General features: G+C 67.9%; 51 protein-coding genes, 1 tRNA gene and 1 pseudogene (2 of these 53 only partly in view). 18 read left to right on the forward strand and 35 right to left on the reverse strand.

The genetic code is table 11. The features are described 5' to 3' along the window. From ASD28_RS26490 to ASD28_RS26530, 9 genes are all read right to left on the reverse strand, one after another. A protein-coding gene (locus ASD28_RS26490) for a carbohydrate kinase (protein ID WP_056135782.1) crosses the window boundary here: on the reverse strand, nucleotides 1-885 show its 5' portion. 81 nt of this gene lie to the left of the window's left edge; the window shows 885 of its 966 coding nt (coding positions 1-885); it begins with the start codon at nucleotides 883-885; the stop codon falls past the left edge of the window. After that, nucleotides 882-1970, reverse strand: a complete 1089-nt coding sequence (locus ASD28_RS26495; RefSeq protein ID WP_056135784.1) for an ABC transporter ATP-binding protein — start codon at nucleotides 1968-1970, stop codon at nucleotides 882-884. The genes ASD28_RS26490 and ASD28_RS26495 overlap by 4 nt, the downstream gene beginning before the upstream one ends. Continuing rightward, a complete protein-coding gene (locus ASD28_RS26500) occupies nucleotides 1952-4288 on the reverse strand; it encodes a GH32 C-terminal domain-containing protein (protein ID WP_162252968.1) in 2337 nt (778 codons plus the stop codon). The genes ASD28_RS26495 and ASD28_RS26500 overlap by 19 nt, the downstream gene beginning before the upstream one ends. 32 nt (nucleotides 4289-4320) lie before the next feature. Then, nucleotides 4321-5298 (reverse strand): family 43 glycosylhydrolase, encoded by a 978-nt coding sequence (locus ASD28_RS26505; RefSeq protein WP_056135790.1) that lies wholly within the window; start codon nucleotides 5296-5298, stop codon nucleotides 4321-4323. Between the two features lie 15 nt (nucleotides 5299-5313). After that, nucleotides 5314-6186, reverse strand: coding sequence for a carbohydrate ABC transporter permease (locus tag ASD28_RS26510; protein ID WP_056135792.1), 873 nt, complete (start codon nucleotides 6184-6186; stop codon nucleotides 5314-5316). Further along, nucleotides 6183-7253, reverse strand: a complete 1071-nt coding sequence (locus ASD28_RS26515; protein WP_056135795.1) for a carbohydrate ABC transporter permease — start codon at nucleotides 7251-7253, stop codon at nucleotides 6183-6185. Before ASD28_RS26515 ends, ASD28_RS26510 begins: the two co-directional genes overlap by 4 nt. After that, complete coding sequence (locus ASD28_RS26520) at nucleotides 7250-8521, reverse strand: extracellular solute-binding protein (protein ID WP_200948915.1); 1272 nt, start codon at nucleotides 8519-8521, stop codon at nucleotides 7250-7252. The genes ASD28_RS26515 and ASD28_RS26520 overlap by 4 nt, the downstream gene beginning before the upstream one ends. Further along, entirely contained in the window at nucleotides 8518-9543 is a 1026-nt protein-coding gene (locus ASD28_RS26525) for a LacI family DNA-binding transcriptional regulator (RefSeq protein WP_056135798.1), read from the reverse strand. The genes ASD28_RS26520 and ASD28_RS26525 overlap by 4 nt, the downstream gene beginning before the upstream one ends. Before the next feature lie 162 nt (nucleotides 9544-9705). Continuing rightward, nucleotides 9706-9776, reverse strand: a tRNA-Cys gene (locus tag ASD28_RS26530). Nucleotides 9777-9908: 132 nt separating this feature from the next. Here ASD28_RS26530 and ASD28_RS26535 point away from each other — a divergent pair. Then, entirely contained in the window at nucleotides 9909-11690 is a 1782-nt protein-coding gene (locus ASD28_RS26535; protein WP_056135802.1) for an alpha/beta hydrolase, read from the forward strand. An 18-nt stretch (nucleotides 11691-11708) separates the two neighbouring features. On the opposite strand, the gene ASD28_RS26540 is transcribed toward ASD28_RS26535, so the two are convergent. Both ASD28_RS26540 and ASD28_RS26545 read right to left on the reverse strand, forming a co-directional pair. Beyond that, on the reverse strand, nucleotides 11709-12848 hold the full coding sequence (locus tag ASD28_RS26540; protein ID WP_056135806.1) for a hypothetical protein: 1140 nt from the start codon (nucleotides 12846-12848) through the stop codon (nucleotides 11709-11711). Between the two features lie 151 nt (nucleotides 12849-12999). Beyond that, nucleotides 13000-13635 (reverse strand): NUDIX hydrolase, encoded by a 636-nt coding sequence (locus ASD28_RS26545; protein WP_056135809.1) that lies wholly within the window; start codon nucleotides 13633-13635, stop codon nucleotides 13000-13002. A gap of 188 nt (nucleotides 13636-13823) precedes the next feature. On the opposite strand from ASD28_RS26545, the gene ASD28_RS26550 reads away from it, so the two are divergent. Both ASD28_RS26550 and ASD28_RS26555 read left to right on the forward strand, forming a co-directional pair. Next, the gene (locus ASD28_RS26550) at nucleotides 13824-15056 is read left to right on the forward strand and encodes a patatin-like phospholipase family protein (RefSeq protein WP_082577413.1); all 1233 of its coding nucleotides are present in this window, start codon (nucleotides 13824-13826) and stop codon (nucleotides 15054-15056) included. Further along, nucleotides 15053-15835, forward strand: a complete 783-nt coding sequence (locus ASD28_RS26555; RefSeq protein WP_056135812.1) for a 3-hydroxybutyrate dehydrogenase — start codon at nucleotides 15053-15055, stop codon at nucleotides 15833-15835. Before ASD28_RS26550 ends, ASD28_RS26555 begins: the two co-directional genes overlap by 4 nt. A 23-nt stretch (nucleotides 15836-15858) precedes the next feature. Here the strand turns inward: ASD28_RS26555 and ASD28_RS26560 are convergent, their stop codons facing one another. From ASD28_RS26560 to garD, 8 genes are all read right to left on the reverse strand, one after another. Further along, nucleotides 15859-17526 carry a beta-N-acetylhexosaminidase gene (locus ASD28_RS26560; RefSeq protein WP_082577414.1) on the reverse strand — a complete coding sequence of 556 codons (1668 nt, stop codon included), beginning with the start codon at nucleotides 17524-17526 and terminating at the stop codon, nucleotides 15859-15861. Between the two features lie 29 nt (nucleotides 17527-17555). Then, a complete protein-coding gene (locus ASD28_RS26565) occupies nucleotides 17556-18257 on the reverse strand; it encodes an anti-sigma factor domain-containing protein (RefSeq protein WP_056135815.1) in 702 nt (233 codons plus the stop codon). Next, on the reverse strand, nucleotides 18254-18832 hold the full coding sequence (locus ASD28_RS26570) for a sigma-70 family RNA polymerase sigma factor (protein WP_056135818.1): 579 nt from the start codon (nucleotides 18830-18832) through the stop codon (nucleotides 18254-18256). The genes ASD28_RS26565 and ASD28_RS26570 overlap by 4 nt, the downstream gene beginning before the upstream one ends. 62 nt (nucleotides 18833-18894) lie before the next feature. Beyond that, entirely contained in the window at nucleotides 18895-19569 is a 675-nt protein-coding gene (locus ASD28_RS26575; RefSeq protein ID WP_229412173.1) for a hypothetical protein, read from the reverse strand. Further along, on the reverse strand, nucleotides 19566-20129 hold the full coding sequence (locus ASD28_RS26580; RefSeq protein WP_056135822.1) for a hypothetical protein: 564 nt from the start codon (nucleotides 20127-20129) through the stop codon (nucleotides 19566-19568). The genes ASD28_RS26575 and ASD28_RS26580 overlap by 4 nt, the downstream gene beginning before the upstream one ends. Nucleotides 20130-20218: 89 nt before the next feature. After that, nucleotides 20219-21586, reverse strand: coding sequence for an MFS transporter (locus ASD28_RS26585; protein WP_200948917.1), 1368 nt, complete (start codon nucleotides 21584-21586; stop codon nucleotides 20219-20221). Nucleotides 21587-21618: 32 nt separating this feature from the next. Continuing rightward, nucleotides 21619-22683 (reverse strand): porin, encoded by a 1065-nt coding sequence (locus ASD28_RS26590; protein ID WP_056135826.1) that lies wholly within the window; start codon nucleotides 22681-22683, stop codon nucleotides 21619-21621. Between the two features lie 44 nt (nucleotides 22684-22727). Next, nucleotides 22728-24260, reverse strand: a complete 1533-nt coding sequence (gene garD / locus ASD28_RS26595; protein ID WP_229412425.1) for a galactarate dehydratase — start codon at nucleotides 24258-24260, stop codon at nucleotides 22728-22730. A gap of 200 nt (nucleotides 24261-24460) precedes the next feature. On the opposite strand from garD, the gene ASD28_RS26600 reads away from it, so the two are divergent. The 3 genes and pseudogenes from ASD28_RS26600 to ASD28_RS32990 all read left to right on the forward strand — a co-directional run. Then, nucleotides 24461-25507, forward strand: coding sequence for a LacI family DNA-binding transcriptional regulator (locus ASD28_RS26600; protein ID WP_056135833.1), 1047 nt, complete (start codon nucleotides 24461-24463; stop codon nucleotides 25505-25507). 136 nt (nucleotides 25508-25643) lie between these two features. After that, nucleotides 25644-26249 (forward strand): 5-dehydro-4-deoxyglucarate dehydratase (locus ASD28_RS32985; RefSeq protein WP_229412426.1); only part of this gene is annotated, 606 nt, incomplete at its 3' end. A gap of 1 nt (nucleotide 26250) precedes the next feature. Beyond that, nucleotides 26251-26655 (forward strand): annotated as a pseudogene (locus ASD28_RS32990) (dihydrodipicolinate synthase family protein); the annotation flags it as partial. Here the strand turns inward: ASD28_RS32990 and ASD28_RS26610 are convergent. Together ASD28_RS26610 and ASD28_RS26615 are read right to left on the reverse strand one after the other, a co-directional pair. Next, on the reverse strand, nucleotides 26656-29247 hold the full coding sequence (locus ASD28_RS26610; RefSeq protein WP_056135836.1) for a glycoside hydrolase family 2 TIM barrel-domain containing protein: 2592 nt from the start codon (nucleotides 29245-29247) through the stop codon (nucleotides 26656-26658). It abuts the pseudogene before it with no gap. Between the two features lie 86 nt (nucleotides 29248-29333). Next, nucleotides 29334-30746, reverse strand: coding sequence for an alpha-L-fucosidase (locus tag ASD28_RS26615; protein WP_156403854.1), 1413 nt, complete (start codon nucleotides 30744-30746; stop codon nucleotides 29334-29336). A gap of 174 nt (nucleotides 30747-30920) precedes the next feature. Here ASD28_RS26615 and ASD28_RS26620 point away from each other — a divergent pair, with 174 nt between their 5' ends. Further along, nucleotides 30921-32849, forward strand: coding sequence for a TonB-dependent siderophore receptor (locus tag ASD28_RS26620; protein WP_082577415.1), 1929 nt, complete (start codon nucleotides 30921-30923; stop codon nucleotides 32847-32849). A gap of 12 nt (nucleotides 32850-32861) precedes the next feature. Here the strand turns inward: ASD28_RS26620 and ASD28_RS26625 are convergent, their stop codons facing one another. Both ASD28_RS26625 and ASD28_RS26630 read right to left on the reverse strand, forming a co-directional pair. Further along, a complete protein-coding gene (locus ASD28_RS26625; protein WP_082577416.1) occupies nucleotides 32862-34178 on the reverse strand; it encodes a heavy metal sensor histidine kinase in 1317 nt (438 codons plus the stop codon). A gap of 11 nt (nucleotides 34179-34189) precedes the next feature. Beyond that, nucleotides 34190-34861 (reverse strand): heavy metal response regulator transcription factor, encoded by a 672-nt coding sequence (locus ASD28_RS26630; RefSeq protein ID WP_056135848.1) that lies wholly within the window; start codon nucleotides 34859-34861, stop codon nucleotides 34190-34192. 151 nt (nucleotides 34862-35012) lie between these two features. Between ASD28_RS26630 and ASD28_RS26635 the strand changes: the two genes are divergently transcribed. The 3 genes from ASD28_RS26635 to ASD28_RS26645 all read left to right on the forward strand — a co-directional run bounded on the left by ASD28_RS26635 (nucleotide 35013) and on the right by ASD28_RS26645 (nucleotide 37108). Continuing rightward, nucleotides 35013-35339 carry a CzcE family metal-binding protein gene (locus ASD28_RS26635; protein ID WP_056135851.1) on the forward strand — a complete coding sequence of 109 codons (327 nt, stop codon included), beginning with the start codon at nucleotides 35013-35015 and terminating at the stop codon, nucleotides 35337-35339. A 64-nt stretch (nucleotides 35340-35403) separates the two neighbouring features. After that, complete coding sequence (locus ASD28_RS26640; protein WP_229412181.1) at nucleotides 35404-35733, forward strand: DUF305 domain-containing protein; 330 nt, start codon at nucleotides 35404-35406, stop codon at nucleotides 35731-35733. Next, the gene (locus ASD28_RS26645; protein WP_056135854.1) at nucleotides 35720-37108 is read left to right on the forward strand and encodes a YncE family protein; all 1389 of its coding nucleotides are present in this window, start codon (nucleotides 35720-35722) and stop codon (nucleotides 37106-37108) included. The genes ASD28_RS26640 and ASD28_RS26645 overlap by 14 nt, the downstream gene beginning before the upstream one ends. A gap of 5 nt (nucleotides 37109-37113) precedes the next feature. On the opposite strand, the gene ASD28_RS26650 is transcribed toward ASD28_RS26645, so the two are convergent. Then, on the reverse strand, nucleotides 37114-37332 hold the full coding sequence (locus ASD28_RS26650; protein ID WP_056135857.1) for a TonB-dependent receptor: 219 nt from the start codon (nucleotides 37330-37332) through the stop codon (nucleotides 37114-37116). A 163-nt stretch (nucleotides 37333-37495) separates the two neighbouring features. Here ASD28_RS26650 and ASD28_RS26655 point away from each other — a divergent pair, with 163 nt between their 5' ends. Next, nucleotides 37496-38941, forward strand: a complete 1446-nt coding sequence (locus ASD28_RS26655; RefSeq protein ID WP_056135860.1) for an NAD-dependent succinate-semialdehyde dehydrogenase — start codon at nucleotides 37496-37498, stop codon at nucleotides 38939-38941. Here the strand turns inward: ASD28_RS26655 and ASD28_RS26660 are convergent. From ASD28_RS26660 to clpP, 3 genes are all read right to left on the reverse strand, one after another. Further along, nucleotides 38938-40332, reverse strand: a complete 1395-nt coding sequence (locus tag ASD28_RS26660; RefSeq protein ID WP_056135863.1) for a GGDEF domain-containing protein — start codon at nucleotides 40330-40332, stop codon at nucleotides 38938-38940. The genes ASD28_RS26655 and ASD28_RS26660 overlap by 4 nt on opposite strands. 403 nt (nucleotides 40333-40735) lie before the next feature. Next, nucleotides 40736-42865, reverse strand: coding sequence for a hypothetical protein (locus tag ASD28_RS26665; protein WP_056135866.1), 2130 nt, complete (start codon nucleotides 42863-42865; stop codon nucleotides 40736-40738). A gap of 190 nt (nucleotides 42866-43055) precedes the next feature. Then, nucleotides 43056-43655: an ATP-dependent Clp endopeptidase proteolytic subunit ClpP gene (gene clpP, locus ASD28_RS26670; RefSeq protein ID WP_156403856.1), complete on the reverse strand. Its 600-nt coding sequence runs from the start codon at nucleotides 43653-43655 to the stop codon at nucleotides 43056-43058. Nucleotides 43656-43798: 143 nt separating this feature from the next. Between clpP and ASD28_RS26675 the strand changes: the two genes are divergently transcribed. From ASD28_RS26675 to ASD28_RS26685, 3 genes are read left to right on the forward strand one after another with little or no spacing between them, the layout of a single operon-like run. Further along, nucleotides 43799-44461 (forward strand): sigma-70 family RNA polymerase sigma factor, encoded by a 663-nt coding sequence (locus tag ASD28_RS26675; protein ID WP_056135871.1) that lies wholly within the window; start codon nucleotides 43799-43801, stop codon nucleotides 44459-44461. Between the two features lie 49 nt (nucleotides 44462-44510). Next, the gene (locus tag ASD28_RS26680; protein WP_056136038.1) at nucleotides 44511-46673 is read left to right on the forward strand and encodes an FUSC family membrane protein; all 2163 of its coding nucleotides are present in this window, start codon (nucleotides 44511-44513) and stop codon (nucleotides 46671-46673) included. Nucleotides 46674-46724: 51 nt separating this feature from the next. Next, entirely contained in the window at nucleotides 46725-47495 is a 771-nt protein-coding gene (locus ASD28_RS26685; RefSeq protein ID WP_082579194.1) for a type 1 glutamine amidotransferase domain-containing protein, read from the forward strand. Here the strand turns inward: ASD28_RS26685 and ASD28_RS26690 are convergent. Continuing rightward, nucleotides 47473-48444: a tripartite tricarboxylate transporter substrate binding protein gene (locus ASD28_RS26690; RefSeq protein ID WP_056136042.1), complete on the reverse strand. Its 972-nt coding sequence runs from the start codon at nucleotides 48442-48444 to the stop codon at nucleotides 47473-47475. The genes ASD28_RS26685 and ASD28_RS26690 overlap by 23 nt on opposite strands. A 31-nt stretch (nucleotides 48445-48475) precedes the next feature. Then, the gene (locus tag ASD28_RS26695; RefSeq protein ID WP_056135874.1) at nucleotides 48476-49819 is read right to left on the reverse strand and encodes a 2-hydroxycarboxylate transporter family protein; all 1344 of its coding nucleotides are present in this window, start codon (nucleotides 49817-49819) and stop codon (nucleotides 48476-48478) included. Between the two features lie 149 nt (nucleotides 49820-49968). Here ASD28_RS26695 and ASD28_RS26700 point away from each other — a divergent pair, with 149 nt between their 5' ends. Then, nucleotides 49969-50664: a trimeric intracellular cation channel family protein gene (locus ASD28_RS26700; protein WP_056135878.1), complete on the forward strand. Its 696-nt coding sequence runs from the start codon at nucleotides 49969-49971 to the stop codon at nucleotides 50662-50664. 196 nt (nucleotides 50665-50860) lie between these two features. Further along, nucleotides 50861-51466: a TonB family protein gene (locus ASD28_RS31440; RefSeq protein ID WP_162252969.1), complete on the forward strand. Its 606-nt coding sequence runs from the start codon at nucleotides 50861-50863 to the stop codon at nucleotides 51464-51466. Between the two features lie 7 nt (nucleotides 51467-51473). Here ASD28_RS31440 and ASD28_RS26710 read toward each other — a convergent pair whose 3' ends face one another. The 6 genes from ASD28_RS26710 to ASD28_RS26725 all read right to left on the reverse strand — a co-directional run bounded on the left by ASD28_RS26710 (nucleotide 51474) and on the right by ASD28_RS26725 (nucleotide 55581). Beyond that, nucleotides 51474-52031 carry a dihydrofolate reductase family protein gene (locus ASD28_RS26710; protein WP_056135885.1) on the reverse strand — a complete coding sequence of 186 codons (558 nt, stop codon included), beginning with the start codon at nucleotides 52029-52031 and terminating at the stop codon, nucleotides 51474-51476. A 51-nt stretch (nucleotides 52032-52082) separates the two neighbouring features. After that, nucleotides 52083-52652, reverse strand: coding sequence for a dihydrofolate reductase family protein (locus tag ASD28_RS26715; RefSeq protein WP_056135888.1), 570 nt, complete (start codon nucleotides 52650-52652; stop codon nucleotides 52083-52085). A 162-nt stretch (nucleotides 52653-52814) separates the two neighbouring features. Then, nucleotides 52815-53117 (reverse strand): hypothetical protein, encoded by a 303-nt coding sequence (locus tag ASD28_RS32125; protein ID WP_156403857.1) that lies wholly within the window; start codon nucleotides 53115-53117, stop codon nucleotides 52815-52817. Between the two features lie 124 nt (nucleotides 53118-53241). Next, nucleotides 53242-53460, reverse strand: coding sequence for a hypothetical protein (locus ASD28_RS26720; protein WP_156403858.1), 219 nt, complete (start codon nucleotides 53458-53460; stop codon nucleotides 53242-53244). 284 nt (nucleotides 53461-53744) lie between these two features. After that, nucleotides 53745-54140 (reverse strand): hypothetical protein, encoded by a 396-nt coding sequence (locus ASD28_RS31445; RefSeq protein WP_082577420.1) that lies wholly within the window; start codon nucleotides 54138-54140, stop codon nucleotides 53745-53747. A 325-nt stretch (nucleotides 54141-54465) separates the two neighbouring features. Next, entirely contained in the window at nucleotides 54466-55581 is a 1116-nt protein-coding gene (locus ASD28_RS26725) for a glycoside hydrolase family 43 protein (protein ID WP_082577421.1), read from the reverse strand. Nucleotides 55582-55682: 101 nt separating this feature from the next. Between ASD28_RS26725 and ASD28_RS26730 the strand changes: the two genes are divergently transcribed. After that, complete coding sequence (locus ASD28_RS26730) at nucleotides 55683-56246, forward strand: hypothetical protein (RefSeq protein ID WP_056135901.1); 564 nt, start codon at nucleotides 55683-55685, stop codon at nucleotides 56244-56246. 65 nt (nucleotides 56247-56311) lie between these two features. After that, on the forward strand, nucleotides 56312-57409 hold the 5' portion of the coding sequence (locus tag ASD28_RS26735; RefSeq protein ID WP_056136048.1) for a glycoside hydrolase family 97 protein. It continues 786 nt past the right edge of the window; the window shows 1098 of its 1884 coding nt (coding positions 1-1098); the start codon lies at nucleotides 56312-56314; its stop codon lies beyond the right edge, outside the window.

Genomic DNA, 57409 nt, shown 5'->3' on the forward strand with positions numbered 1-57409 from the left:
GGCGGCGCGCGCGGCGAAACGCAACGCCTCCACCAGTTCGTCCTGGGGCAGGCCTTCCACCGCGCGCCGCGTGAGCTTGCCGGCGCGCTGCAGCCATGCGAGCAGGCCGGCCTGGAACGTGTCGCCCGCGCCGACCGTGTCCACGACCGTGACGGGCACGGCCGGCACTTCCACCGCCAGTTGCGACCGCGTGACCGCCACCACGCCCCGCTCGCCCCATGTCACGACGACGAGGGCCACGCCTGCTTCCAGCGACTCCGCGATGAACGTGTCGACGCGCATGCCCGGATACAGCGCGTGGATGTCTTCCTCGCTGACCTTGAGCACGTCGGCGCGGCGCTGCATCCAGCGCACGGACTCGCGCCACATGCCGACGTCGGGCTCGATGGTCAGCCGGACGTTCGGGTCGTAGACGATCAGGCTGCGGCCACGCTGGCGCTCGACCAGCGCGCGCAAGGTGGACGCCACCGGCTCGACGACCATGCAGTACGAGCCCACGTGGATTGCCGCCGCGTCGGCGGGCACGCCGGCCAGGTCGGCCTGGGTGACCATGCGGTCGGCCGTGCCGCTGCCGTAGAACGTGTAGAGGGGCACGCCGCGGTCGTCGACGCTGACCATCACGAGCGCGGTGGGTGCGTCCGGACGCGGCGCGGCGGACAGGTCGACGCCCTCGGTCGCCAGCGCCGCGTGCAGCTTGCGGCCGAACAGGTCGCGCGACAGGCCGCCGAAGAACGACGCGGTGCCGCCCAGCCGCGCCACGCCGGTCGCCAGGTTGAACGGCGAACCGCCCTGGCAGGCCGACAGGCCGATGGCGACCGCCTGCTGCTCTACCCCCTCCCCCGTCGCGAACACATCGAACAACGCTTCACCACACACTACGATCATGCTTCCTCCTGCTGGTTAAAATTGCTATCGATACGCTTGCCGTCCGGTCCGAACACGTGCAGCGCGCCGGCCGCGGGCGCGACGGACCAGGCGCTGCCGGGCAGCGGCGGCGCGTCCCTGATGGCCGCCACGAGGGGCCGGGACAGGCCCGCCACGTCCAGGTGCACGTGCGATTCCGCGCCGAGCCGCTCGACGAGCGCCACGACGCCGCGGATCGGCCCCGCGGCATCCGGCACGAGGTGTTCGGGCCGCACGCCGACCGTCACCCGGGTGCCGCTTGCGGCCGGGCCGCGCCAGTCCAGCGGCACGCCGCCCAGCGCGAGCCGGCCCTGCGCGTCGACGACGCCGTCGACGAGGTTCATTTTCGGCATGCCGATGAAGCCGGCGACGAACACGTTCGCGGGCCGCTCGTACAACGCCATCGGCGCCCCGACCTGCTGCACGCCCGCGGGCCCCAGCACGACGATGCGGTCGGCCAGGGTCATCGCCTCGACCTGGTCGTGCGTCACGTAGACCATAGTCGCGCCCAGCTGCTTGTGCAGCCGCGCGATCTCGACGCGCATGTCGGCGCGCAGGGCGGCGTCCAGGTTCGACAGCGGCTCGTCGAACAGGAAGGCGCGCGGCTTGCGCACGATGGCGCGGCCGATGGCCACGCGCTGGCGCTGCCCGCCCGACAGCTGCGGCGGCTTGCGGTCCAGCAGGTGCTCGAGCTGCAGCATGCACGCGACCGTGCGCACGGATGCCTCGACCTCCTTCTTCGGCACGCGTGCGAGGCGCAGGCCGAAGGCGATGTTCTCGAACACGGTCATGTGCGCGTACAGCGCATAGCCCTGGAACACCATCGCCAGGCCGCGCCGGGCGGGCGGCGTCTCGTTGACGCGCGCGCCGTCGATGCGGATCTCGCCGCCGCTCGCCTCTTCCAGGCCCGCGATCATGCGCAGGACGGTCGATTTGCCGCAGCCCGAGGGACCGACCAGCACGACGAACTCGCCGTCCGCGATCGAGAACGAGATGTTCTCGAGGACGCGGTTGGCGCGCTTGCCGGCGTAGGTCTTGCCCACGCCGGTCAACGTGATGGATGCCATGCCGAGGCCTCCGCATCCAGCCCGCCCATGCGCCATACTTTCAGCCTGACGACGCGGTCGCCGGGCGCCGCGACCAGACCGAGCCCGGTCGCATCGGGCCGCGACGGATACATCCGGCTCGTGATGCTCTTGCGTTCGTTGACATAGGCTTCCACCATCGACCGGTCCAGGAACACGCGCAGGCGCACGTGCTCGCCGCGCAGGTCGAACGCGCCGCCCTGCACGCCGCGCGAGCGGGCGCCAGCGTCCAGCGTCGTGTGCGTGCGGTCGATCTCGAAACGCTTGCGCGCGGTATCCACGACGAGGTCCGTGTGCTCGGCATCGTCGGGCGTCTTGCGGACGACGAGCCCGCGCCGCGGGTGGCCGTCCGCCGCGAGTTCCAGTTCCACCTCCAGCGCGTCGCCCTTGATCGTTGCCAGCCGGGCCGCCGCCGCGGCGGGCGTGACGTCGGCCAGGTCCAGCAGCAGGTCCTGGCGCAGGCTCCGGAGTTCGTCGATGGGGGCCAGGCGCAGGTCGTCGTCCGGGCCGATCGCGAGCGTGATGGGCAGGCCCGCGTTGTGGGCCCAGCCGCTCGCCCATTCGTCGCGCAGGCTGCGTTCGCCCTGGGCGATCGAAAACACGATGGTCCGTCCCGTCCTTGGATCGACGAAGCCGCTGGGACCGGAAAAATGGTGGTCGCCCAGGTCGAACACGCGCGGGGCCTCGCTGTCCGGCACGAAGCGCGCGGCGGCGGGGTCGAACACGCCGATCCAGTAGTACGCCTGCGCCCCCACGTCCGTGAGGAACACGTGACGGGGGCGGCCGTCCGTCCCCATCCCGATCGGCAGCAGCATGGGCAGCTCGAACGTCTTGTCGAAGCCGGGATAGCGTTTCGCATCGAGCGTGAACAGCGGCCCCCGATAACGCCAGTGGACGAGGTCGGACGATTCGTGGACGAGCGCCGTGCCGCTGCCGCCCGCGATCCGCGAGCCCACGAGCTGGAACCAGCGGTCGCCGGCATTGTCGCGGAACACGAACGGGTCGCGGAAATCGCCCGTGTGCCCGGGGCCCGGCTGCTGCTCGGTCACCGGCACGGGATATTTCATCCACCGCACCAGGTCCGCATCCGCAGGCCGCGCGAGCCCGGTGCGCTCGTGGATGGGCGCCTTGTCGTTCCCCGCCGTGAAGAACAGCACCGGCGTGCCGTCCCGCGCATGCGTGGCGCTGCCGGACCAGATGCCGTCCGGCGCGAGCGTGTCGTCTTCCGGCGCCAGCGCGATGGGCAGCTCGCGCCAGTGCACCATGTCCGGGCTGGCCCAGTGCCCCCAATGGATCTGGTGCCAGAACGGGCCGAACGGGTTCTTCTGGAAAAACAGGTGATAGCGGCCGTCCTGGTAGAACGGCGCATGCGGTTCGTTCATCCAGCCGGAATCCGGCATCGCGTGGTACTGCGGACGATGACGGTCGCCGGCGAACGTGACCGGTGCGATGGTGACATCGGCCTGCGCCAGCGCGGGCGCCCTGCCGCCGTGGGCCGCCAGGTCCGCATGCACGCGGCGGGCGATGTCCGCGCCCGGCGCGGCGCCCGCCGCGATCCGGACCTCGTCCATCAGGCCGAGGAAGGTATTCAGCTGGAACACCCCCTCCACGGTGCGCGGCTGCGAATAGCGGCCGATCGTCAGCGCCCGCGCGGGCAACGCGAAGCTGCCCTGCGCCGGCGCCGAGCCGGCGGCCACCTGTTCTCCGTCGAGGAACAGCCGGACCACGCGGCCGCGCGGATCGTAGCTCGCCGCCACGTGCGACCACGCGTCCCTGGGCAGCTTGCGGTCGCTCACGCGCAGGTCGAATTCCCCGCTGCCGAACCCCAGCTTGATGCCCCAGGTGCCGAAGCGATACATCCCGAACGCGAAGCCGGTCTTGCTGCCCTCGTCGAACTGGCTCAGGAACGCCGAGTACTGGCCGCCGTCGCCCCATTCGAACGCATGCGGCGCGACCCACGCACTGATCGTCCAGCCGGCGCCCAGCTGCGCCGCCGTGAGGCCGGGTGCCGTGATATCCGTCGAGTAGCCGTCGAACAGCAGGCAGCCGCCCCTGATGCATGCGCCGGCCGGGCGCCACAGCGGGTCGGAATCCGGCTTGAAGCGGGCATGGTTGAAGACGTACTCGACGGGGTCGTAGCGGCCCGAGACCGCTTCCATCGTCCTGCTGCCGCGCTGCTCGTCGAGCGGCCAGGCGGCGATGTCGGTGGCCGCCCCGGCACGGGCCGGCGCGAGCAGCGCCAGCAGCATTGCCGCCACGCCGCGCCGCCACGGCCGCCTTTCATGGTTGAAGGGAATCACGGTGTCTCCTCCATGATGGTTGTCCATCGTTGTCATTCCGGTGCCAAAATATCGTCCAGCCGGTAGCGGCCATGCTCGAAGCGCAGCGGGATCGGGTCGCTGATCTGGCCGACGAACTGGCCGTCCGGCCCGGCATCGAGAAAGGCCATCAGGCAGTCCTCGCCCGTCACCGGGTCGCGCAGGATCTTGCCCGCGTAGCGCCGGCACGGTACGTCGCCATCCAGGAAGCCTTCGGCCGGTTGCCATGGGCCGAGCGGCGTCTCGGCCACGAGGTAGTGCGTGCCCGAGACGCCGCCGTCCTGCTGCGCGCGCTGCGCCTCGGCCCAGTGGTCGCGCACGTTGCAGAAGGTGCAGAACCACCGCCCGTCGCGCGCGAACACCTGCGGCACTTCCAGCTGGCCGTAATGGCCGCCCTCGTACACGGGGGCCGTCGCTTCCCAGTGCACGAGGTCGGGCGAGACGGCGTGGCCGATGACGCCGCGCTCGAATTTCGGCCCGTCGTTGCGGCGCGCCGTGAAGAACATGTGGTACATGCCGTCGATCCGGTCCGGCAGCACCCACGGGTCGCGCAGGGCGCGGTCGTGCCAGCGGTCCTCCGCATGTTCTTCGTAAAAGCGTGCGTCGAGATCCAGCGCGAGGCCGTCGCCCACGCGCATCCACGGGCCGTCGATGCTGTCGGACGTGGCGTGGCCGATGCGCTGGCGCAGGCCGTTCTCGGCACGGCACGTGCCCGTGTAGAACAGGTGGTAGCGGCCTTCCGCATGGATCACGGAACCGGTCCACGTCGTGAAGTCGTCCCATGCGGGTCCGGCGGACGGCCCGAACACGGTGCCGCGGTAATCCCACTGTCTCAGGTCGCGCGACACGGCGTGGCCGACCGAGACGTTCCAGTGGCGCAGGTCCGGATCGCCGATGGCGCGGTCGGCCTGCAGCATGAACAGGTGCTGGGCGCCGCCTTCCGCGTAGTGCCAGAAATCCCAGATGTATTTGTCGTCGAGTTTGAGTGTCATGATGATTGAATCGATTCAGCCCTTGATGCCGGAACCCGCCACCGAGGCGACGAACTGGCGCTGGAACGCGAGGAATACGGCGAGCACGGGCAGCGTGACCACGGACGCATAGGCCATGATCTGGCCCCAGGAATTGGAACGCCCGAAGAATTGCTGGATGCCCGGCTGCACGGGGCGCGCCGCTTCGCCCTGCACGACCATGATGGGCCACAGGTACTGGTTCCACGCCGCGATGAAGAGCACGATCGCGGCCGTCGCGATCACCGGACGGCTGTTGGGCAGGATGATGCGGAAGAACAGGGTCCACGGTCCGGCGCCGTCCATCCTGGCGGCTTCGTCCAGCTCGCGCGGGATGTCGCGGAAAAACTGGTAGAACAGGAAGACGCAGAAGGCGTTGGCGAGGAACGGGATGATCTGCACGTGCAGGCTGTTGAACCAGCCGATGTGCCACGTCAGCGCGCCTTGTTCGATGCCGGGCCACGGCAGGCGCGCGACCAGCGACAGCAAGGGAATCGCGATGACTTCGAACGGGACGATCATCAGCGCGACCACCACGGCCAGCACCGCGCGGCGGCCGCGCCAGCGCATGCGGCTCAGGGAAAACGCGAGCATGCTGTTGACCAGGACGCCGCCCACGACGACGCACGCGGCGATGATCGTGGAATTCAGCAGGAACAGCGGGAGGTTGCTGCGCTCGAAGATGGCCGCGTAGTTGGCCAGCGACCATCCCGCATCGGGGACGAAGGCGGACCAGCTGGCGAGGTTGGCGAAGATGGCGTCGTCGCGCTTGAACGACGACGCGAACATGAACAGCAGCGGCGCCGCGAACACGATCCCGAGCACGCCCATGACGGCGGCCAGCAAGGCGGTGCGGAGGAACGGCTTCATGCGTTCTCCCCCCGCGCGACGAGGACGCGCTGCAGCACCGCGACCAGCAGCACGATGCCGAAGAAGACCATGGCGATGGTCGAGCCGTAACCGATGTCCTGCTGGCGGAAGCCGGTGCGCACCGCGTGGTACACGACGGTCGTGGTCGAATCGAGCGGTCCGCCCTGCGTCATCACATCCACTTGCGTGAACAGGCCGAACGCCAGCAGCAGGGTCGACACGACGACGAAGACGATCGTGTTGCGCAGCCCCGGCAAGGTAACGTGCACGAAGCGCTGCCACGCATTCGCGCCCATCAGGGTCGCGGCCTCGTATAGCTCCGGCGAGATCGACTGCAGGCCCGCGAGGAACACGAGCATCTGGAATCCCGCGCCCTGCCAGGCCGACATGATGGCGATGGCGGGCAGCGCATAGCGGGGCTCGCCCAGCCAGTCCGGCCCGACGTTCGGATCGCCCGTCACGGCGCGCAGCAGCTCGTTGATCATGCCGCGGTCGGTGTTCAGCATGAACGACCAGACGATAGCCGCGACCACCATCGACGTCACGACGGGCGCGAAATACACGGTGCGGAAGAAGACGCGCCCGGCGATGCGCTGGTTCACCAGCAGCGCCAGCCCCAGCGCCGCGCCGCATTGCAGCGGCAGCACCAGCAGCGCGAACAGGAAGGTGTTGATGAGGGAGCGGTAGAACAGCGGGTCCGTCGCGGCCAGCACGAACCGGCGCTCGCCGAACCGGACCTGCCACGCGGGGCGGTATTGCGCCAGGCCAGGGTGCGCGCGGCGCGTCTGGCGCCACGTCGGGAAGCGGATACCCTCCTCGTCGCGCAACGCCGCGCCGGCCGCGTCGCGCAGCGGCTCCACCTCGACCACCTGCAGCGCCAGCAGGCGCCGGTAGTTCTCCAGGCCGACGTAGCGGGTCGGCTCCGGCGAGACCAGCCGGTGATCGGTGAACGTGGCGCCGGCCGCGAACAGCAGCGGCAACAGCAGGAAGAGGCCGAGCAGCAGCAGCGCCGGACCGGTGAAGCCGGCGATCGCCAACGGATGGTCGCGGCCGGGCAGCGTCTTCATTGGCGCGCCACCGCTTCGCGTCGGATGAATCCGTAGCCGCCGTTGCGGGCGATGTCGTGTTCGATCGTCTCGACCGCCTCGTCCATCGCCTCGGCCGCATCCTTCCCGGCACGGACATCCGCCATGGCTTTCTCGAACGCCGCCGAGATCGCGGGATAGCCCGGCGTCGCGGGCCGCGGCCGCGCGTAGCGGGCGGCGAAATCGAAATAGATGCGCCAGGCGCCGCCCGGGCGGTAGTGCGTCGTGAGCGCCGCGGCATCCGCCGTGACGGGGACCAGTCCGGTCATGTGCGAGAACCCGGCCATCTCCGGCGCGGACAGCACGTGCTCGAGAAACGCCGCGGCGCCCGCCGGATAAGGACAGCTGCTCGACACCGCCCATTGCCAGGACGCCGCGCCGATCCGGGGGCCATGGCCGAAATCGGGCGGCGGCATCACGACGAGATCGGCGCCGAAGCGTTCGCTGTAGTCGCGCGCCTTCCACGACCCGGTGTACTGGAGCAGCGAGCGCCCCTGTTCGAAGCTCTTGTCGTCGGCGGGAGTGCGTTCGGCGAGACGGTCCCTGAACAGGCGGCCGTAGTAGCGGGCGACGCCCACGGCGGCGTCGCCGTTGAGCACACCGTCGACGCGCAGGTAGTTGCCGCGGTCGATCAGGTCCGCCCCCGCGCTCTCGAGCCAGGGAGAGAAGGCATAGCTGAACCACTCGCCTGTCGACTTGCCGTTCAGGTCGAGCGGATAGCGGTAATGACCGGCGCGCTTGACCTTCAGGAGGATGTCGTGGAGCTCGCGCGCCGAGTACGGCTGTTCGATGGTCGCCACGCGGATGCCCTCGGCGGCGAGGCGCGACCGGCGCGCGAACAGCGCCAGCACGACGTCGAACTGGCCCACGCTGTAGAGCCGTCCCCGGTACGTGCCGCGCCCGCCCGGCAGCAACGGTTGCACTACCGACGCCGGCAGCAGCCGGTCGAGCGGACGGATCGTGCCGGCCCACGCGAAGTTCGGCACGGCCGGCTGGTCGATCGCCATCACGCACGGCAGGTGCCCGACGAGGGACGCCGCCGTGATCGATTCCGTGTACGTGCCTTGCGGGATCGTCTCGACGACGACCTTCCACTTGTCCTGGGCGCGGTTGAACCGGTCGACCATGTTCCGGCTCGCGACCATTTCGGCGTCGCCGGTATCGTGGCGCCACACGGTAATGTCGATGGGCGCCGCCAGGGCGGGCGACGCCACCATGGCGAGTACCGGAAGCAGCGCCCGTTTCATCATTGTCCCGCCTTCCCGCCCGACGGCGCCGCCACGGTACCGCGCAGCACGGCGCGGCATGGCACGCGGACGATGCCCGGCGCCAGGTCCTTGGCGAGCGCCCGGCGCGCGGCGAGTGCACCGATCTCGCGATACGGCAGGGTGACGGTCGTCAGGCCGGGATCGGACGCCTCCGACAGAAGCCGGAAGTCGTCGAAGCCGACGACGGACACGTCTTCCGGCACCCGGAGGCCGCGCCGCTGCAGCAGGAAGATCACGCGGATCGCCATCTTGTCGTTCCCGCACAGGATGGCCGTGGGACGTTCGGCGCCCGCGAACAGGCCGTCGATCGTCGTCCGCAACTGCGCGAACTCGTCCTCGACACCGGGCGTGGCGCCGTGCAGCAGCCAGGCGTCGTTCGGCCGTACGCCGTGGTCCTGCATGGCGCGGCGAAACCCCTGCAGGCGCAGGCGCGTCGCCACCATGCCCTCGATCAGCTGCAGGAACGCGATCTTGCGGTGACCGGCGCGCAGCACGGTCTCGGCCGCCGCATAGCCGCCGCCCTCGTCGTCCGGGATGACCTCCGCGAACCGCGATGCCGCTTCGAAGCAGTTCGCGAGCACGGCCGGCGTCTGGCCCAGCGTGTCGGTGACCGTCACGGGACGGTGGAACGTGGTGGCGAAGATGATCGCTTCGACGCGGCGGGTGCGCATGTCGGCCACCAGGCGGCTGGCGACGTGCGCCTGTCCGCCCGTCTCGCCGATGATGAGCATCTTTCCCAGGTCTTCGCACACGGACTGGATGCCCTTGATGATCTCGGACGAATCGGGGGTCGTGGTGAGCTGGTCCGCGATGACGGCCACGAGATCGGTCGGACGCCCGCGCAGCATGCGCGCGGCGGCGGACGGCGCGAAGTCGAGCGCCTGCATGGCGTGCTCGATCCGCTTGCGCGTCTTTTCCGACACGCTGCTCGCGTCGTTGAGCACGCGCGACACGGTCTTGATCGATACGCCGGCTTTTTCGGCGACATCGTGAATGGTCGACACCTCGTCTCCTCCGCCCCTTCGGGTCTTCGAACTGGTCAGCGTCGGCGTCGCGGTCGTCTTTCGCCGCGATTTGTCCAACGTTGTCATTTGACCGAATGCTATCGGCTTTTCGGGCCGTGGTCAACAACTTCAGGTGGGGGAGCGGTGTGGAAGGAGAATGAAAGGCGAGGACGTGAGTCGAACACGTCTGAACGGCTTTGCAAGCCGTCGCATAACCGCTTTGCTACCTCGCCGTAAACAATGATAGGCGGGTATCCATGACGGGTATCTGTGCCATATCAAGCAAACGCACCGCCGTGGTGCGGCACTTACCTGCCGGATTCTGGTCAAACGTGTTTCCAGCCCTGCTTCGGAGGCATCGCATCATGAACATCCTGTCCGACATCCCGCCAAGCGAACAGCGGCGCGAGGCCAGCACGTGGCAGGGCGGCGCGCGGCCGCGCTATCCCGAGGCCAGCCTCGAACACGCGCACGTCGACCTCGCACTCAACGCCGCGCTGGGGCGCCTGACCGGCTACGTATCACCGGCGGCCCTGGCCGGCGCGTGGCACGACTGGGCCACCCACCTGCTCCTCTCGCCCGCCAAGCAGCTGGAGCTGGGCGTGCAGGCCATGAACAACATGCAGCGCTGGCTGCAGTACAGCACCAGCGCCATGTTCGGCACGCCGGCCGAGCCCGTGCAGCCGTTGGCCCAGGACAAGCGCTTCAACGATCCGCTCTGGCATGCGTGGCCGTGGAACCAGCTGAGCCAGGGCTTCCTGCTCACGCAGCAATGGTGGCACCGGGCCACGACCGACGTGCGGGGCGTGTCGTCGCACCATGGCGACGTGGTCACGTTCGTCGCGCGCCAGCTGCTCGACGGCGTCGCGCCGTCGAACTTCATCGCCACCAATCCGGTCGTGCAGCAGGTCACGCTCGCCAGCGGCGGGCAGAACCTCTTGCACGGCATGGCGCGCGCGGGCACGGACATGCGCCGCGCGCTGGCCGGCACGTCGGCGCCCGCCAGCCTCCGGCCCGGGCGCGACGTCGCCATCACGCCCGGCAAGGTCGTGATGGAAAACCACCTCGTCGAGCTGCTGCGCTACGATCCCGTCACGCCGCAGGTGCATGCCGTGCCGCTGCTGATCGTGCCCGCGTGGATCATGAAGTACTACATCCTCGACCTCTCCCCGCACAACTCGCTCGTGCGCTACCTCGTCGAGCATGGCCACACCGTGTACATGATCTCGTGGAAGAATCCGCAGGCCGACGACCGCGACCTGTCGCTGGACGATTACCGGCGGCACGGCATCATGGAGTCGCTGGACATGGTCGTGCGCGAGAGCGGCGCCCCGCAGATCAATGCGTGCGGCTATTGCCTTGGCGGCACACTGCTCGCGATCGCGGCGGCGGCGATGGCGCGCGACGGCGACGAGCGCCTTGCCAGCATGACGCTGCTGGCGGCGCAGGTCGACTTCACGGAGCCGGGCGAGCTGTCGCTGTTCATCGACGAGAGCCAGGTCAGCTTCCTGGAAGCCGTGATGTGGCAGCAGGGCTACCTGGACACGCGCCAGATGGCGGGCGCCTTCCAGCTGCTGCGCTCGAACGACCTGATCTGGTCGCGCCGCCTGCGCCACTACCTGCTCGACATCCCCGACAAGGACAATGACCTCGCCTCGTGGAATGCGGACGCCACGCGCATGCCCTACCGCATGCATTCGCAATACCTGCGCAACCTGTTCCTGCAGAACAGCCTGGCCAGCTCACGCTACCTGGTGAACGGGCGGCCGGTGGCGCTGACCGACATCCACATCCCCATCCTCGCGGTCGGCACGATGACGGACCACGTGGCGCCGTGGCGCTCCGTCTATAAAATCATTCCGCTGAGCGATACGTCGGTGACATTCCTGCTGACGTCGGGCGGCCACAATGCGGGCGTCGTGTCGCCGCCGGGTACGCCGAATCGCAGCTACCAGATGAGCGCGCACGAGCACGACGCGCCGTACGTCGATCCCGATACCTGGCAGGCCGAGACGCGCGTGCGGGAAGGCAGTTGGTGGCCGGCGTGGGAACATTGGCTGGCCCGCCTGGCCGGTCCGTGGGTGGCGCCGCCTCCACAAGGACGCAGCGTGCGTGATGCGCCCGGCCACTACGTCCTGGAGCCGTGAGCCGTGAGCCGTCAGCCGTCAGCCCGGCAGCACGATGCCCGTGGTGCCGGGGCAGACAGGACGCGAGAATTCGCGCGAGACGTCGATGCAGCCGCCATCGGCATACACGCCGCGCGTGTCACGCAGGCGCGACATGCGCGCGACGACGGACGCCAGCGCGGCCGGGTTGGCGGCCGTCTCCGCCACGTGCGCAGCGACGATCGCCTCGTTCATCCGCAAGTCGCCGGCGGCGTCGACATACGTGCCGTGGCGCCAGTGGTAGATCTCCAGGCATTTCGCGACCAGGCTGTAGGGGCGGTCGCGTTGCCAGAAATTGCTGAACAGGCCGTTGCCGAGATAGATGACCCACGACCCTTCGTAGCCGGACGCGTCCGACGAGCGCGCGTCCGGATTGCGGAACCACACGCGATCGCCCGGCACGTACCAGCGCGGCGGCAGCGGCGCGTCGAACGAGCCGTATTCGACGAGAAAGACGTCGTGGAAGGCGCCCGACTGGATCGCGGACGTCTCCCACTGGCGCTGCAAGGCTGCGAGCAACGGCGGGTTGGTCCGTTCGAGTTCGCGCGCGATCCCGAGCAGCATCACGTATTCGGTCGCGCGGTAGCAGGAGAACGCGTACATGCGCCCGTCGCCCGCGCCGGGCTGCGTCGCGAGCGTGAGGGCCTCGATCAGCGGTCGTCCGGGCAAGACCGTGAAGCCGCAGTCTTCGTCGTACGTCCAGTGGCTGGCCGGGCGGTCCGCTTCGGCCGTGCCGAACGCGAGCTGGGTGGCGCGCGCGGCCACGACAATGTTGCGTCGGATCGCGACCGCCGCCAGGAATTCGGCGGCACTCGCAAAGCGCAGCAGGCGCGGCGCGGCCAGCAGCGCCAGCACGATCTCGCGTTCGAGGTGGACCATGTTCGCGGCGGTGTCGAGGCCGAGATCGCGGCACAGGTTCAGCGTGTCGCCATCGTCCACGAGCGCATGCGCGGCGTCCGCCGACAGCGCGAAACCGCAGCCGTGTTCAGACGGCGCGAGATAGGGCCGCAAGCCGAGCTCGTCGAGCTTGTCGAGGACCTGGCGGTGCTGTACGGGATCGTCCCCGAGGATGGCCAGGCCGCCGGGTTGCGGTGGCGCGAGTTCCTGCGGGGCGAGCTCTTGGTATGCGGCGAGTTTCACGGGCGACAGCCTTAAAAGGGACGAAGGACAGGGCAAGAAATGCTTCCGATATGCAATGAAAACGGTACGCCGCGAACCTGAAGCGAAAATTAAAAACAGGGTCGTCGAACATTACAGATTGGAAAGGCTGCCGTGTCTCGCGTGGCTGGCGTCAGGCTTGATTCGCCTCAAATGCGTCCAAGGCGTCGAGTACCGCGCGATCGGTATCCCGGTGTAACAGGCCACGCGCCTGCGTGGGCGTCACGAGGTGGACGGCCTGCGACTCCCACCCCATGTGCGCGGGATGGCCACCGATCCGGCGCGCGATGTAAAAGCGTGTAAAGGTCTGGGTGCGAGGGAAGTCGCCCAGCCAGGCCACCGGTTCCACGAGCAGCCCCGATTCTTCCCAGACCTCGCGGATGGCCGTCGCCTGCAGCGGCAGGCCCGGTTCGACGCGCCCTTTCGGAAAGGTCACCGCATAGCCGCCGAAGCCGTTCGACGGCGCCACGAGCCAGATGCGGCCGTCGGCTTCGCGCACGACGGCGCCGGCCGCCGCCTGCTTCCCCGGCGGGAGGAGGAACGGCGGTTCCACGAGCATGGCGCCACCGATGCAAGCGGCTTCGACCATGGCGCGCGTGCACGGCACGAGCGGCACGCCATCCAGCCTGCCCGCGCATGTGCTGCCCGGCACGAACGTCACCGCGGCCTGCGGGTCGGCCAGCGCGGCGAGATTCGCTTCGCACGACGGCGTGTGCAGCCGCACCTTGCGGCCGTGTTCGTCCGGTTGCGGATGCCAGGTGTCGTCCATGCCGGCGACTATACCAGCGCCGCGTAAACATGGTGTTCATCATCCAATCGTACGACAGCCTCATCCGCAAATTTGTGAGAATATCGGCCGGGCGACACGTTGATCAAACGCAAGGTCGCTCGCGGTTCGTATTGACACATCGAGGAACGGATGAAGCCAACCCCATCGCTCCGCAACGGAGCCGGCACGTGAACACACGGGATCAAAGCGTACTGCACGAAGGCACGCAGGCGCCCGCCGAAGTACCGAAAGCCTGCGCCACCGAATTCGACAGCATCGCGCTCGTCCTGCAGGGTGGCGGCGCGCTCGGTGCGTACCAGGCCGGCGTGTACGAAAAGCTGCTGGAAGCGGGCGTCGAGCCCACGTGGGTGTCCGGCATTTCGATCGGCGCCATCAACAGCGCGATCATCGCCGGCAATCCGCGCGAGCAGCGGGTCGAGCGGCTGCGCGAATTCTGGGAACTGGTCAGCGCGTCCGGCGACGGCATCGTGGGTGACCGGTGGACCGGCGTGCCGCTCGTCGACACGCTGCACGCCTGGGTCAACCAGGTCGCGGCCGGAAGAGTGCTCGTGCAGGGCGTGCCCGGCTTCTTCGAACCGCGCGTGCCGCCGCCGTACCTGTCGTGGCCCGGCCTTGGTGCGACGAGTTTCTACGACACGACACCCCTTCGGGCGACCCTGGAGCGCCTCGTCGACTTCGACCGCATCAACGCGCGCGAAATGCGTCTGTCGATCGGCGCCGTCAACGTCAGGACCGGCAACTTCGCCTACTTCGACAATGCGAAGGACCGCATCGGGCCGGAGCACGTCATGGCCAGCGGCGCACTGCCGCCGGGCTTCGACGCGGTGGAGATCGACGGCGAACGTTACTGGGACGGCGGCATGGTGTCGAATACGCCGCTCGACTGGGTACTGTCCGCGCGTTCGCGCCTGCATACGCTCGTGTTCCAGGTCGACCTGTGGAGCGCGCGCGGCGAAGTGCCGAAAGACCTCGCCGCGGTCGCGACGCGCATGAAGGAGATCCAGTATTCGAGCCGCACGCGCACCGCGACCGACGCATTCCGCCGCACGGAAAAGCTGCGCACGGCGTTCAACGAACTGCTGGCGATGATGCCGCCCGACCTGGCCGCGACGCCGCAGGCGCAAATGCTGGCGGAAGCGTCGGATCCCGCGCTGTACAACATCGTCGAACTGGTCTACCGCTCGCCGACCTACGAAGGCCAGTACAAGGATTTCGAATTCTCGCGCCGCACGATGAAGGAACACTGGCAGGCCGGATACGCGGATGCGACGAAGACGCTCGCGCATGAAGAGATCTTCCAGCTGCCGCGCTTCGAGTGCAACCCGGCCACCTACGATTTCCTGACGCCGCCCGCGCACCCGCTTCCCCTTCCCCCCTCCGCAGAAAAGGATCCACTATGAACATGCAGGATAAAGTCGCCGTCGTCACGGGCGCCGCCAGCGGCATCGGCAAAGAGATCGCGAAGACCTATTTCGACCATGGCGCGAAGGTCGCCATCGCGGACCTCAACCTGGAAGCCGCGCAGGCCGTCGCGCGCGAATTCGATCCGACCGGCGAACGCGCGCTGGCCGTCGCGATGGACGTGACGAACGAGGAACAGGTCGACGCGGGCATCGCGCAAGTGGCCGATCGATTCGGCGGCATCGACGTGCTCGTGTCGAACGCGGGCATCCAGATCGTCGCGCCGGTCGACGAATTCAAGTTCTCGGACTGGAAGAAGATGCTCGCGATCCACCTCGACGGCGCCTTCCTCACGACGCGCGCGTGCCTGAAGCGGATGTATGCGCAGGGCCGCGGCGGCAGCGTGATCTACATGGGGTCCGTGCACTCGAAGGAAGCCTCGGTGCTGAAGGCGCCGTACGTCGCGGCGAAGCATGGCCTCGTCGGCCTGGCCAAGGTCGTCGCCAAGGAAGGCGCGAAGCACGGCGTGCGGGCGAACGTGATCTGCCCGGGCTTCGTGCGCACGCCGCTCGTCGACAAGCAGATCCCGGAACAGGCGAAGGAACTGGGGATCAGCGAGGAGGATGTCGTCAAGAAGGTGATGCTGAAGGAGACGGTCGACGGCGAATTCACGACCGTGGAAGACGTCGCGCACACGGCGCTGTTCCTCGCGACGTTCCCGTCGAACGCGCTGACGGGCCAGTCGATCGTCGTCAGCCACGGCTGGTTCATGCAGTAGGTCTTGCAGCCCGCAGGCGATCGTTACCTCGGACCTTCCAGGGGACGGTAGTTTACATCCTGCACCTGCAGGCGGCCCAGCGCCGCCGGCATCCGCGCCTCGAACCGCGCATAGTCTTTCAGCGCCTTCGGCGTCCACAGGCCTTCGGCCAGCGCCACGAGGCGCGGCCAGGCCATGTATTCGACGTCGCGCGGGGTCGCCATGTATTCCGTCCACAACTGCGCCTGGCTGCCCAGCACGTGCCGCGCCTGGGAAGCCGGCAGCGCGGCCGGCAACGGGTCGTACGCATACACGCGCGCGAGCGTCGTCACGTCGCGCACGCCCATCGGTTCGCGGAAGCCGGGGCTCTTCGGGTCGGCCTGGTAAAAATCGAAATAGGTCTCGCGCTCCGGCGTCATGACGACGTCGTGTCCGGCGCCGGCGGCCTTGATGCCGCCCGCCTCGCCGCGCCAGCTCATCACGGCGGCGCCCGGTGCGAGGCCGCCTTCCAGGATCTCGTCCCAGCCGATCAGGCGGCGGCCGTGCTGCGTCAGGTACGCATCCATGCGGCCGATGAACCAGCTCTGCAGGCCGTGCAGCGCGGGATGTTCGGCCGGCTTGCCCTGCGCATCGCGGTAGTCCTGGATGTCCTGCAGGGTGGCCGTGACCGGCACGAGGCCCAGCTGCTTCATGCGCGCCAGCGCGGCCGGCGACTGCGCCCATTCCGTCTTCGGGCACTCGTCGCCGCCCACGTGGATGGTCTGGCCCGGGAACAGGTCCATCACCTCGTCCAGCACATTCTGCAGGAAGGCGATCGTGCCGTCTTCCACGTTGAACACGTGCGGGATCACGCCCCAGTCGGTGCCGACCTGGAGTGTCCGATCCGGCCGGTTGCCCAGCTCGGGATACGCCGCGACGGCGGCCTGCGCATGGCCCGGCATCTCGATCTCCGGCACGATCGTCACGTGGCGCGCGGCCGCGAAGGCGACCACTTCGCGGATGTCGTCCTGCGTATAAAAGCCGCCGTGCGGCTTGCCGTCGTAGCGCGGCGGATCGTACGCGAGCATGCTGTCGCGGCGCCACGCGCCTACCTGCGTCAGGCGCGGATAGCGCTTGATCTTGATGCGCCAGCCCTGGTCGTCCGTCAGATGCCAGTGGAAGACGTTCATCTTGTGCTGGGCCAGCAGCTCGATGTGCTTCAGCACGAATTCCTTCGGCATGAAGTGGCGCGCGACATCCAGGTGGCTGCCGCGCCACGAGAACCGGGGCGCGTCCTCGATCGCCACGGCCGGCAGCGCCCACGTGCGTTTCACCCGCGCCCGGCGGTAAATGTCGGCCGGGAGCATCTGGCGCAAGGTCTGGATGCCGTAGTGGAGTCCCGCGGGCTGCGCCGCCGAGATGGTCACGCCGCGCGCATCGCTCACGAGGCGGTAGCCCTCCTTGCCCAGGTCCGCCTTCGGGTCGAGGCGCAGGCGGATCGCGTCGGCGCCGTCGTGCGCGGTCACCGGCAGGTCGAAGCCCGTGGCCGGGCGCAGGTAGTCGCGCAGGGTCGACGCCTCGGGCAGCGCGGCGCCGCTGGCGACGATGCGGGTGGCTGCCGTCAGCATGTAGTCGCCGGTCCCGCGCTCCAGTCGGGCCGGACGCGGCACGATGTCCTGCGCGTGGACCGCGCCGATCAGGCAGCTCAAGGACAGGACGGCGAACATGCGCATGACGACACCTCGATGATGAAAGAGTGGATTCACAGCCTTGCCCAGCTGCCCTTGTACAGCACGGGTCCCGTCGGCCCGTTCGGATCGGGCGAGCCGCCCTTCGGCTCCAGGCTGATCGCGAGCAGCGCCACGTCCGGCGCGGTCGCGCGCGCGTCCAGCGCCAGGTCCGTGCTGCGGTTGTCGGGCAGGATGCCGAGCGAGCGGGGTTTGCCCGTGCGCGTGATCGCCCACAGTTGCAGGGTGCGGTCGGCGGGTACGTGGACGTCTTCCGCCACGCGCACCTGCAGGCGGCGGTGGCGCGTGTCGGCCGTGACGACCATGACGGTCTGCGACTGGGCGTCGGACAGCGCGGCGATCTGCTGCGTCCGCGGCGTGGCCGCCGGCGGCGCGGCGAGGCGCACGGCCAGCACGAGCGCGCCCGCGCCCGCGGCCAGCGCCAGCACGCCCCACGGGCGCGCGGCGGACGTGCGCCAGAACTGCCACCACGGCGGCTGTACCACAGGCCCCAGGCGGCGCTCGATGCCCTCCCACACGCGCGCCGGCGGCGTCACCGGCCGCTGCAGTTCGGCCAGCGCCGCGAGCCGGCCCTGCCAGTCGGCGACGGCGGCGCGCAGCAGGCGGTCGTCGCGCAGCCACGCCTCGAAGCGGCGCCGCGCCCCGCCGCGCAAGGTGCCGAGCGCGTATTCGGCCGCGAGCCGGTCGCGCAGCGGCGCGTTGTCGCGGATATTCATGCGGCCTCCCGTCTGGACAGGCAATCGCGCAGGCGGTCGAGGCCGCGCCGGATCCACGTCTTGACCGTGCCGAGCGGCAGGCCGAGGCGCGCCGCCACGTCCGAATGCGACAGGTCGTGCAGGTAGGCCATGCCGATCGCCTGGCGCTGGCGGCCCGCGAGCGTGTCCATGCAGCGCGCCAGCGCCTGCGCGTCGCGCGAGAGCTGCGCCAGTTCGTGCGGACCCGCCGCCATGTCGGCCAGGCCATCGGCATCCTCGAGTTCGACGCGGACGTCGCCGCCGTCCGCCAGCGCGCGGCGGCGGACGTCCAGCGCCTTGTTGCGCACGATCGTCACCATCCACGTGAGCGGCGCCGCCAGGTGCATCTGGTAACTGGCGGCCGCGTGCCAGATCGCGACGTACGCATCCTGCACGGCCTCCTCCGCCAGTTCCTCCTTGTGCAGCACGCGCAGCGCGAAGCCGAACAGCTTCGCCGACGTGGCCTCGTACAACCTGCGGAACGCGGCGCGGTCCTGCAGGGCCACGGCCGCGAGCAGGTGGTACAGCTGGTCGTCCTGGTCGGTCTCCTGGCTCACGGCGCCCCTGTCATTGATTTAATGAAAACATTGTAACCGTACAGTGACAGGACTGGAAACGATTACATGCGTGCGGACAGGTATTGCTCGCGCACGGACAACCCGGTCTGCGGCAGGTGCGCGGCCGTCACGGTGGCCACGTAGTCCGCGTAGCGGTATTGCACGCGCGCCGTCTGGATCGGGCTTGCCGCCAGCACGTCCGGCGCGGGGTCGCCGACCGCGAGGCCGGGCGCACCCAGCGCCGCGCGCAAGCGGCCGGCCGCGTCCGACCACACCGCGCGCACGTCGTCCGGCCGCATGCCGCGCCGGTACACGTCGACGCCGACGAGGCGCCCCGCCGGTCCGAAGCTGAGCCACATCTCGCTGACGGGCGGCCCGGCCAGCCCGAGCGCGGCCGCATCCACGCCGCGGCAGCGCAGGTGGCGGTAGCCGCGTGCCTGCACCTCGCACGCCGCGTGCGCGCGGGCGAGGAGCGCCTGCGCTTGCGCTTCGGTGGTCATGTCCAGCAGAAGGCCCGCGACGGCCGGGCGGACCGGCGCGGGGGTATCGCCGCGCAGCCCGGCCAGGCCGGCCCGGCGTACGTGGTCGACCTGCGCCGCCGAGACCCGGTCGACCGGGCACGGCACACCCAGCGCCGCCAACGCACGCAGGCCGGCGCGCGTGTGCATCGCACCGCCCACGCCCAGCACGAGGAGCGCGGCTCCCGCCCCCGCCATCACCCACGCACGGGCGCTCATGACTGGCAGTTGGCCGCGGTGGTCGGGCCAAGATAGACGGGCGTCTTCGACACGATGTCGCCCTTCAGGCCGACGAGCGTGGGCGCCACGCGGTTGATGTACGCATCCGGCACGCCGTCCTGCTTCATGACGGCCGCCAGGTCGACCATGAACTGGTCGAACACGCAGCCGGGAATGCCGAGGTCCTTGTGCGCCGCGACCATGTCTTCGCACTGGACCGTCGTGTTGTCGGCCGTGACCGGACCCGGATAGGTGTACGGTCCGCCCAGCACGGCGTTGAACTGCAGGCGCAGGCAGGCTTTCAGGCGGTCGACGGAATCGTGGCCGGGTGTGCCGACGACGGCGAAGTACGGCGCTTCCTTCGGATCGGCCAGCAGGCCGGCGGCCGCGTCGTCGACGACCTTCGCCACCGCCGCGGGCGCTTTCGCGTCCCCGCCGAGGGCCATCCAGATGTCCTGGTTCTGCGCGAACTGCGCCTTCGGCATGTCGTCGTCGCCGCCGCCGCACGCGGACAGAAAGGCGCACAGGGATGCTGCTGAAAGGATGAGGGCAGGCTTCATGTCGATCTCCGGGTTGAGGGTTGTAGCGGGGGAAATCTCCCCCACTCCTCTTGTACGCAGCCACCCGGCGATCGGATTCAAAATATTTTCTACCCTGCCGTCTTCAGCGACTTCACCAGCTTCACGCGCTTGATCTCGCCCACGATGAACACATAGCTGAAGATCGCGACGGCCGCGTTGGCGCCGACATACACGAGCGCCCCCGCGAACGAGCCAGTGCCCTGCAGGATGTAGCCGATGACGATCGGCGTCGTGATGCCGGCGATGTTGCCGAAGGTGTTGAACAGCGCGCCGGACAGGCCGCCCGCTTCCTTCGGCGACGTGTCCGCGACGACGGCCCAGCCCAGCGCGCCGACGCCCTTGCCGAAGAAGGCCAGCGCCATCACGGCGACGACGACGGCGTCGGCGTCGATGTAGTTACAGGCGATCATGCTCATCGACAGCAGCATGCCGCACACGATCGGCACCTTGCGCGACATCGACAGCGAGAAGCCGGCCTTGGCGAGGCGGTCCGAGATCGTGCCGCCCACGACGCCGCCGAGGAAACCGGCGATGGCGGGCAGCGACGCGACGAAGCCCGCCTTCAGGATCGTCATGTGGCGCTCCTGCACGAGGTACACGGGGAACCACGTGAGGAAGAAGTACGTCAGCGTGTTGATGCAGTACTGGCCGATGTACACGCCCAGCAGCATGCGGTTGCCCAGCAACTCCTTGACGCAGGCGAGCGTGTCCACGGCGGGCGCCTGCGCACTGCGTTTGGCGCCGTCGAGGTCGACGAGCGCCCCGCCCTCCTCGATGTATTCCAGTTCGCCGGCGCTGACGGACGGGTGGTCCTTCGGTCCGTGGATGACCTTCAGCCAGACGAAGGCCAGCGCGATCCCGAGGCCGCCCATCACGATGAACACGCTCTCCCAGCCGAACGCGTGGACGAGCCAGCCCATGATCGGTGCGAACAGCACGGTCGCGAAATACTGCGCGGAGTTGAACAGCGCGGACGCGAGGCCCCGTTCGTGCGTGGGGAACCACGCCGACGTGATGCGGCTGTTGCCCGGGAACGAAGGGGCTTCCGCCGCGCCGACGAGGAAACGCAGCACGAACAGCGTGCCGACGCCGACGGCGCCGGTGAGGAAGCCGACGCCGCCCGTCAGCAGCGTGAACAGCGACCAGAGAAAAATGCTGAAGAAATAAGTGATCTTCGAGCCGAAGCGGTCGAGCAGCCAGCCGCCGGGCAGCTGGGCCGCCACGTACGACCACGCGAACGCGGAAAAGACGAAGCCCATCTCGACGGGCGACAGGCCCAGGGCCTTGCGGATTTCCGGACCCGCGATCGAGATCGAGGCGCGGTCCGCGTAGTTGACCGTCGTGACGATGAACAGGATGGCGAGTATGCCCCAGCGCGTGCGCGACGCGAGTTTGGTGGTTGCGGCCGGCATGGCCGCGGTCGTTGTGTGCTCCATGGTCCCTCCAGAGATTGGTGTGGCCGCCGGACTCAGAACGTCTGGCGGATGCCCAGGTTGTAGCCGGTGTTGCCCGACCCCGGCTCCGTGTTGTTGGCGACCGTGTAGCCGGCGCCGTTCTTGTTATGGATATGTGCGTACGCCGCGTACAGGCCCGTGCGCTTGGACAGCGCGTACAGATAGCCGATGCCCCACTCGTGGGCGTCCTGGTCGAGGTGCGTGCGGTCGTCCTTGCGCTGCGTGGAGAACATCAGCGTGCCCGGCCCGACGGGCGCGGAAAAGCCCAGCAGGATCTCGCGGCCGTCCGTCGACGGTGTCGGTTTCACCCCGCCGTACGGGTTGTTCGCATTGCCCAGGGTGGCGCTGTTGAAACCCTTGTCGACTTCGAATGCGCCGTACAGCTTGATCCATTTGAAGTCGTAGTTCGCACCGAGGAGCACGTTGCGGCCCAGGTCGTGGTTCACCCCCGTCGCCGCCACGTCCGTGTTCTTGTTGTTGTACGCGAGCCGTACCCGCAGTGCGCCCTGCGCATAATCGAGCGCGCCGCCGAACTGGCGACCCGCCGACAATTCGGTCTGCTCGCCGGCGCTGTACGCGAGTTCCGCGTGCATGCCGCTCACCTTGGGCGACGTGTACGTGATCGTGTTACTGGTGCGGACGTTGGTGCCGTTGTCCGGGAAGAGGTTCTTCGCCGTGCCCGCGTAGCCGGTGCCGAACGGGTCGGCGACGGACGTCAAGGTGAGGTGGTAAGGCGTGTACTGGCGGCCGAAGGCGATGGCGCCCGCGTTCGTCCTGATGCCCACGAAGGCCTGGCGATTGAAGATCGTGTTCGCGGCATCGAGTTCGCCCGTGTCGATCTTCGCGCCCGTCTCCAGCGTGAAGAACGCGGACATGCCATTGCCCAGGTCCTCCTTGCCGCGAAAGCCGATGCGCGATGCGGACGCGGCGCCGCTCGTGATCTTCGTCTGGTGACCGGCGCTGGAACCGTTCTCGCCCACGAACGCCGCGTCGGCGATGCCGTAGATCGTGACATTCGTCTGGGCGTGCGCGCCCGCGCCCGCGGCCAGGCCGAGGGCGATGCATACTGCTTTCTTCACAATGTCTCCTTGCTGTTGTCTGTCTTGTGTGGTCGTCCGTGCGGTCAGGTCACGGGCGCCGGATTGAAGAGCGTGAGCGCGTTATGGAGCTTCCAGTGCTCGGCCCACGTCTTCTTGCGGCCGCTCGCCACGTCGAGCAGGAAGTGGAACAACTCCCAGCCCACGTCCGCGATCGTCGCGTCGCCGGTCGCGATGCGTCCGGCGTTGATGTCCATGAGGTCATGCCAGCGGCGTGCCAGGTCGTCGCGCGTCGCGACTTTCACGACCGGCACGGCGGCCAGGCCGTAAGGCGTGCCGCGGCCCGTCGTGAACACGTGCATGTTCATGCCGGCGGCCAGTTGCAGGGTGCCGCAGATGAAATCGCTGGCCGGCGTGGCCGCGTAGATCAGGCCTTTCTGCTGCAGCTTGTCGCCCGGGGACAGCACGCCCGCGATGGGTGCCGTGCCGGACTTGATGATGGAGCCCATCGCCTTTTCGGTGATGTTGGCGAGGCCGCCCTTCTTGTTGCCCGGCGTCGTGTTCGCGCTGCGGTCCACGCCGCCCCGCTTCAGGTATTCGTCGTACCACGCCATCTCGCGGATCATCGCCTCGGCGACGCCGTCGTCGGCGGCGCGCGCGGTCAGCTGGTCGATGCCGTCGCGGACTTCCGTCGTTTCGGAAAACATGACGGCGGCGCCGGCCCGCACGAGCAGGTCGCTCGCGAAGCCGACGGCCGGATTCGCGGTCACGCCTGAAAACGCATCGCTGCCGCCGCACTGCACGCCGACGACCAGTTCCGACGCGGGCACGGTCTCGCGCCGGCGCTCGTTCAGTACCGCCAGGTGCTTCTCGGCCGTGCGCATGATGGATTCGATCATGTCGCCGAAGCCCACGTGAGCGGCATCCTGCAGGCAGACAGTGTCCGGCGCCTGGATCGGGATCGAGCCGGCCGGGAACATGCGCGCCGGCTGCAACTTTTCGCAGCCCAGGCTCACGAGCATCACGCGGCCGCCGAAGTTCGGGTTCTTCGCGATGTTGCGCAGGGTCCGGATCGGGATCTCGGCGCCGGGCGCGTCGATGGCGACGCCGCAGCCGTACGTGTGCTCGATGGCGACGACGTCGTCCACGTGCGGGTAGTTCGGCAGCAGCTCCTTCTTGATGCGGTCGACGGCGAACGCGACGACACCCGACACGCACTGCACCGTCTCGCTGATGGCGAGGATGTTGCGCGTGCCGACCGAGCCGTCCGGATTGCGGAAACCTTCGAACGTATAGCCTTCCAGCGGCGGCAACGGTGCGCGGTCGCGGACGGGCTTCGGCAGGTCCTCCAGGCCACGCGCGGCCGGCATGCCGACCAGCGATTCCTCGATCCACGTGCCGCGGGCGATGGGTTGCAGCGCATGGCCGATCGTGACGTCGTAGCGGACGATGGGTGCGCCTTGGGCGATGTCGACGAGCGCCACCTTGTGCCCTTCCGGCACGCGGGTGGTCAGGGTCAAACCGTCCGGGAAGATCGTGCCTTCCGGCAGGCCGCCGGCATTGACGACGATGGCGACATTGTCGTTCTCGTGCATGCGGATGGTGCGGGGGATAGTCATCATCGTCTCCATGATTGCGCAATCATTTGATAGCAAAGCACAACAGCCACGCGCTTTGCGCAAAAATGACACCGCAATCATTCTTGTCGTAAAAATATGGCCGGTAGGTCGGCCGAGGTGTTTGGTATGATACCGCAATCATCTTCGAACGCAAGCGTTTTGTGATCGGATGTCGTACAAGTGATAAAGAACACAACAACATGATAGCCCCCGCAGACGACACGCTCCCCACCAACGGAGACCGCCCGAAAAGCATCACGCTCAAGGATGTCGCGCGGCTCGCGGGCCTCTCTCCGATCACGGTATCGCGCGCGCTGCACAACCCCAGGCTCGTCAAGCCGGACACGATCGCGCGTGTGAAAGAAGCGGCGGCCGCGATGGGCTATATCCCGAACATGCTGGCCGGCAGCCTGACGACGAAGCGCAGCCAGCTGATCGCCGCCATCGTGCCGCAGCTGTCGAACTCGATGTTCGCCGAGACGGTGCAGGGCCTGAACGACGAATTGTCGGCGCACGGCTACCAGCTGCTGCTGTCGGTGTCGAACTACTCGCGGCAAAAGGAAGAAGACCTGCTGACGGCGATCCTGTCGCGCCAGCCCGACGGCATCGTCCTCACCGGCATCCATCACCACCCCGGCGTGCGCAAGAAGCTGCTCGCGACCGGCGTGCCCGTCGTGGAAGCGTGGGACCTGACGCCCTCCCCCATCGACATCGCCATCGGCTTTTCGCAGGAACGCGTCGGCGAAAAGGTCGCGCAATACCTTCTATCCAAAGGCTATAAACGGTTCGCGTCGATCTGCGCACGCGACGAGCGCGCGAACCGGCGCCGCCTGGCGCTGGAGGCGGAACTGGAACGGCACGGCGTGATGCCCGTCGCCACGCACCTGGCCACGCCGCCGACCGTGATGAATCTCGGCCGCGAAGGCCTGCGCGCGATTCTCGCGGAAGGCCACGCGCCCGACGTCGTCGTGTGCAGCTCGGACGTGCTGGCCCAGGGCGCCCTCATCGAGGCGCAGGCGCAAGGCATCGCCGTGCCGGAGACGCTCGGCATCATGGGCTTCGGCGACTTCGACTTCGCCGCGTACACGCATCCTCCCATCTCGTCCGTCCACGTCGACAAGCGCGCCATCGGCGTGCAGGCGGCCCGGGCGCTCATCGCGAAGATCGAAGGCGAGGCGCCGGCGGGGAATGTCGTGGACGTGGGGTTCAACCTGGTCGAGCGCGGCACGACGCGGCAAATCGGTTAAGGCCTGACACGCAAAAACCGTCGTCCCCGCCTCCGCGGGGACGACGTTTATGCGCACGTGACCAAAAAATTCTTGCGATGCTGCGATCTTAGTTGTACGATGTCTGACAAGTTAAACCCACCGCCCTGGAGCGCAAATGAATCCGCAAGAACTCAAGCAAGTGATGTCGTCCGGCCTGCTGTCCTTCCCCATCACCGACTTCGATGCCGAAGGCAACTTCCGCAAGAGCACCTACATCGAACGCCTGGAATGGCTCGCCCCGTACGGCGCCACCGCCCTGTTCGCGGCCGGCGGCACCGGCGAATTCTTTTCGCTGACGCACGACGAATACTCGCAAGTGATCAAGACCGCGGTCGACACGTGCGCCGGTAAAGTGCCCATCCTGGCCGGCGTCGGCGGCCCGACCCGCGCTGCGATCGCCTTTGCCCAGGAAGCCGAGCGCCTGGGCGCGAAAGGCGTGCTGCTGCTGCCGCACTACCTGACGGAAGCGAGCCAGGACGGCCTCGTCGCGCACGTGGAAGAAGTCTGCAAATCGGTGAACATCGGCGTCGTCGTGTACAACCGCGCGCAATGCCGCCTGACCGCGGACTCGCTGGAAAAGCTGGCCGACCGCTGCCCCAACCTGATCGGCTTCAAGGACGGCATCGGCGACATCGAACTGATGGTCTCGATCTGGCGCCGCCTGGGCGACCGCTTCAGCTACCTGGGCGGCCTGCCGACCGCGGAAGTCTACGCCGCGGCGNATCGGCGACATCGAACTGATGGTCTCGATCTGGCGCCGCCTGGGCGACCGCTTCAGCTACCTGGGCGGCCTGCCGACCGCGGAAGTCTACGCCGCGGCGTATAAAGCGCTGGGTGTACCCGTGTACTCGTCGGCCGTCTTCAACTTCATGCCGCAACTGGCGATGGATTTCTACCACGCGATCGCCAAGGACGACCACGCGACGACGAACCGCCTGCTGGACGAATTCTTTCTGCCCTACCTGGCGATCCGCAACCGCAAGGCCGGCTACGCCGTGTCGATCGTGAAGGCCGGCGCCCGCCTCGTCGGCCACGACGGCGGCCCGGTGCGCGCGCCGCTGACCGACCTGACGGAAGAAGAACACGCCATGCTGGATCAACTGATCAAGAAGCAGAACGTGCGCTGATCACCAGAAGGTCGCCGGCGTCCCCATGATGACGACGTCGGCGATGCGGCACGTACCACCCGTCAGGCGCAGCCGCAGGCGCCGTCCCGTGACGGCGCGCACGGGCACGTCGATCGTGTCGGCCGCCGCCGGCACGTCGGCCAGCACCTGCCACACGCCACCCGCATCCTGCGCTTGCGCCGTCACGCCGCAACGCCCGTCCGGCGCGAACCGCACGGCCAGCCGGCGGTAATTCACGATGCGCTCGGGGTCGATGGCGATCCACGGCGCGGCGTCGTCCGCCGCCGGGGCCCACCACGTGGCGGCGTCGCCGTCGTTGGCCAGCGACGGCGCATGGCCGGCCGCGCTCGAACTGGCCTGCGTAGGATTCTTCAGGCCGAACGCCTGCTCCGCCCCCACTTCCATCTTGCGCTGCACGTATGGCCGGTCGGCCGCCAGCGGCGTCACGCCGTCCACGAAGGCCGGACCATCCACCGTTTCCACCGTCAGCACGCCCTCGGCGAGGCCGGGCGACGTCGCGCGGATGCGTGTCGTGCCGCGCTGCCAGCTGCGCATGGCGATGGCCGCCCGGCCGTCGCGGATCGGGATGTCGCCATCCGGCGTGAACGCGATGCCGCGCCCGGTCGGCAGCTCGCCCGGCCCCGCTTCCAGCGCCAGCCGCACGGGCGGGCTGTTGGACAGCGCCTTGCCGGCCGCGTCGACGACCGTCACGACCAGCTGCACGTCGTCCGTGCCGTCCGCGTGGCGGATCACGGGGCTGCTGGCCGTCACCCGCAGGGCGGCCGGCTGGCCCGGCTGCGGCCACGCGGGCGGCGCGATGCCGCGGTAGGCGTTGCGGTACCAGTACCAGCTGCGCTTCGGCAGCCGCGCATAATCGACGAGGCCCATCGAGCCGAACTTGCCCGCGATCGAACCGTGGTCGAACCCGGCCCACACGGCCTCTCCCGCGCGCCACGGGAAGCGCCACGACGCCGGCTCGCCCGCCTTCGCGCCCGGCGTGCGTTCGATGTCGCCCCAGCCCGGGTCGTATTCGCCCGGCCGGTCCGAGATGGTCGAGCCGTACTCCGCGACGAAGTTGGCGATGCCGGGATTCGGGAACAGCACGGCGCCGTCGCCGTTGTAGCCGGCGATGTCGCCGATGCGGTCGATGTCGCCCCGCTGTGCGCCGTCGACGGCCGCCGGCCGCGTGGGATCGAGCCTGTGCGACAGCGCCACCTCGTCCGCCAGCAGCTTGCGCACGGCCGGCAGCGTGTCCTTGTCGGTGAAGAAGACCTCGTTGTCCATGCCCCACGCCACGACCGACGGATGGTTGCGGTTGATGCGGATGAGTTCCGCCAGCTGCTGCTTGACGCTGTCCTCGAACGCGGCCTGGTGTTCGGCTTCGGGCGGATAGGCGGACCGGCTCCACGGACTCTTCATGCCGGCCGTGCCCCAGAACGGCGCCTCCGGCAGGAACAGCATGCCGATCCGATCGGTCGCTTCGGCGAAATGCGGGTCGTGCGGATAGTGCGAGCCGCGGATGAAATCGAAGCCGGCATCCTTCATCAGCTGCACGTCGCGGTCGATGGCGGCATTCGTCACGGCGTCGCCCCATCCGGCCTGGTCCTGGTGCACGTTGGCGCCGCGGAAGTAGCGGTGCTCGCCGTTGAGAAAAAAGCCCTGGTCGGCCGTCCACCGGATGGTGCGGAAGCCGAACGACGTCTCGAAGCGGTCGCGCGGGCGCCCCGCCACGGCGAGGGTCGTGACGGCGCGGTACAGCGTGGGCGTCTCGGGACTCCACAGCTTGAGGCCCGACAGCCGCGCGGACTGCTGCGCGACGTCCAGCGTCCGCCCCGGCGGCACGCGGACGGCCGCATCGGGCAGCACGGCCACGGTGGCGCCGCGGGCGTCGGCGATGCGGGTGCGCACCCTCACCTTGACCGGTTTGCGGCCGTCGTTGCGCACCTCCGTCGCCACGCGCACGGCGCCGCTGCGGCCCGCCAGGCCCGGCGTCGTGACGGTGGTGCCGGTCCAGGGGACGTGCACGTCGTCCGTCGTCACGAGCCAGACGTCGCGGTAGATGCCGCCGCTGAAGATATGTTCGCCTGCGCGCGGGGCGAGCGTGGGGTCCCAGGTGTTGTCGACGCGGACGGCGATCACGTTGCGCCCCGGGTGCAAGGCGCTCGTGAGATCGACGGGAAAGCCGGTATAGCCGCCGCGGTGGCGCGCGATCTTGCGGCCGTTCGCGTACACCTCGGCCGTCTGGAACGCGGCTTCGAATTCGAGCGTCCAGCGGCGCCCGGCGGTCACTTGCGGCAGCACGAGATCCTTGCGGTACCAGCCGTAGCCGACGTACACCTCGGGCGCCTGGAAGTAAGGCGCGCTGAAACTGTGCGGGAGACCCACGGCCTGCCAGTCGCCGTCGTCGAAGTCGGCCTTCTCGGCGCCGCCGATGTCGCCCAGGTGGAAGCGCCAGCCGGCGTTGAAATTCTGCCGCTGGCGCGCGGTGGGTGCTTCGGCCGGGGTTGCGGCATGGACCACGCCGGTCAATATGGCAAGCGCGATGGCGGCGCGGGTCGCCAGGCGTGTCAGGGTCGCCGTCTGCGAACGCATTCGTGCTCCAGGTAGAAAATCATCATTGTGCGGATGCCCGGCCCACCCGGGCAATGGTGAAATCCACCGGAGCGGCGAACGTTTTTTCAGCGCACGGGCGCGAGCCCTTCGGCGGACGCATCCAGTTGCAGGGCCACCACAGTGTCCATGTCGTCACGCGCGGCGGCCGGCACCGAAATCTCGATGCCGCGCGCGGATTGCTCGACCTTCGCCGCGCCGCCGCCCAGCACGGACGCGCGCACGACGCGGGCCGGGATCGCCGGCAGCGCGAGCTTGTCGCCCGGCCAGTTCAGCACGTGGACATAGACCGTGTTGCCGCGGCGCGTGGAGGCGCCCCAGTTGCCCGGCAGGAACGGCCCGCCGCGGGTGCCGTAGATGCTGTCGCCGTGCTTGCCCAGCCACGCGCCGATCTCGCGCAGGCGCTGGGCCTGCGCCGGGTCGATGCGGCCGTCGGGGTCGGGCCCCACGTTGAGCAGCAGGTTGCCGTCGCGGCCCGCCACGTTCGCCAGCAGCTGGATGTAGTGCTTCAGGGGCTTCGGCTGCATGTTCGGCTGGTAGCCCCAGGCGCCGGCGATCGTCGTGCACAGCTCCCACGGATGCTGGTCGTCGTAGTCGCCCAGCGCGCCGTCGCCCTCGCGCGAATGGAAGTCTTCCTTCATGTCCGCGCGGCCGTTGATGACGACGTTCGGCTGCAGGCGGCGCAACATCGTGTGCACCTTGTCGTGCTGCCAGTCGAAGCCGCCGCCGTAATGCTTGCCGGGCGCGCGCTTCTGCCACTGCGCGGCGGACCAGTCGCCGCCGAAGCTCAGCCAGTCGGTCTCGCCGCCGTCGAACCACAGCACGTCGAGCTTGCCGTAGTTGGACAGCAGTTTTTCCATCTGGCGGTGGTACTGGGCCCGCATCGCTTCCGCGCTGTCCCGGTACAGGTCGGGGAAGAAGTAGCCCGGGTAGCGCCAGTCCAGCGGCGAGTAATACAGCCCCACGCCCATGCCGGCCTTGCGCGCGGCCTTCACGTAGTCCGCGACGAAATCGCGCTGCGCGGCCGTCTTCGTGCTCGAGAACGGATTGTCGCCGTCGTCGAACATCGCAAAGCCGTCGTGGTGGCGCGACGTGAACACCATGTATTTCATGCCCGCGGACTTCGCCAGCTGCGCCCACCCGTCGGGGTCGAAGTGGCGCGGCTTGAACTGGCCGGCCAGCTTCGCATATTCGTTCACCGGGGTTTGTTCCATGAATTGCGCCCACTCGCCGCGGCCGGGGATGGCGTACAGGCCCCAGTGGATGAACATGCCGAAGCGGGCCTGGCGCCACCAGGCGATGCGGGCGGCCGCGTCGCCGTCGGCGGCCGGCGCTCCGGCGGCCGGCGCTCCGGCGGCCGGCGCCCCGGCGGGGGGCGTCTGTGCGGACGCCGCGCCCGGCAGCGCGCATGCGGCGGCGGCCAGCAACAGGCCGGCCAGGGCGCGACGGCGGCGGCCGTGCGCGGGGATGAATGGCTTCACAGTGTCTCCGTTGGATTTTTCCGGATTGTCCGAGTTGCGGCGCATCTCCGCAATCATCAAATCACTTTTCGCCGTTATGAAAAATGTCGAACCGGCGCACGGCACGATGGTATCGTTAACAAATCGATTTCTGCAATACAATCTTGCGAATTCGACTAAATGTGTCCTGTTACCATGCCCAGTTCCACATTGTTTCCCGCCGCCGTCCGGGTCTCTGCCCTCCTCGCCACCCTGCTCGCCGCGCCGGCGGCCGTGGCCATCGTCCCCGCGCAGAACGACGATATCGCGGAACTGAGCCTCGAAGAACTGGCCAACATCCAGGTCACGTCCGTGTCGAAACGGTCGGAATCGCTGTCCGACGCGGCGGCCTCCATCTTCGTCATCACGGGCAACGACATCCGCCGCGCGGGCGCCGCGTCGCTGCCGGAAGCGCTGCGGCTCGCGCCGAACCTGCAGGTGGCGCGCGTCGATGCGCGTAATTACGCGGTCACGGCGCGCGGCTTTTCCAGCCCGTTCGAAAACAAGCTGCTCGTGCTGATCGACGGCCGCACCGTGTACTCTCCCTTGTTTTCCGGCGTGTTCTGGGACGTGCAGGACGTGGTGCTGGACGATGTCGAGCGCATCGAAGTGATCAGCGGCCCGGGCGCGACCTTGTGGGGTGCGAATGCCGTCAACGGCGTCATCAACATCATCACGAAATCGTCCGCCGCCACCCAGGGCGCGCTGCTGGCGACGACCCTCGGCAAGGATGCGCGCGACGGCGCCGTGCGCTACGGCGGCCGGCTGGGTGGCGACGGCCACTACCGCGCTTACGCGAAGCATGCCGAAAACGACGACACGCACACGGCGACGGGCGCCACCTCGCAGACGGGCTGGCACCGCGACCAGGCCGGGTTCCGCACCGATTGGGGCGATGGCCTCACGGTCCAGGGTGACGTCTACGATGCCCGGCTGCGCCAGGCGAATACGCGCGACATCAGGGTCGCCGGCGCGAACCTGCTGGGGCGCGCGGCGCGCACGTTCGCGGACGGCTCGTCGGCCACCCTCCAGCTGTACTGGGACCACACGGAGCGCGACCAGCCGAACGCCTTCCACGAACGCCTCGACACGTTCGACCTGCAACTGCAGCACGCCGTGCACGTCGACGGCAACCACCACGTCGTGTGGGGCGGCGGCTACCGCCTGGGCCACGACCGCGTCGAGAACGGCCCCGCGTTCGGCTTCCTGCCCGGGACGCTGAACCTGCGCTGGGCGAACCTGTTCGCGCAGGACGAGATCACGCTGCGCGACAACCTGCGCGTGATGGCCGGCCTGAAAATCGAGGACAACAATTACACGGGCGCCGAAGTGCTGCCCACCTTGCGCCTCGCGTGGAATCCGCGGCCGGCTTCCCTCGTGTGGACGTCGCTCTCGCGCGCCGTGCGGGCGCCGTCGCGCATCGACCGCGATTTGTACAGCCCCATCCGGCCGCCCGTCGTGAACGGCGTGCCGCAGTATGGCGTGGCGGGCGGTCCCGGGTTCGAATCGGAGACGGCCAAGGTGTTCGAACTGGGCTACCGCGGCCGGCCCTCGGCGTCCCTGTCGTATTCGACCACGTTGTTCTTCAGCCGCTACGACCGGCTGCGCACGCTGGAGCCGAATCCGTCCGGCCCGGGTTCCGTGTTCGAGAACCGGGCGGACGGCCTCACGCGCGGCATCGAAGCGTGGGCCACGTGGCAGGCGGCGGATGCGTGGCGCCTGTCCGGCGGCGGCGTCGTGCAGCGCGTCGGCACGACCCTGGAACCCGGCAGCCGCGACCTGTCGGGAGCGACGGGCCTGTTCACGAGCGACCCGACGCATTACTGGCAAGTGCGCTCCTCGTACGACATCGGCGCCGGCCAGGAATGCGACGTCACGCTGCGCCACGTGGGCGCGCTGCCGCGCCCGAGCGTGCCCGCGTACACGGCCGTCGATGCGCGCTGGGGCTGGCGCATCCGCCGCGGCCTCGAACTGTCGATCATCGCCCAGAACGTTTTCGATCCGCGCCATGCGGAATTCGGGGCGCCGGCCACGCGCAGCGAATACGAGCGCGCGCTCGCCGTGCGGGTCGTGTGGACGCCCTGACGCCAGCCGGCGTCAGGACGGAAACCGCAGGCTGAACACGGTGCGCCCGCCCGGCACGCTGTCGACTTCCGCCGTGCCCCCGTGCAGGCGCATGATGGCGCGCACGATCGACAGCCCCAGGCCGACCGAACTCCCCGCGCCGCGCGCCGCGTCGGCTCGGTAATAGCGTTCGAACACGCGCTCGAGGTGCTCGGGCGCGATGCCGTCGCCGCTGTTTTCCACCGACAGCGTGACCCACTGGCCGTCGCTCGCCGCACCCAGGTTGACGGCGCCGCCCCGCGGCGTATGCGCGATCGCGTTCGACACGAGGTTGTTGACGGCGCGCCGCAGCAGCACCGGGTCCGCGTGAACCTGCAGGCCGGCGACGTCGCCGAGGCCGAACCGGATGCCCTTGTCCTCGGCCAGCATCTCGAAATATTCACGGATGTGCTCCAGTTCCGCGCGCACGTCGAGCGCGGTGCTCGCCAGCGCCAGCTGGGCGTTGTCGGCGCGCGCCAGGAACAGCGTGTTCTCGATCATGCGCGCCAGCCGCTCGTATTCCTCGAGGTTGGACGCCAGCAGGGCCTCGTACTCGTCCGCCGTGCGCACGCGCGCGAGCGCGACCTGGGTCTGCATCATCAGCGCGTTCACGGGCGTGCGCAGGTCGTGCGCGAGGTCGGCCGCGAAGCCCGACAGGCGCTGGACGCCCTCTTCCAGCCGGTCGAGCATCGCATTGAACGCGACGGCCAGCGCGCGCAGCTCGGCCGGCAGCTCGGCGGCGGGCATGCGCACCGCGAGGCGCTGGGCGTGGATGGCGTCGGCGCGGGCGATCACGCCGTACAACGGACGCAGGCCCCGCTTCACGGCCGCGAACCCGAGGGCCGCCGCGACGAGCGTGCCCGCCACGAGGGCGCCCAGCAGGTCGAGCGCATAACGGCGCAGGATCGCGAGCCGGTCGGAGCGCGTGCGCACGAGCGTCACCTGCAGCGGCGCCGCGGCATCGCCGGCCAGCACGGTGACGACGCGCCGGGAGCCCCGAGCATCGTCGCGCGCGGCGATGTCCGCGAGGCCCGGATCGCGCCCCAGCGGCACGGCGGACACGCTGGCGTCCGCCGCGCTCACCTGCAGGGTGACGCCGTCCTGGCCGATGGCGCGCGCCAGCAGCGCGGGATCGCGCGTCGGCAATGCGCCCAGCAGCTGGCGCGCCAGCACTGCCTTGTTGAGCAGGTCCGCATCGTCGCGCCGGCCCATCTGGTGCGCCAGCGTCTGGTACAGATAGGCGCCGACCGCGACGAACACGGCGGCGGCGATCGCGGCGAACAGCAGGCCCAGACGCAGCGCGATGGACATCGGTCGCGCCGTCACTCGCGTTCTTCCATCAGGTAGCCCATGCCGCGCACCGTGTGGATCAGTTTGACCGGGTACGGATCGTCGACCTTCGTGCGCAGGCGGCGGATGGCGACGTCGACGACGTTCGTGTCCGAATCGAAGTTCATGTCCCACACCTGCGACGAAATCAGCGAGCGTGACAGCACCTCGCCCTGGCGCCGCGCCAGCAGCACGAGCAGCGCGTGCTCCTTCGGCGTGAGGTCGATGCGCTTGCCGGCGCGCGTGACGCGGTGGCGGCGCAGGTCGATCTCGAGGTCGGCCACGGCCAGGATGTCGGGCTCGCGCGTGGGCGCGCGCCGCAGCAGCGTGCGCACGCGCGCCAGCAACTCGGCGAACGCGAACGGCTTCACGAGATAGTCGTCCGCGCCGAGCTCCAGGCCGCGCACGCGGTCGGCCACGTCGTCGCGCGCCGTCAGGTACAGCACCGGTGTTTCCTTGTGCTCGCGCAGCCTGGACAGCACCGTCCAGCCGTCCATCGCCGGCAGCATCACGTCGAGCACGACGAGGTCGTAGTCGTGCTCCAGCGCCAGGTGCAGGCCGTCCGGTCCGGTGCGCGCGAGGTCGGCGTTGAAGCCGGACTCGCGCAAGCCCTTGTGCAGGTAGTCGCCCGTCTTGGGCTCGTCTTCGACGATCAATATGCGCATGCTTCCTCCTGCGGACATTGTGCCGCAATTCCGGGCCGCGCTGGATGACAGGTGCGCCATCCGGCTGTCATCGAATTGTCATTCAGGAGTCACCCTCGCGTCAGCGGCCCTTTTGCACAATGCGTCCATCCCAACCACGAAGGAGAACCGCATGACCAAGCTGACCCGCACCCTCGCCCTGTCCGTCCTCGTCCTCGCCGCCGGCACGGCCGGCGCCATGCCGCGCCCGATGGATGCCGGCCGCGTCATCATGAGCGACACGGCCGACCGCGACGTCGCCGTCGACGCCTCGACCCGCTGGGTCAACGTCACCAACGGCCAGACGGTGCGCTTCAATGTCGGCGGCCAGCGCTTCACGTTCGTGTTCGACGCATGGCCCAGCACGGATTCCATCCCGCTGTCGGCCATCGCACCGAAGGGCGTGACCGTGCCGGACGTGCGGGTCTACATCGCCCCCAACCCGCTGTACCAGGACTGATGCCATGAAAGCCCTCATCGCCACCCTGGCGCTGTGCGCCGCCACCACCGCCGGCGCCCAGCACATGCACGGCGCGCCGGCACCCGCATCGTTCGTCGCCAGCAGCGACAAGCCGTTCGCGGCGCTGATGAACGACGCGATGGCGATCATGGACCGCGACATGGCCGCCGCGCCGATGAACGGCGAGCCGGGCCACGACTTCGTCACGATGATGATGCCGCACCACCAGGGCGCCATCGACATGGCGAAGGCCGTCCTGCTGAACACGCAGGACCCGGAACTGCGCAACCTGGCGCTCGGCATCATCGCCGAGCAGCAGAACGAAATCAACGTGATGCGGGCGTGGCTGGCACGCCACCCCTCGTCAACAAGGAGTCAGCATGAACACCATTGAACGGCTCGCCATTGCCGCGGGCGCCCTCGCCGTCGCGCAGGCGGCAATGGCCCTCCCGGCGGCCTCGGACCGCGTGTACACGGCCGACCAGAACACGAACACCATCTCGGTCTTCGACCCGGCCGGCAACCGCCTGCTGGGCCAGATCGTGCTGGGCAACCAGCGCCCCGACGTGCTGTCGCCGCTGTACCGCGGCGAGATCAACGTGCACGGCCTCGGCTTCTCGCCCGACCACAAGACGCTGGTCGCGATCTCGAACGGCTCCAATTCCGTGACGTTCATCGACACCGCGACGAACAAGGTCAAGGGCAAGACTTATGTCGGCCGCTCGCCCCATGAAGGCTTCTTCACGGCCGACGGCAAGGAAGTGTGGGTCGTCGTGCGCGGCGAGGATTACATCGCCGTCATCGACCCGCACACGTTCAGGGAAACGCGCCGCATCCCGACGGCCGTCGGTCCCGGCATGGTGCAATTCCTGCCGGACGGGAGGCTCGCGTTCGCCGTCTCCAGCTTCACGCCGGAGGTCGACGTCATCGACGTCAAGGCGCACAAGGTCATCAAGCGGATTCCCGTCGTCAGCCCGTTCTCGCCCTTCCTGCAGTTCACGCCGGACCATCGCGAGATGTGGATGACGCACAAGGACGTCGGCAAGGTCACGCGCATCGACACGCGCACGTTCGAGGTGACGGGCGTGATCGACACGGGCTTCATCACGAACCACCTCGCGTTCGCCCGCGTCGGCGGCAAGACGTACGCGTACGTGACGGTGGGCGGCGAGAACGTCGTGAAGGTGTACACGACGGACAAGGACGCGACGCTCGTCGCCACGATCCCGACCGGCGCGCTGCCGCACGGGATCTGGACGTCGGACGACAGCAGCCGCGTCTACGTGGGCCTGGAAAACGGCGACGGGGTCGACGTCATCGACCCCGCCGTCAACAAGGTGGTCGCGCACATGCCCGGCGGGCAGGCGCCGCAGGCCCTCGTCTACCTGTCGCACGTGGCGGCGCCGGGCAGCGTGGACAACCTGAGTCCGAGGATTAACCAGGACGCCGTCAACATCCCGCTCGCGGCGCGCGACGGCGCAACGACGGCACGCGGCTTCGTCGTCGCGCGCCAGTTGGGGGTCGTCGATGCGCTCGAGGTCAACGTGTTCAAGCTCAAGCCGGCGACGCAGTACAGCGTGGTCCTGGGCGGCCAGCCGGTCGGCACCGTGCGCACGGATGCGAAGGGCAATGCGAACGGCACGATGATCGGACCCGTGCGGTCCTTCACCCGGCCGGACGCGGCGCCCGCCGGCCAGGCCGCCGGGAAGATCCTGATCATGGAGGGGACGACAACCCCCTCCCCGGCCGCGGCCGTGCTGGCGGGCTGACGCCGTCAGAACTTGTAGCGGGCCCCCAGCATGTAGCGCGGACCGCCCGTCGTGACCGACAGGACCTGCATGTCGGTGCGGCCGTGCTGGCGCTGGTGCGCGTCGGTCAGGTTGATGGCTTCCAGCGACAGGCTCAGGTTGTCGTTCACGTTGTACCCGATCGACAGGTCGACCTGGCCGTACGGTTCGACGTAGCCCGGATTGGCGCGGTTGTTCTCGGCCACGGTCGACAGGAACTGCCCGCGCCAGTTGTACGCGAAGTTTCGCCTGGCAAATCACTTTTGTTAAAAGCGCAAACACTCACGCCGATTTCACACCGTGTTAAGCAAACAATCCGCAGCGGTGCGATCATTGCGTTCTCTGCATCCGACAACTCATAGAGGACCCATGACCACCTCCAGCTATCCCGACACCCGCCTCCTGATCGCCAACGAATGGGTCGACGCCACCGGCGGCAAGACGATCCCGGTCGTGAACCCGGCCACGGGCCAGGCGATCGGCACCGTCGCGCACGCGGCCATCGCCGACCTGGACCGCGCCCTCGCCGCCGCCCAGAAGGGCTTCGAAGCGTGGCGTTTCGTGCCCGCGGCCGAGCGCGCCGCCACGATGCGCCGCGCCGCCAGCCTGCTGCGCGAACGCGCCGGCGACATCGCCCGCCTGCTGACCCAGGAACAGGGCAAGCCGCTGGCGGAAGCAAAAATGGAAGCGCTGGCCGGCGCCGAGATCATCGACTGGTTCGCGGCCGAAGGCATGCGCGTGTACGGCCGCATCGTGCCGGCCCGTAACCCGCAGGCGCAGCAGCTCGTGCTGAAGGAACCGGTCGGCCCCGTCGCCGCCTTCACGCCGTGGAACTTCCCGATCAACCAGGTCGTGCGCAAGCTGGCCGCCGCGCTGGCCACCGGCTGCTCCTTCCTGTGCAAGGCGCCGGAAGAGACCCCGGCTTCCCCGGCCGCGCTGTTCCAGTGCTTCGTCGACGCGGGCGTGCCGGCCGGCGTCGTGGGCCTCGTGTTCGGCGATCCGGCCGAGATCTCGGGCTATTTGATCCCGCACCCGGTCATCCGCAAGGTCACGTTCACGGGTTCCACGCCGGTCGGCAAGCAGCTCGCCGCACTGGCCGGCGCGCACATGAAGCGCGTGACGATGGAACTGGGCGGCCATGCGCCGGTGATCGTCGCCGAAGACGCGGACGTGACCCTGGCCGTCAAGGCCGCCGGCGCCGCCAAGTTCCGCAACGCGGGCCAGGTCTGCATCTCGCCGACCCGCTTCCTCGTGCACAACGCGATCAAGGACGAATTTACGCGCGCCTTCGTCGCGCATGCGGAAGGCCTGAAACTGGGCGACGGCCTGCTCGAGGGCACGACCCTCGGTCCCCTCGCCAATTCGCGCCGCGTGACGGCGATGGCGAAGATGGTCGAGGATGCGCAGGCCAAGGGCGCCATCGTCGCGACGGGCGGCAAGCGCGTGGGCGATGCGGGCAACTTCTTCGCGCCGACGATCCTCGCCGACGTGCCCCTGGAAGCGTCGATCTTCAACGACGAACCGTTCGGCCCCGTCGCCGGCATCCGCGGCTTCGACAGCCTCGAAGATGCGATCGCGGAAGCGAACCGCCTGCCGTACGGCCTGGCCGGCTACGCGTTCACGCGCTCGATCAAGAACGCGCACCTGCTGATGAACCGCGTGGAAGTGGGCATGCTGTGGATTAACCAGCCGGCCACGCCGAGTGCCGAGCTGCCGTTCGGCGGCGTCAAGGATTCGGGCTACGGTTCCGAAGGCGGTCCGGAAGCGCTGGAAGCCTACCTCAACACGAAGGCCATCTCGATGGTGGGCGTCTAGGCGACGCCGACGCGGTTGCGGCCGGCGTGCTTGGCGCTGTAGAGCGCCGCGTCGGCCTGCGACAGCAACGTGCCGATGGGCGTGTCCGCGGCCTTCCGGCAGCCCAGGCCGATGCTGACGGTGGCGTGCAGGCGCACGCCGCTCTCCAGCACCGCGGGCTGCGCCGCGAACGCGTCGCAGATGCGCTGCGCGATCGCGCGCGCGTCCCCGGGCGCGCTGCCGGGCAGCAGCACGGCGAACTCCTCGCCGCCCAGGCGCCCCAGCACGTCGCCCGCGCGCAAGCATCCCGCCGCCACGCGCGCGAAATGGGCCAGCACGGCGTCGCCGGCCGCGTGGCCGTGGGTGTCGTTGACCTTCTTGAAAAAATCGATGTCCATCATCAGCACGGCGGCCGCCTGCACCGTGTCCGCGCGCGCCATGAAGCCGCCGCGGTTGAGCACCTGCGTCAGCGGATCGTGCGAGGCCGCATGCTGCAGCCGCGCCAGCAGCTCGTTGCGCGCCACCATCACGCTGGCGACGGCCAGCGGCGCCAGCGCCGTCAGCGTCACCCCGACGCGCAGCGACATGACGGCCTGCGGGGTATCGACTGCAGCGCCGATCGCGAGCATGCCGCTGGCGATCGCAAGCAGGGTCCACATCGAGAACAGCAAGGTGATGCCGGCCGTGGCGAACAGGCTGTACGTCAGCGCGCACCACAGCATCGCGGGAATCGGGAAGGAGATCACGCCCGGCCCGCCCAGCTGCGTCTCCAGCCACAGGCTGCCCGCGAACGCGGCCAGCGGCGCGAGATGGCCGATGCGCCAGGCGGGCGCGTCGCCGCGGCGCCCGCGTCCGGCCAGCCGGCGCGCGAGGTCCGGCATCGTCAGCAGCACGGGCAGGATCGCGATGGTGTTGACGAGCTCCGTCGAAAACCAGAACAGGAAGCCGTAGGCGCGCGTGCCGCCGAACAGCGCCGGGTGGATCACGGTGCCGCCCACGCCGGCCGCCGCGGCGCCGCACAGCGCCACCAGCACGAAACGCAGCATCGAGCGCGGATGGCGCAGGCCGCGCATGTCGTCGCTCATCCGTTTCAGCAGCGCATAACACACCGACACGCCCATCAGGTTGGTCGTCGTGAGCATGACGGTCTTGGGCCAGCCGTGCCGCATGATCAGGTCGGCGACGATGTAGCCGGCGATGGCGGCCAGCCAGTGCGCCGCTGTCGGCGGATGGGCGCGCCGCAACAGCAGCCCGACGAGGACGGCGTTCGTGGGCCAGAACGCGGCCAGCACGCCCGGGGGCGCCGTGTAGATGCCGAAGATGGAACAGACGAAGACGAGCGCGCCGACGAGCAGCGCGTCTTTCAGGTCGAGGCCGGCAACCGGTCGATGGGGGGCATGGGAAAGTTGCACGGCTCGAAGGAATCGGTGAACACGCTTCCGGCCAGATTAACACAGTTCCACACGGAAACAATCTATTCTGACAAGGGGCGTGTTCACACCGCAACGCCAGCGCGCCGCCATTTCCGCGCAAGCGGGAAGCCATGCTGAATCGACCAAGGGCGCTCAGTATGGATCCCGCTTTCGCGCACTAGTGTCCGGAATATTGTTTTCAAAAACCGTCAGAAATAGCATCGTCATTCCCGCGCAAGCGGGAATCCATACTGAGTAGCAGTCAGCATGGGTTCCCGCTTTCGCGGGAAGTCGTTTCCGGCAATGCCGGGAACGACGGTTTTTCCTATGGCGGGCCTATTTTCGACGGTAAAAACTATTCCGGACAGCAGCGCGCTTTCGCGGGGACGACGAGTTTGGGTACTTACGGCTTGCCGACCACGATCCCCCGACCCGCCGTGCTCATGTAGACCACGCCGAACGTGTTCATGTCACCGACGACGAAACGGCCGTTGCCCGGACCGCCGTACTGGTGCGCGTTGTCGTTGATGCGGGTCCAGCTCTGGCCCGCGTCGGTGGACCGGTACACGCCGGTCACGCCGCCGATGGTGCCCCAGATGAACACGGTCGGATACGACGCGCCCGCCGCGGCCTTGCCGAAGCCGACCGCGCCGCAATACGTGACGTTGGCGATATTGCTGAATTGCCAGCCCGAGCTGGTGGTCCGAGCAAGGCCGCCCCAGTTCAGCGGCACCCAGATATCGCCTTCGCGGCCCGGCGCGGCGCGGATCACGTCGCTGCCCCAGGTGGCCAGCGTGTTGAACTTCCAGAACGACGCGCCGCTGTCCGTGCTGATCATGAAGCTGCCGTCGGCCGGGTTGTACACGTAGAACTTGCTCGCATTGGCCGGATCCGCGACCGGCCGCGCATTATTCACGCCGAGGCCGCCCACCGTCGACCAGCTCGCCCCCATATTGGTGGAACGGTACATGGTCGACGAATTGGACGGGTTGTGCAGCAGGACCGTGCCGCTGGCCGAGAGCGCCACCTGGCCGTACGTGCCGTTCATATTGGTTTGGTTCCAGTTCACGCCGCCATTAGTCGACGTGTACATCTTGTTCCCGACGCGCACCGCGAGGCTCTTGTTGGCGTCGGCGACGGCCAGGCCCGTGGTCGTGCCCATCGTCGGCGCGAATTGCGGATTCGTGTACGTGTCGATGTTGTAGTGCAGGAAGCCGTCGTAGTCGCCGATGGCGGACAGCACGGGGCCGCCCGGGATGCTGTTGATGTTCAGCGGCACCGTTTCTTCCAGACCCTTGACGGTGAACGTCCACGTGGTCGGCACGGCGTCGATATTGGCCGTCTTGAAGATGCCGTTGCCCGAGGTCACCCACACGGCCTTGTTGTTGAACGGATCGAACACGGCCACGCCGGCCCAGTGGATCGCCTTGCCGTTGATCCATGGCACGCCGCCATTGTCGCGGACGAAGCCGCGGTTGATCACGTCGGTCCAACTGGCGCCGCCGTTGGTCGAGAGGTAGATATGGTCGCCCCAGCTGTCGCCCTGCTGCATGTACTGGTTGATGGTCGACGCGACCAGGCGCTGCGAATTGGACGGGTCCACGCTGATGCCGCTGAACGCCGCGTTGACGCCGGACGGGGTCACGTTGGTCCACGCGCCGTTCGAGATCGTGTAGCGCCAGATCTGGCCGCTGTTCATGGGTTCCGAGCCCGAGCCGTTGCCGTTCGGTCCGGCGCCGTTGGCATACGTGATGACCACGTTACCGGCGCCGTCGAACGCGGCGCGCTGCGGCATCAGGCCGGACGGGCTGCCGGAGATGGCGCTGAACGACGCGCCGCCGTTGTCGCTGCGGTACAGGTTCGCCCCCGCCGAGCCGTAGCGCGAGACGCCGACCAGCAGCCGCTGCGCCACGCCGCCCGACACGCTGGACGGATCGGCCAGGACGAGGCTGATGCCGTTGTCGTTGGGCGTCGTCGTCACGTTCAGCGCCGTCACCCTGGCCCAGCTCGCGCCATAGTTCGTGCTCTTGAACAGCCCGCTCTGGCGCGTGCCGGCATACAGCACATTGCTCGATCCCGGGTCGACGACGAGCCGTTCGCCGTTCTGGCGGCCCATGCCGTTGCCGTGCGCCTTGAACTGGCTCGTCACGTCGGCGACCGTAAACGTCCTGCCGTAGTCGGACGAGCGCAGCACCGCGGTCTTGCCGTTGTTGAAATAATTGATCCCGACGGTCATGTAGACATTGGCCGCGTTCTTCGGGTCGACCGCGAGCGCTTCGACGCCGAGGAAGCCGACCTGGTCTTCCGCCACCCAGTCCAGCAGCGACACCCAGCGGCCGCTGGCATTGTCCCACCGGTACGCGCCGCCGACGTCCGTGCGTGCGTACACGACATTCGCTTCCGTCTTGCTGGGAATGACGGCGGACACGAATCCGCCGCCGCCGATGCCGACATTCCCCCACGAATACGCCATCGCCGGCTGCTGGACGGCCAACGCAGCCGCCGCGAGCAGTGTTGCATTGATCAACTTCATGTAATGCCTCCTAAGATTTGTTATGCATCTGAAGTAAGACAACGCCTGTTTCTGGGCAGGCGTCGATTCCCGCACCGGCCTGTCTCCGCCAGGCCGAACCGCAAGAATCTTCGAAACATAGCCGACGGATTTGCGCGCACACGGTGATGTAACCGTGATTGGAATAAATTGTTCACGCACTTGGTCAGTTTCATAACGGCGTGGCGCCGCCGCGGGCCTCCAGCACTCGGTCGATGAGCCCATACTCGACGCCCTCGGCGGCGGACATGTAACGGTCGCGGTCCGTGTCCTTCTCGATCCGCGCCAGCGTCTGCCCCGTGCGCTCCGCGAGCATCGTGTTCAGGCGGTGGCGCTGGTACAGCATCTCGCGTGCCTGGATGTCGATGTCGGCCGCCACGCCCTGCGATCCGCCGTGCGGCTGGTGGATCATGATGCGGGCGTTCGGCAATGCGTACCGCTTGCCGGGCGCGCCGGCCGCCAGCAGGAACGAGCCCATGCTGGCGGCGAAGCCCGTGCACAGCGTCGATACGGCGGGGCGGATGAACTGCATGGTGTCGTACACGGCCATGCCGGCATACACGGACCCGCCGGGCGAGTTGATGTACAGTGAGATGTCCTTGTCCGGATTGTCCGATTCGAGGAACAGCAATTGCGCGACGATCAGATTGGCCGACTGTTCCGTCACCTCGCCGACGAGGAAGACGACGCGCTCCTTCAGCAGGCAGGAATAGATGTCGAAGGCGCGGTCGCCGCGGCCGGTCTGTTCGATGACGGTGGGAACGAAATTCATGATGGTCCTTGCGGTGGTGGAAGGTGCCGCCATGACGCTTGCGGCCGGGCGCCGTGTGACGGCGAAAAAAATAAACCCGCGGCGTGTCACATCCTTGCCGCGCCGGGCGTCAAGCGGTACCACCACCAGCGAGGAGATGCACGATGCCATGCACCAGCGCCACCGACGTGTTCGAACAATTGCGTCCGCGCCTGATCGCGCTCAGCCTGCGCATCGTCGGCAGCGCGGCGGACGCCGAGGACGTCGTGCAGGACTGCTTCCTGAAATGGCAGGCCGCGGACCGGGCCGCGCTGGCGACGCCCGCGGCGTGGCTGACGACCGTCGTGCAGCACCAGTCGATCGACCGCCTGCGCCGGCGCGCGCGAGAGACGCAGGCCGCGCTCGCCGCCATGGAACTCGTGCCCGCCGCGCCGCCCGCCCCGCCGGACGAGGCGCTGCTGCGGCGCGCGCACGTGGGCGACGCGCTGGCCCGGCTGCTCGCCCGGCTGACGCCGTCGGAGCGGCTGGCGCTGGTCCTGTTCGACGTGTTCGAATGCAGCCACGCCGACATCGCGGCCGCGCTCGGCACGACACCGGCGAACGCGCGCCAGCACCTGTCGCGCGCGCGGCGCCGCCTGCGCGCACCCGAGGGCGACACGCCGCCGGACGACAAGCTGTGCCGCGAGCTCATCCTCCGCTTCCATGCGGCGCTCGACGGCCTCGACGTGCCTGCGATGATCACCCTGCTCACCGAGACGCAGCCGATGGCCGTGCGCGCCCGGGCGTGCGCCAACGATGCCGCGTACGATTTCCGGATGGCGGCATAGGGACGGCGACGACGTTATAATGGCTCGTCCATTGCTGACGCGTCCCTCCATGCATTACGCCCTCGCGCCGCGCACGCTCTTCTTCAGTCATTACTTCTATACCGGCCTGCGCATCGCCACGGGCGTCGTCGGCCTGACGTTCCTGACGTACGCCGTCGCCGACCTGCCGACCGCGATGGCGGTGGCGATGGGCGCGCTGTGCACGAGCCTGATGGACCTGCCCAGCCCGCTGCGCCACAAGTTCAACGAGATGCTGGCCGGCGTGCTGACGTGCTCGCTGGTGGCGCTGCTCGTCAGCCTGAGTTCTCCCGTGCAATGGCTGCTGCGCACCGTCATCGTGCTCGTCTCCTTCCTCGCCAGTATGATGACCGTGTACGGCCGCAAGGCGATGCCGCTGCAGTTCGTCGCGCTGTTCGTGATGATGCTGTCGAGCGACGCCGCCGCCACGCCGCTGCAGGCGCTGCGCCACGCCGCCCTGTTCTTCGCGGGCGGTGCCGGCTACATGACGTATGCGATGGTCGTCGTCTGGCGGCTGCGGCGCCGCCTGAAGCAGCAGGTGCTGGCCGAAGCGCTGTACGAACTGGCGGCCTACACGGGCATCAAGGCGGGCTGCTACGACATGGCCATCCCGCTGCCGGCGCAGATGGAAAAGCTCGTACGCCAGCAAAGCGTGCTGGCCGAACGCCAGCAGGCGTCGCGCGACCTGGTCCTGCGCGGCAAGCCGAGGGACGACGAGGCCGTCCTCGTGCGCGTGCACTACGCCATGTTCGACCTGTACGAACTGGTGCTGTCGACGCACACCGATTACGCCCTGCTGCGCCAGCATTTCGCGGGCGGCCCCGTGCTGCCGCTGCTGGGCGACCTGATCGGCAAGGCGGCGCGCGACATCGAATCGGCGGCATACGCCATGACGCGCGACCGGCCATCGCATGCCGATACGGACTACCGCGCCGAACTGGCCGCGCTGGAGACGGCCCTGCGCGCCCTGCCCCCGGCCGACAGCGACGAAGTCAATGCGCAGGCCGTGCTGCGCGCCACGTCCAACAAGATCCGCGACATGATCGCGATGATCGCGCGCCTGCACGCCGCCAGCGGGACGGACGGCGGGACACTCCCGATGGCGCCGGGCAGCGACCTGACGCCCTTCCTCACCCAGCAGCGCTACAACCTGGGCACGCTCGTCGCCAACCTGCGCTGGACCTCGCCCACGTTCCGGTTCGCGCTGCGCGTGGCGATGGCGATCTCGGTGGGCCTGCTGTCGTCCGAATGGCTGCCCTACACGTCGCACGGCTACTGGACGGCGCTGACGATCGCCGTGATCCTGAAGCCGACGTTCAGCATGACGCGCCAGCGCCGCACCGACCGCCTGGTCGGCACGCTGATCGGCTGCGTGCTCACGGCGCTGATCCTCCGCTTCGTCCATTCGCCTGCCGCGCTGATCGGCGTCCTGTTCGTCGCGACCGCGGCCGGGCCGACCTTCCTGTCGATCAAGTACCGCTACACGGCGATCGCCGCCAGCGTGCAGGCCCTGCTGCTGATCGGCCTGACGGTGCCGCATTTCGCCGGCGCCATCGAGCAACGCCTGCTCGACACGCTGCTCGGCGCGCTGATCGCCTCGTTCTTCAGCTACGTGCTGCCGAACTGGGAACACCAGCACCTGCCGGAGCTGGTGGACGCCGTGACCGGCGCCAACCGCGGCTACATCGACGCCGCCGAGGACCTGCTGCTGGGACGCGCGGCCGACGATGCCCGCTACCGGATCCAGCGCAAGCGCTTCATGGACGCCCTCGCGAACCTCAGCGCGGCGCTGGGCCGCATGCTCGACGAACCGGCGGCCCAGCAGCGCGCGCCCGCCGAGCTGAACCGCTTCACGGTGCAGAACTACCTGTTGATGGCGCACATGGCCGCGCTGCGCCTGCTGCTGCAGCGCTACGCGGACAACCTGCCGCACGCGGAAGTCGAAGCCACGCTCGGACACGCGTTCGCCCGCCTGCGCGGCACGCTCGGGGCCGCGCAGGCGGAGCCGGCACCGCTGCCCGGCAGCACGGTCCGGATCGCGGCCTGGGCCGGCTGGGCGCCGCTGCGACGCCGGCTGCGGCTGCTGCAACAGGACGCGGCGCAGGTGGCGCTGTGCCATGGCGTGATCGATGCCGCACTCGGGCGCACGATGCATCGATCCACTTCAAAAACCGCGGACGCCGGATGGAACTAAATGCGCCCCGATCCGCTCTGTAATTCATGATCCTGGCGCAGACACGCGATCATGAACACCTCCAAACCACTCTCCGGCAAGCGCATCGCGGTCCTGGCCGCGGACGGATTCGAACAGGCGGAACTCAAGATGCCGCTCGCGGCCCTCGCCGACGGCGGTGCCGACGTGACATTGATCTCGCTGCGGCGCGGACGGATCCGCGGCATGCACATGCACCAGCCCGGCGACCTCGCACGCGTCGGCAAGGCCATCGACGACGCCCAGGCCGCCGACTACGATGGCCTGCTGATCCCCGGCGGCTACATCAGCCCCGACAGCCTGCGCCAGTCCGCCCCGGTGCGGGCCTTCGTGCGGCAGTTCGATACGGCGGGCAAGCCCATCGCGCTGCTGTCCCAGGCGCCCTTGATCCTCGTGTCGGCCGGGCTCGCGCCGCGGCGCACGCTGACGTCGTGGCCGGGCATCCGCGACGACGTCGTCAACGCGGGCGCGACCTGGCTCAACCAGGACGTGGTGCGCGACGCGCACGTGCTGTCGTGCCGCGGCACGCAAGACCTGGCCGCGTTCGTACAGGCGTTGACGCCCTTCTTCGCGGGCGAACCTGCGACGCAGGCCAACGCGGCCGAGGCGCGATCGGACCCGGCGCAGGACAAGCCGCTGGAACAGCCGAACCAGTCGCTGCGCTGGCTCGCGGCGCCGTCGTTCGGGACGATGCTCAGCCTGGCGCTGCTGGGCGTGGGGGTCGTGGCCGCGCAGCGCGTACGGCAAAAGACCGCTTCCGCGGACGCGCCCGCGGAAGACGCTAGTGCTCGCGCACGAGATTGAACTGCCGGGCCTGGCGCTTGTAGTCGGCCACGGCCTGGCGGATGTAGCGGGTCAGCGCATCGCCCGTCAGCGCGAGCGGATACAGGCCGATCTGCGCGCGCATCTGCGCGAACTCGGGCGCCGACTCGATGCGGTCGAAGGCTTGCACCCAGCGGCGGTAATCCGCGTCGGACACGTCCGGCCCCATCAGGATGCCGCGGATCAGCGGCCACACGATATCGTAGCCCTGCTCGCGCGCCGTGGGTACGCCGGCCATCGCGCCCGTCAGGCGTTTATCGGACAGCACGGCGAGCACGCGCACCTTGCCCGACGCCGTGTACAACGCCGTCTCCGACACGTCGCTCGACACGACCTGCACATAGCCCGCCTGCATCGCGACGAATTCCTCGCCGCCCCCTTCCAGCGCGACGAAGCGCAGCTGGCGCGGGTCGAGGCCGGCCTGGCGGGCCAGCAGCGCCATCTTCATCCAGTCCTGGCTGCCGATCGTGCCCGACATGCCGATCACGATCTTCTCGGGGTCGCGGCGCAGGACCTCCACCAGGTCGCGCAGCGAACGGTACGGCGAATCGGCCGGCACGGCGATCACGCCGTAGTCGACGCCGAGCGCCGCCACCCAGCGCACGTCGTCCGGACTGGCCTTGCCGAACTTGCCCTGCGCGAGATTCAGCAGCGACCCGCCGGAGAACGCGACGAGCGTATCCGGCTCGGCGCGCCGCTGCGACACCATCGTGTGCCATGCCACGGCGCCGATTCCGCCCGGCAGGTAGCTCAGCTTCAGGCGCGGCGCGCCAGGCTTGGCTTGCAGCGCCTTCTGGGCGAGCTTGCAGGTCAGGTCCATCGCCCCGCCCGGCTTGGACGGGACGAGGCATTCGGCGGCGGGTTGTGCCGCTCCGGCGGGCAGCGCGGCCAGCAGCGGCAAGGTCAGCAGGATCGTGCGCAGGGACGTCATGACGCTCATGATACTCGCGTTCGCGTGCGCTTCAGTGCAGTTGCGACATTGCCAACAAGGTCAGCGTGACCGTGATCGCGCCGCCGATACGGGTGGCGATCTGGGCGAACGGCATCAGCTGCATGCGCTCGGCCGCCGTCAGGATCGCGACGTCGCCCGTACCGCCCTGGCCGCTGTGGCAGGCATTGATGATCGCGGTCTCGATCGGGTACATGTTCATGCGGCGGCCGACGAAGAAGCCGGTGGCGATCAGGCTGGCGACGGTCGAGACGATGACCGTCAGGTTGACCACGTTGAAGGCGGAGACGAGCTTGTCCCACGGCGTCATGGACGCGCCGATCGCGAACAGCAGCGGGTACGTGACGGCCGTCGAAAAGAATTTGTAGACGATATAGGAACTCTGCTGCAGCTGCGGCGACACGAGACGCGACAGCTTGAACATCACGGCCACGAACAGCATCGCGACGGGGGCCGGGAAATCGAACAGGCGGAAGCACATCATGCCGACCATGTACAGCGAGATCGAGGTGATGCCCGCGGCGGCGATGTTGGCGATGTCGAACTGGCCCGGCAGGCTTTCCGCCTGCGGCGCGATGGCTTCCTCGCCCGGCTGCAGGCGGCCCTGGCCGGTCAGGTGCGGACGCTTCTTGCCCAGCGAATTCAGCATGCCGGACAGCAGGATCGCCGTCAGGCTGCCCAGCATCACGGGCGGCAGGACTTCGGCGAAGATATGGCCCTGCTCCTGGCCCAGGATGCCCGCATAGCCGATCGACAGCGGGATCGCGCCCTCGCCGACGCCGCCCGCCATGATCGGCGCGACGAGGTAGAAGAACGTGTGGTACGGGCCCAGGCCCAGCAAGGTGCCGACCGCGGTGCCGACGGCGCCTGCCACGACGGACCCGATGGCCAGCGGCACGAAGATCTTCAGGAAGCCCTTGATCAGGACGTTGCGGTCCATGCTCAGGATGCTGCCGACGATGATCGACGAGATGAACAGGTACAGGAAATTGGTGGACTTGGTGAAGTCGACGACGTTCTTCAGCACGGGCGCCGGCAGCAGCTTGCTGAAGGCGAGATACGACGGGATGAACGTCGCGAAGATGGCGGCGGCGCCGATATTGCGGAAGTACGGCAGGCGCTTGCCCAGCTCGGCGCAGGAAAAGCCGCCGACGGTGAGGATGGCGATCGACACGCAGATATCGTTCGGCACCTTGCCGGTCGCGACGAAGCCGCCGATCAGCGCCAGCAGCAGCACATAGACCGGCAGCGGCACGATGCCGATGCGGGTGCGCGCGATGGTGCGGACGATCCGTGGAATGGACGTGCCGGCCGCCTGCTGTTCTGCGTTCGCCGGAGTGTAGGTTGTCGTGTTCATGTGTGCTCCTCTTTCTTGTCCAGGCCAGATATCGGATCCGTTGATACGGACGATCAGCCTGGTGAATGGAGCCCACTATATCGACGCAACCCTTCAATTACCTTTCAGCGGCATAATGGCGGGTTTTCGCCGTCCTTGACGAGGTTTTCGTGTTTTCTCCCGTATCGCTCGACGTCAGCGCCGCCATCAAGACCCTCGTGCTCACCTTGGACCTGCTGGGCACGTTCGTGTTCGCCCTGAGCGGCGCCGTGGCCGGCGTGCGCCGCCGGCTCGACCTGTTCGGCGTGCTGGTGCTGTCGTTCGTCGCCGCCAACTCGGGCGGCATCGCGCGCGACGTCCTCATCGGCGCGACGCCGCCGTCCGCGATCCGCGACTGGCGCTACCTGGCCGTGTCGCTGCTCGCGGGCGTGCTGATCTTCTTCTGGTATCCGCGCATCAAGCGCCTGCAGAGCCCCGTGCTGATCTTCGACGCCGCCGGCCTCGCCCTGTTCTGCGTGGCCGGCGCCCAGAAAGCCCTCGTGTTCGGGCTTGACCCCGTGATGGCCGCGCTGCTCGGCATGCTGACGGGCGTCGGCGGGGGCGTCGCGCGCGACGTGCTGCTGTCCGAGATCCCGGCCGTGCTGCGCTCGGACATCTACGCCGTCGCCGCCCTGGCCGGCGCGGCCGTAATGGTGACGGGCGACGCGCTGGGCGTGCCGGGCACCGTGAGCGCCTGCGCCGGCGCCGCGCTGTGCTTCGGCCTGCGCCTGGCGGCCATCAAGCTGGACTGGCACCTGCCCGTCGCGCATGCGTCGCTGAAGGCGGCGGAGGATGCGGCGAAGGCGGAGGGGCGGAACGAGCGGTAGGAACGGCTTCGGGAGTCTGGGGGCGACAGTACTGCCGACTCGCGCTGGTCCAGCGAGTCGGACGATACTCCCATTGAATCGTAAATTTCAGCTGACTTTTTTCGGACGGATTGTTGCGTCATGCGGTAAGGATCGCTGCTTGCAATCTCAGCAACTTTGCAAATACACTAGTTGTCCGACAACTTTCCGCCCGATCATGAATACCGACTTCAAGAAGCGACTAGCCGTTCTCGGATTTGCCGCGCTTGCCGGCTGCGCAACGCAACCGGCAGCCGTTCCCCCTGCCCTGGCCGACGCGCTCGCCCACAAGGGCGTCGGCCCCGTGGACAACTTCAACTACGTGGATGAGCATGGCAAGCCGATGACCGAGCGCGAGTTCGTGGCGCAGGTCAAGCAGTCACGCCGGTTTGCGGTCACCAGGGCGCACGACGACCGCGAGCGGGACGTGACCTTGCGCTTGCGTCCGGTTGGCTACGATGCCGGCCAGACCGGCAGCGCGCTGCCGTCGGCATCGCTGAATCCGGCCGAGCTGCCCGCCATGATCGATTTCAGGACGTGCCCGAGGCCAGCGTATCCGCCGGACGAGGTGCGGGCGAAGCACACGGGCCTGGTCAAGCTGAACTTCCTGATCGGCGCCGACGGGGCCATCAGGAAGGCGGAGATCGGCATGTCGTCGGGCTACCCCGCACTGGACCAGGCCGCGCTGGCGGCCCTGTCCCGCTGCAGCTTCACGCCGGGCACGTCGGCCGGCGCGCCGGTGGAAAAGGTGTCCATCGTGCAGTACAAGTGGAGCATCGAATGACGCCGGGTCAGCCCGCGCGCCGGTAGTGCATGGCGACCGCGCCATTGCGCAGCGGCGTCGCGGAGAGCAGTTCGAGCCGGCGCGTGGCCGGCAGTCCGCTGTCGTACAGCGTCGGACCGTGCCCGGCGATCCTGGGATGGACGAGGAAGCGGTACGCGTCGATCAGGTCCAGCCGTTCGAGCGCGGCGGCGAGCTTGCCGCTGCCGAGGAGCACGCCGTTCGGGGTCGCGTCCTTGAGCTGCTGCACGCTCGAACGCAGGTCGGCCGTGACATGGTGGCTGTTCGTCCAGGGGAAGTCGGACCGGGTCGAGGACACCACGTACTTCGGTTTGACCTCCAGCTTGTCCGCCCATGCGCGCAGCGCCGGCGGCGCGTCGACGGCGCCGCGCGCGACCGCCGGCCAGTAGGCCTCCATCATTTCGTAGGTAACGCGGCCCCACAGCATCGCCCCGGCCTCGTCCATGAGGTCGGTGAAAAAGGCATGCGTCTCGTCGTCGGCGATGCCATCCCGGTGGTCGACGCAGCCGTCGAGGGTCAGGTTGATACTGAAGGTCAAAAGTCCCATCGTGTCTCCGTTCGCTTGGTCGCTCTAACAATACCTTTCGACGTACCGCCATCAGCGACGAACGCGATAGCGGATGTGCGTGGCATCCGGTGTGTCGATCACCCGGACGATCTCCAGCTCGATCCGTGAAGGCAACACCTCGAACAGCCGACGGCCGCCACCGAAGAGCACTGGTATCTGATGGATCTGCAACTCGTCCAGCACACCGGCCTCAAGTGCCCGTTGTGCCGTGTACGCGCCGAGCACCAGCACGTTCAGGTTGCCGGCGGCGGCCTTCGCCCGAGCCATCGCGTTCCCGATGCCGTCGCGCACATACGTCACCAACGGATAGTTTGCGACGGATGGGCCGGCCGGCCGGTGGCTGGGTACGAAGATCGGGACACCGTGATTGTCTCCGCCCCAGTGATCGATTTGCTCCACGGTCCGCCGACCCGCCAATATCGAACCAGGCGTATTCCACTCGTCCCACAATTCTCCGACGGCTCCAGACGGCCGGGAAAAGTCCCCATACCACTCATGCAGCCGATCGAAGGCATCGCCTCCAGGATTGCCGACTTCGTCGTTCGGACCGGCAATATATCCGTCGAGCGACATTGACATGAATAGTACCGACGAAGCCATTTGAATCTCCTGCGCTCATTAGAAATGATGTTGTCTCTGCACGACGTACGAGGAGCAGCAGGATCGACATGATTGCTTCAGATTTTTTACGACGTGCATGCGACGAGCGCCGGCCGTCCCCAAGCGGACACTCTGCGATATCCAGCTCAAGAACGCTTCGCGTCATCGCCGCCTACGCCGAAGTTCAGCTTGTAATTGCGACACGATATTGTTGTAGCGTGGTTTCTTGGGTTCGAGCTGAATGCTGCTCTGAAAATCATCATAGGTGATCCAGAATTCGCCATCAGCTACAGCGACCTCTGCTATGCATTCATCGAATGTGATAACCGCTTTCGACAGGGACGTTGCGCCCAAGCGTCGTTTCCACTTCTCGACATGAGCTGGAAACTCACCCCATGTTGACGACGGCTCAAGAACAAGTGCTAGTCCACCGCTAGCCATTTTGACGGTGTCGAACTGGTCCATAACTGTTTGCAATGCTGTTGCTTCTTGAAGTCTGACGGTCCGCTTCTGGCCGATTGCGGAAGTCCGTAAAGGGCCGGGCACGGCGAATGTTGCTTCAACTGAAATATTGGGTTTGCCAGGCGGACTAGGTGGGATTGATGCTGTTCAGTCCCAGGTAACGCCCTTCCTGGTCGACGTGCGCCGGGTCTACATCCATCTCGCTGTCCGGCACTGCAGTCAGTTTGTTGAGGATGATGAATTCCATCGTTGCGTAGCCATGCGACAACGTCACGTCATTGCCGACTGGGTACTGCGCGAAGCGGTAGACTTTTATGGTCATCGATATCTCCAGTTCGGGCTTCACTTAGATTCCGCTTCTTTCAGGTAAAGAACCACCTGAAAACAGGCAGAAATTTCGTTCTTACACAACCTGGACCAAAGTGGACTGTCGCCTCCGCTCTGTTCGCCAGCGAGATGCTCGCAGTATCGATATCGCCGCGGCGGATCGGTTCCAAATTTCAGCCAGAGGGCCAACGTTAAGCCAAAGCGCATATGACAGATAATATCTTCATCATAGGTCTTTAAGTCAGTATTCTCTAGGCGGGATTGCGGACGTCCGCTTCTGACCGAAAGCGGACGGTCTTAACGCTAGAGGCCTGATGGCCAAGGCTTGCTGTCTTCGCGCGGCGGTGGGGCGAGAAGTTCGACTTCCCAACCTTCGAACGGCGGACTGACCGTGTATGTCGGATCGCAGTAGCTTCGGATGTATTGCGCAGCTCGATACTCAGCGTATTTTGCGTTGGTTGGCATCCCGTCCCCGGAGAGCTCGATGACGTTCGCAAAGATCGCATAGGCCTGTTCCATCAAGCTTGGCGACGCGAGCATCTCTCGGCGGTAGTCGATTCCCTCGAGTAAAGGGTGACCGACGGTGCCATTTGCAATCCAGAAGCTGAACGTCCGTAGTGCTCCAGCGAAGTCCGGACTCAATTTTCTTGGATAACTAGAAGACCCATCCGGCTGCTTCGTTTTGTCAAAGAATCCCATCCAGTACTCCTATGACTGCGACGTCTGCTTCTGTCGAAAGCGATCGTTGTAAGCGCTTTCAAAGTCAGTCGTTGCAAGCACTTTCAACGTTATTACGGTAGCTTTGAGAAAGACCATCCATCTGGTAAGCGGTTGGCCAAGGCCTTCAATTCATCCAGATGCTTGTCGGGCATGTTGTTGAACACGCAGACCATGCACAATATGATAGCGATCTTTCGACGCAACTTAGTCTAAGGTCCGCTCCTGGCCGAACCCGACCGTTCGTAACGGCTCAGCGCACGGCCCGTATTGCTCTCCCGGCAAGTCCGGTTTTTGGTCGACGTATTTAGTCCCCCGGCCCGTCGCAGGGCAGCTTGTCCATGTCCGCCAGCGTCCACTGGTCGCGCCACCGCACGACCGGCTTGCCGCCCTCCCACTCGATGGGCAGCCACACGTAGCGCCCGTCGATCGCATCCTCCTTGCGCCAGACGTCCAGCATCAGGATATGCCGCGTGCAGCCGTTGCGCCGGAGCGTCAGCGCATAGGTCGACTGGCCGCCGAACGTTATCTTCTGCTGGTCCGGCGTGCCGCGCACGGGGTTGCCGAGCGCCCGCCACGGGCCCGATATAGCGTCCGCCACGTACGACTTTGCCGCGTTCGGCGCCCAGCCCGTCAGGCCCGACGTCACGAGGTAGTATTTGCCGCCGTGCTTGAAGACGGCCGGCGCCTCGTCGTCGCCGTTCTGCTTCACGCGCGCATACTGCCCCGCCGAACGCAGGTAGTCGTCCGTCAGGCGCGATACGTGCATCGTGTGATTTTCCTCCGACGCGTAGAACTGCCAGGCCTTGCCGTCGTCGTCCACGAACAGGGTCATGTCGCGCGCCATCTGCCCGCCCGCGTGGTCGCGCGCGAGGAAGGAGATGGCGGGATCCTTGTCCTCGGGCTTGACATCGACCGGCCACGCGCCCGCGTCCGGCCGGAACGAGCCCTGGTAAACGTACGGCCCCGTCACCTTGTCGGCGACGGCCACGCCCGAGCGCGCCGCGTCGTAGCGCTTGCCCTTCAGCTCCAGGTGGAACCACATCACGAACTTCCCTGTCTGCGGATTGCGGATCACCTTCGGCCGCTCGATGATCGCGCCCTTGACGATGTCGCTGGCCGGGTCGTTGCTGACCGCGAGCGCGATGCCCTCGTCCTTCCAGTCGGTCAGGTTGCGCGAGCTGTACACGTGCACGCCGACCTGGGCGACGTTGCCCGCCGTGCCGGACACCTTGTGCTCGCCGAACCAGTAATACACGCCGTCGTGTTCCAGGATCCCGCCGCCGTGCGCGTTGATGTGCACGCCCTTGTCATCCGGCCAAAGCGCGCCGGGGCGGAACACGCCGTCCGCCTGTGCCGCCGTCGCCGTCGCCGCGCCCAGCAGCGCTGCCGCCGCCAGGAAGAGCTTCATCTTGTGCTTCATACGTTCGTCTCCATGAGTGGTTGTGCAATGTTATCGATATCCCCACCTTTTGTCTCGGACTTTTTATTACACTGGCCGCCGCGACCGATGAAAGGAAGACAATGAGACCGGTGCTTGCCCTGCTTGCGGTATTCAGCGCGACGTCCTGCTTCGCCCAGCCGGCACCGGCGCAAGAGCAGCTGGCGTTCTGGATGGACGCCGGCGACCACGGTATCGTACAGTGCACGCTCGCGACGATGCCGGTTGGGGGCGACATCCGGCAATTCCTGCGCCTGACCCTTGGCGTGGGCGTCGACCCCAGAAAGCTCGAACTGGTCGGCAAGGTCAGGCTGCGCGAGGACGACCCGCCGGCCCGCCCCCACCTGCTGGAAATCGGCGCGGGCGCGCAGACGGCACTCAGCGTCGCGCTACACCCGGACAAGGCTGACCGTGCGTCCGCGCAGATCCCCGCCCCGGCCATGATGGACGTGTTGCGGACGTTCCTGCGCCAGCGCACGCTGTGGATGCGCATCGACGGCGCCGCCGCGCGGACGGTCGCCGTCGCCGGCAAGGAGGCGGACCTGGCGTCCTGCGTCGCCACCCTCGAGCGCGACCTCGCCGACGAACGCGCCGCCCGCGCCCGCGGCGATGTCAGCGACGCCTTCCCCAGCCTGCAGAGCGATTAAGCACCGATTGCATCCGGCAGCGGATATCTGCTACCATGTGATCGATAACAAATATGGGAGACCTCATGCGCCAATTTTTCGCCGCCGTGTGGCTGTGCGCCGCGACCGTGCACGCCGCCGCCGCGGACATGATCGAACGCGTCGCTTCGCCGGACGGCCACATCGTGCTCGAACTGGCACAGAAGCTGGACGCGGCCGGCAAGCGCGCGCTGTCCTACAACGTGCGCTACGACGGCGAGACCGTCATCCGCGACTCGCTGCTGGAACTGCGCCTCGACAACCACCTGTCCGAGAACGCGATGGCCCTGCCCGTCGACCATCACGCGCGCTGGTTCGAGAACCTGCGCGTGACGGGCGTGCACCGCGCGCGCCACGACAGCACGTGGACGCCCGTCACCGGCGAGCGCACGCACGTCCGCGACCATTACGAAGCCCTCACCGTCGACCTGGTCAAGGACGACAATCCGACCTATAAACTGTCCGTCGAAGTGCGTGCTTACGACGCGGGCGTGGCGCTGCGCTTCGCGTTCCCCGAGAACGAAAAAGGCACGTACTACCGCATCATCGGCGAGGACACGGAATTCGCGCTGCCCGCCGGCACGCGGGCGTGGTTCCACGGCTGGGCCCAGGGCCCGTACCAGCTGATGCCGCTGCGCGACTGGCCGGACCAGGCCGAGCGCCCGCTCACGCTGCAGCTGCCGAACGGCCTGTCCGTCGCCCTGCTCGAAGGCCAGATGGTCGATTACGCGCGCACCAAGTTCAAGCTGAGCCCCGACAAGCCGGACACCATCGTGACGGCCATGCACGACCCGGCCGACCTGGTCTCGCCGTTCGCCACGCCCTGGCGCGGCATCATGATCGCGCGCCGTCCCGGCCAGCTGATCGAGAACAACGACTTCATCCTGAACCTCAACGCCCCGTCGCGCATCGCCGACACGTCGTGGATCAAGCCGGGCAAGATCATGCGCGTGATGTCGCTGACGACGAAGGACGCAAAGGCCAACATCGACTTCGCCGCGCGCCACAAGCTGCAATACGTCCTGTTCGACTTCAAGTGGTACGGCAACGCGTTCTCGTTCGACGCGGACGCGACGAAGGTGGCGATTCCCGATTTCGACCTCCCGGGCATCATCGCCTACGCGAAGGCCAAGGGCATCGGCGTG

Source organism: Massilia sp. Root133, assembly GCF_001426525.1.
Classification (GTDB): Bacteria; Pseudomonadota; Gammaproteobacteria; order Burkholderiales; family Burkholderiaceae_D; genus Telluria; species Telluria orientalis.

Excerpts from the sequence above, each read along its gene's own strand:
- ASD28_RS26640 (WP_229412181.1), top strand. The coding sequence starts at position 35,404 with ATGCACGGCGCGCCGGCACCCGCATCGTTCGTCGCCAGCAGCGACAAG.
- ASD28_RS26505 (WP_056135790.1), bottom strand. The coding sequence starts at position 5,298 with ATGACACTCAAACTCGACGACAAATACATCTGGGATTTCTGGCACTAC.
- ASD28_RS26495 (WP_056135784.1), bottom strand. The coding sequence starts at position 1,970 with ATGGCATCCATCACGTTGACCGGCGTGGGCAAGACCTACGCCGGCAAG.
- ASD28_RS26715 (WP_056135888.1), bottom strand. The coding sequence starts at position 52,652 with ATGGCTTCGTCGGTACTATTCATGTCAATGTCGCTCGACGGATATATT.
- garD (WP_229412425.1), bottom strand. The coding sequence starts at position 24,260 with ATGACTATCCCCCGCACCATCCGCATGCACGAGAACGACAATGTCGCC.
- ASD28_RS26555 (WP_056135812.1), top strand. The coding sequence starts at position 15,053 with ATGAACATGCAGGATAAAGTCGCCGTCGTCACGGGCGCCGCCAGCGGC.
- ASD28_RS26630 (WP_056135848.1), bottom strand. The coding sequence starts at position 34,861 with ATGCGCATATTGATCGTCGAAGACGAGCCCAAGACGGGCGACTACCTG.
- ASD28_RS31440 (WP_162252969.1), top strand. The coding sequence starts at position 50,861 with ATGAATACCGACTTCAAGAAGCGACTAGCCGTTCTCGGATTTGCCGCG.
- ASD28_RS26545 (WP_056135809.1), bottom strand. The coding sequence starts at position 13,635 with ATGGACGACACCTGGCATCCGCAACCGGACGAACACGGCCGCAAGGTG.
- ASD28_RS26685 (WP_082579194.1), top strand. The coding sequence starts at position 46,725 with ATGAACACCTCCAAACCACTCTCCGGCAAGCGCATCGCGGTCCTGGCC.
- ASD28_RS26620 (WP_082577415.1), top strand. The coding sequence starts at position 30,921 with ATGCCCAGTTCCACATTGTTTCCCGCCGCCGTCCGGGTCTCTGCCCTC.
- ASD28_RS26535 (WP_056135802.1), top strand. The coding sequence starts at position 9,909 with ATGAACATCCTGTCCGACATCCCGCCAAGCGAACAGCGGCGCGAGGCC.
- ASD28_RS26710 (WP_056135885.1), bottom strand. The coding sequence starts at position 52,031 with ATGGGACTTTTGACCTTCAGTATCAACCTGACCCTCGACGGCTGCGTC.
- ASD28_RS31445 (WP_082577420.1), bottom strand. The coding sequence starts at position 54,140 with ATGGGATTCTTTGACAAAACGAAGCAGCCGGATGGGTCTTCTAGTTAT.
- ASD28_RS26565 (WP_056135815.1), bottom strand. The coding sequence starts at position 18,257 with ATGAATATCCGCGACAACGCGCCGCTGCGCGACCGGCTCGCGGCCGAA.
- ASD28_RS26510 (WP_056135792.1), bottom strand. The coding sequence starts at position 6,186 with ATGAAGCCGTTCCTCCGCACCGCCTTGCTGGCCGCCGTCATGGGCGTG.
- ASD28_RS26665 (WP_056135866.1), bottom strand. The coding sequence starts at position 42,865 with ATGAAGTTGATCAATGCAACACTGCTCGCGGCGGCTGCGTTGGCCGTC.
- ASD28_RS26520 (WP_200948915.1), bottom strand. The coding sequence starts at position 8,521 with ATGATGAAACGGGCGCTGCTTCCGGTACTCGCCATGGTGGCGTCGCCC.
- ASD28_RS26695 (WP_056135874.1), bottom strand. The coding sequence starts at position 49,819 with ATGAACACGACAACCTACACTCCGGCGAACGCAGAACAGCAGGCGGCC.
- ASD28_RS26730 (WP_056135901.1), top strand. The coding sequence starts at position 55,683 with ATGAGACCGGTGCTTGCCCTGCTTGCGGTATTCAGCGCGACGTCCTGC.
- ASD28_RS26585 (WP_200948917.1), bottom strand. The coding sequence starts at position 21,586 with ATGGAGCACACAACGACCGCGGCCATGCCGGCCGCAACCACCAAACTC.
- ASD28_RS26560 (WP_082577414.1), bottom strand. The coding sequence starts at position 17,526 with ATGCGCATGTTCGCCGTCCTGTCCTTGAGCTGCCTGATCGGCGCGGTC.
- ASD28_RS32125 (WP_156403857.1), bottom strand. The coding sequence starts at position 53,117 with ATGGACCAGTTCGACACCGTCAAAATGGCTAGCGGTGGACTAGCACTT.
- ASD28_RS26600 (WP_056135833.1), top strand. The coding sequence starts at position 24,461 with ATGATAGCCCCCGCAGACGACACGCTCCCCACCAACGGAGACCGCCCG.
- ASD28_RS26655 (WP_056135860.1), top strand. The coding sequence starts at position 37,496 with ATGACCACCTCCAGCTATCCCGACACCCGCCTCCTGATCGCCAACGAA.
- ASD28_RS26635 (WP_056135851.1), top strand. The coding sequence starts at position 35,013 with ATGACCAAGCTGACCCGCACCCTCGCCCTGTCCGTCCTCGTCCTCGCC.
- ASD28_RS26515 (WP_056135795.1), bottom strand. The coding sequence starts at position 7,253 with ATGAAGACGCTGCCCGGCCGCGACCATCCGTTGGCGATCGCCGGCTTC.
- clpP (WP_156403856.1), bottom strand. The coding sequence starts at position 43,655 with ATGAATTTCGTTCCCACCGTCATCGAACAGACCGGCCGCGGCGACCGC.
- ASD28_RS26610 (WP_056135836.1), bottom strand. The coding sequence starts at position 29,247 with ATGCGTTCGCAGACGGCGACCCTGACACGCCTGGCGACCCGCGCCGCC.
- ASD28_RS26575 (WP_229412173.1), bottom strand. The coding sequence starts at position 19,569 with ATGAGCGCCCGTGCGTGGGTGATGGCGGGGGCGGGAGCCGCGCTCCTC.
- ASD28_RS26645 (WP_056135854.1), top strand. The coding sequence starts at position 35,720 with ATGAACACCATTGAACGGCTCGCCATTGCCGCGGGCGCCCTCGCCGTC.
- ASD28_RS26625 (WP_082577416.1), bottom strand. The coding sequence starts at position 34,178 with ATGTCCATCGCGCTGCGTCTGGGCCTGCTGTTCGCCGCGATCGCCGCC.
- ASD28_RS26675 (WP_056135871.1), top strand. The coding sequence starts at position 43,799 with ATGCCATGCACCAGCGCCACCGACGTGTTCGAACAATTGCGTCCGCGC.
- ASD28_RS26580 (WP_056135822.1), bottom strand. The coding sequence starts at position 20,129 with ATGAAGCCTGCCCTCATCCTTTCAGCAGCATCCCTGTGCGCCTTTCTG.
- ASD28_RS26690 (WP_056136042.1), bottom strand. The coding sequence starts at position 48,444 with ATGACGTCCCTGCGCACGATCCTGCTGACCTTGCCGCTGCTGGCCGCG.
- ASD28_RS26725 (WP_082577421.1), bottom strand. The coding sequence starts at position 55,581 with ATGAAGCACAAGATGAAGCTCTTCCTGGCGGCGGCAGCGCTGCTGGGC.
- ASD28_RS26680 (WP_056136038.1), top strand. The coding sequence starts at position 44,511 with ATGCATTACGCCCTCGCGCCGCGCACGCTCTTCTTCAGTCATTACTTC.